The following is a 41,899-nucleotide window of genomic DNA, read 5'->3' as shown; positions in this document are numbered from 1 at the left end:
GGAGTGCTTTGGGGCTGTTTTTGAAAAATCAGCCCCAAAGCACTCCCCTTTAAAATGCCTGATTTTGCGGTCATTTACCAAAAACGGCCGCAAAACGGACTTAGCGCCGGCCTTTGCCGCGAGTACCGGCCGTTCTTTTCGGTTTCTGGTCCGCCGATGGTCTGGGCGAGCTGGCTCTCGTTCTGGTAGATTTCGCGGAGGTTCCGCGGGGCGTTCTATCGGTTTTGTTGGAGGTGTGCTCCGCCTTGGTTTTCATGTTCTTGCCGCCCGAGGCCTTTGGCTTGCGCGTGGGTTTGCCAGACACACTGTTGTCGGCCGAGGCTCTGGCGCTTCTTTCCAAAGTGCCTTTGGGAACCCGGCGCGTCGCCCCGGAATCGGGAGCCGGACGGCGGGCATCTTTGGATTTCGGGTTTTCATAGGCAGAAGCATCGCGCTTCGGCTTGGCCACCCGGTGCACTTTCACGCCAAACTCCTCTATGATATCGTCCTCTTCCTCCGGCAAATCTTCCTCGGCATCGGCTTTCCGGGCGGCGCGGGCCGCTTCTTTGCCCCAGGAAGAGGCGTCTTCGGTTTTAGAGGATTCAGCCACCAGTTGGTTGATGGACTTGACCTCCTCCAGTGTCAGGTAGCGCCAGTGACCAGTCGGCAGATCATCCAGCTTCACGGTCATGATGCGCACGCGCTTCAGCCGCTCCACTTTGTAGCCCAGGGCCTCGCACATGCGTCTTACCTGGCGGTTGAGCCCTTGGGTGAGTACAATCCGGAACACCTTGTGGCCTTGCTGCTGCACAAAGCATTTCTTGGTGATGCCCTCAAACAGACGCACCCCATTGCTCATGCTCTTGATGAAATCCTCGGTGATGGGTTTGTCCACCATCACCACGTACTCCTTCTCGTGGTTGTTGTCGGCGCGCAGGATCTTGTTCACAATGTCGCCGTCGTTCGTCAGGAAGATGAGCCCTTCCGAGGCATTGTCCAGACGCCCGATGGGGAAGATGCGCTTGGGGTAGCCAATGAAATCAATGATGTTCTTCTTGTCCTTAGGATCTGTGGTGGTGGTGATGCCCGTGGGTTTGTTGAAGGCGATGTAAATGGCGCGGTCAGAGGGCTTTTTGGCTTTGATGGTCTCGCCGTCCACGGCTACCTTGTCGCCGGCCTTCACGGTGGCGCCTTTTTTGGCGTCGCGGCCGTTGATGGTCACGCGGCCTTCCTCTATGTATTGATCGGCCTCGCGGCGCGAGCAGAAGCCCGAGTCGCTGATGTATTTGTTAAGCCGAAGTCTGTTATCTGTTGACATGTTGCTGCTGATTCTGAATACTATACGTGTACGGAAAAAATGTACGCCCGCTTATCTGCCCCTGATTTTCTTAAAAACCAGATCAGGCGAAGGTGTGCACATAAAGGTCTTCCACTTTCTTGCGGGCCCAGGGGGTTTTGCGCAGAAACGTGAGGCTGGACTTGATGCTGGGGTTGTGCGTGAAGCTGTTGATTCTGATGCGGTCCCCTAACTCTTCCCACCCGTAGTGGTCCACCAGCAGCACCAGGATCATCTCCAGGGTTTTGCCGTGCAACGGATTGTTTTTCTGTTCTTCCATATTTCCAGCGCAAAGGTAGTCTTTCTGAATGAGTTTTACGCGGATGCTCCTTTGGAGGTGCCGCCATCCACTCTCCGCCACCTACCCGGGGCGGGCCAGACCCGTTTAAGGGCCATTTTTAGGAAAGTAGCCACAAAACAGCCCCCGTGCCTAAAAGCTCAGAGAGACTGTCATCCAATAAAGAAAATTTAGTATCTTAAAGGCTATCTAGCGAACGAGTCATCCCCAAAGCCCGAAACCCGCACTGCCATGGACACCCTCTCTATCCCCCAAGCCGTTTCCTCTTCCCAAGCAAGCACAGAAGAGTTCCTTCAGACGTATGCCAATCATCCGGTGTATTTTCCGCCGCGTGGCCCCAAACTGCACGCCAAGAACTGGCAGGCCGAGGCCGCGCTCCGCATGTTCCTGAACAATCTCAGCTCCGAAGTAGCCGAGGACCCCGAGCGGCTGGTGGTGTACGGCGGCATCGGGCAGGCGGCCCGCACCCCGCAGGATGCCCGCAAAATTGTGGAGTTGCTCCTGACCCTGGAGGAAGACGAGAGTTTGCTGATCCAGTCAGGTAAGCCGGTGGGCAAAATCAGAAGCCACGCAGAAGCGCCGCGCGTGCTCATCGCCAACAGCAACCTGGTTCCCAAATGGGCCACCTGGGAGCATTTCAACCAGCTGCGCGAACGAGGCCTCATGATGTACGGCCAGATGACGGCTGGTTCCTGGATCTACATCGGCACCCAAGGCATACTGCAGGGCACTTATGAAACCTTCGCGGCCTGCGGCCGAAGCCATTTCGGGGGCGATCTGCAGCACAAGCTGGTGGTGAGCGGCGGCCTGGGCGGTATGGGTGGGGCGCAGCCCTTGGCGGCCACCATGGCCGGGGCCACGTTCCTGGGCGTGGACATCGACCCCGAGCGCATCAAAAAACGCCTGGAGACCCGTTACATTGACAAAATGACCTTTGATTACCGCGAGGCCGTTCGTCTGGCCCTGGCCGCCCGCGACAAAGGCGAAGCCGTTTCCATTGGCCTGGTAGGTGACATTGGGGATGTGCTGGAGAAGCTCCTCCAGGACGGCATCACGCCAGACATCCTCACCGATCAGACCTCGGCCCATGATCCGCTCAACGGCTACGTGCCCAACGGCATGTGTCTGCCCGAAGCTCTGGCGCTCCGGAAAGCAGATCCGGATACGTACCGGCAGCGTTCCCTCAAGAGCATGGCCCGGCACGTAGGCTTTATGCTGGAACTGAAAGGCCGCGGCAGCTGCACCTTTGACTATGGCAATAACCTGCGCGAGTTCGCCCAGCAGGGCGGAGAACCCAACGCTTTCCAGATTCCGGGTTTTGTGCCGGAGTTCATCCGGCCGCTCTTCTGCGAAGGCAAAGGTCCGTTCCGCTGGGTAGCGCTGTCCGGCGACCCTGAAGACATCCGGGTGACCGATGAAGCTTTGAAAGAACTGTTCCCGGAGAACACGCACATGATCCAGTGGCTGCAACAGGCTGAGCTGAAAGTGGCGTTCCAGGGGCTGCCGAGCCGCATCTGTTGGCTGGGCATGGGCGAACGCGAAAAAGCGGGGCTCCTGTTCAACCGGCTGGTGCGCGAAGGCAAAGTGAAAGGCCCCATCATCATCGGGCGCGATCACCTGGACTGCGGCTCCGTGGCCTCTCCGTACCGCGAAACCGAGGGCATGAAAGACGGCTCCGATGCCGTGTCTGACTGGCCCCTGCTCAACCTGATGGCCAACGCCAGCGGCGGCGCCACCTGGATTTCCTTCCACCACGGCGGCGGCGTGGGCATGGGCTACTCCCAGCACGCCGGCATGGTGGTCCTCGCTGACGGCACTGATCGGGCTGACCGGTGCCTGCGCCGCGTGCTGTACAATGACCCCGCCCTGGGCATCTTCCGCCACGCCGATGCTGGTTACGAAACCGCCCAGGAGAATGCGGACCATTTTGGGTTGAACGTTTAGGGAGGTCATCCACAAATCAGGAATCATTGATATTGAGGAATGTAGGGGCAATCCCTTGTGGTTGCCCTTTCGGTGATCACAGCAAAGGGCAACCACAAGGGATTGCCCCTACATTCTCCTATGCCAAAAAAACGCTTATTTCTATCAGGCACCGTTTTCGGGTTGTTTTCAGAAAAATGCCTTTAAAACGGCTTGGCAAGGCAACCGTGCTTATCTTGCCGCTGGCACACCTTTCCGCTTAAACCTGATCTCCATGCCAGAAGAACCAGTACACTACACTCTCATAGGACCATTCAGCCAGATGGTGACCATGGCTAGTTTACCAATTGCCGGTCCAATTACTGATGATCAATTAGAGGTGCTGGAACAGGCAGGTGTGCTGCTGGAGGGAGAGAAAATTGTGGAGGTGGGTTCGTATGCGCAGCTGTTGCCGCAAGCCGAGGCGAAGCAGTACCAACTAGACAGAATAGAGCAGCCGCTGGTGCTGTTGCCCGGCTTCATAGATGCCCACACGCACCTGTGCTTCGCCGGGTCCCGGGCTAGAGATTACGCCCAACGCGTGGCCGGTAAAAGTTACCTGGAGATTGCCCGCAATGGCGGCGGCATTCTGGACACCGTTTCTAAAACCAGGGCAGCTACCAAAGAGGAACTGCTGTTCAGCCTGCGCCAACGCGCCGACCGGCATCTGGCGGAGGGAGTAACCACCTGCGAGGTGAAAAGCGGGTACGGCCTCACGGTAGCTGATGAAATCAAGATGCTAGAGGTCATTCAACGGGCAGACCAAACCCATGCGCTGGATTTAGTGCCCACCTGCCTGGCCGCCCATCTGTGCCCACCCGAGTTTGCTGATTCCAAAACCTATTTACAGCACGTTTTACAGGAACTGCTGCCCCAAGTAAAAGAGCGCGGATTAGCGCAACGGGTAGACATCTTCATTGAGGAAACCGCTTTCTCAGAAGCCGAGGCGATGGACTATCTCCTGGTGGCAAAAAATATGGGCTTTGACCTCACCGTTCACGCCGACCAGTTCTCCACGGGAGGCAGCCGGGTGGCGGCCCAGGTAAACGCCCTTTCCGCGGATCACCTGGAAGCCAGTGGCCTCGCGGAGATTGCTTTGCTGAAAGCCGCCCAGGTGGTGGCCACCGTTCTGCCGGGTGCCTCGTTGGGGCTGGGCATGCCGTACGCGCCCGCCCGCACTATGCTGGACGGCGGTTTGTGCGTAGCGATTGCGAGTGACTGGAACCCCGGCTCCGCGCCCCTGGGCGATTTGCTGTTGCAGGCAGCGCTGTTAGGGGCTGCGGAGAAACTCACGCTGGCGGAGACCTTTGCCGGAATCACCTACCGGGCGGCGCAGGCCCTGAATCTAAAGGACCGGGGCCGACTGGAGCCTGGCCTGTTAGGAGACATGATCGCTTTCCCCACCGATCATTTCCAGGAGATTCTGTACCAACAGGGCAAACTGAAACCCCGGCTTGTCTGGAAAAAGGGAAAGTTGATTTAAGAAAATAACAGCATCGGTTTACGGGCCCTTTTCAGAAAACAGGCGATAAACTACCGGGCAGATTGCTCCCGGGCCGCCAGCAGGCGCACAATGCGGGTGTCTTCATCGTCCCAATTGATGTTCTTGATGTTTTCAATTAACTGCACTGATAAGCCGTCATACTGGCCATAAGGGTTGTAGACTTCCATCAGGAATTCGGTTTCCGTGATTTCCTTGATAAAGCCGTACAGGCCCAGGTCCTGGTAAAAATTGAGGTAGATGAGGTTGCCTTCTTTCTGGGCCTGGTGCAAGATCTCTTCCATGCTGCAGTTGCCAATGTGGAAGATGGCCGGAACGGTGGTGTCGGCGTACAGTTTTCTGAGGTTCGTCTCCTTTACCTCCAGCCGGCGCAGGAAAACATCGTCAAAGTCCACGCCAAAGAGGTCAGAGGTTCTGATAATCAAGATTCCGTTGGGCAAACCTTGTTGCGAGATGGACCGCAGGCTCACGGTGTCTTCGTTGTGGTCCAGCAAATAGCCGAAGTGAAGTTTAGTGCCATCGGCGGCATTGACTCTCAGGGTAACGGGTTTTTCTTCTTCTTTCGATTTCTGGAGTAAGGAATAAATTAAGGACATCTAAACGGGTGTAGGTTTATTTTTTATTGGATAGTCTCTATTATTGGTGTAAAATAAGGAATAATTCAGAATCCTCTCTCCAAATTAACGGCGACACCTATGTACAAACCTTCGGATAAAACGACCTGGAACGGCCGGATGGACTTGCAGGATGGCGTGCTGGGGCTGCGCTGGCACCAGATCATCCACTTGCTGGACTTGTCCCGGGACGTGCCCGATGGCGAAGGGAATGTGGTGTTTCTGGGGTTCAGCTGCGATGAAGGTGTCCGGAGAAACCAGGGTCGGGTAGGAGCGGCGGCCGGTCCGGCGGCCATCAGAAAAGCCATGTCAGTGTTTGCCGATCACCTGCCCGAGGACATGCAGCTGTATGGGGGAGGCGACGTGATCTGCGCGAACCAGCGCTTAGAGGAGGCGCAGGTGCAGCTGGGCAAGAAAGTGGAGATGCTGCTCCGGAAAGGCTTCAAGCCCCTGGTGCTGGGCGGCGGCCACGAAACCGCTTACGGGCATTTTTTGGGTATTCAGCCGCACCTCCGGGAAGGCGAGCAACTGGGCATCATCAACTTCGATGCGCATTTTGATCTCCGGAGCTATCACCAGCAACCCAGCTCGGGCAGCCCTTTCCTGCAGATGGCGCATGACCTGGAAGCCACCGGCAAAGAGTTCCATTACCTCTGCCTGGGCATTCAGGAGTACGGCAACACCCGCAAGCTTTTCCAGACCGCCGCTGATCTGGGCGTGGATTTTATCACTGCCCAAACGCTGCAGCTGGAGAAAAAAACCGCCCACCTCAAAAAGATAAAAAGCTTTCTGGAGAAGATAGACCGCGTGTACCTCAGCATTGACCTGGATGTTTTCGCGGCCGCGTTTGCTCCCGGCGTGAGCGCCCCCACTGCCTTGGGCCTGACGCCCCAGGACGTTTTGCCATTGCTGCAGGAAATCATGCGCAGCGGGAAAGTGCTCTCCCTGGACATCGTGGAGCTGAACCCCGCTTTCGATCTGGACCAGCGCACCGCCAAGCTGGCCGCCAGCCTAATTTACCACTTGATAAAGGAGTGGCGGTAAAATGGTAACTTTCTTAGTAGCTATCTAGTGGTGCTGTTTTCAGGTTGTTTTCTGAAAAAGAGGCCGAAAACATCCTTGTCTACCTCCTGCGTATCTGCACCTGTATTTGCTTCAGCACCTCTGTCCCCATCGTCAAATGGGTTGGCATCAATCCCCTTTTTGAATAGCCAAAAGTAAGATTGTTTCACTCGTTGTTCAGCTGCCCAGCCGCCCTTGTTGGTGTTCTCACCAACAAGTCAGACGCCGGTGCGCTTACCTTAGCTGCTAAAAACAGGCAGTAAAGGAAAGTCCCTCTTTTTCTCCTTTCCTGAACGAGTTTTAAGGAAATCGAGCTCGCGTACTCTCATCAAGCTATCTCACTTTCCTCCGCTAGCTGACGCAAGCATCCGCCTAAGTTTATTTACAGTTTTGAAGGTGATTTGGCAATAATAGGCTTAAAACGGCAGCACTGGCGGAAGCTTGTGCCCAACCGTGCCAGACCTGCAGAAGCAGTTGTAGCATCTGAAACAGAAGCTACAACTGCTCAAAGTCAGAAACGAAGTTGACGATCAACCCAATCGCTGTTTTCCGCCCGTTTTCATGAAAACGCCTCTGCCGTTTTAATAACTAGCGAACTTACGCCGAGTTCCGCTCAGCGTTGATGATCCCGAAGGAGCACCGCATCACCAGTTTCTCAAACGTGCTCTTGTCTGGCGTGCTGGCGATCTGCTCTTCCATTTCCCTGATTCTGGTGAGGGCGAATTGCTGGATGGTGAGCAGCGGCAGCTCAATGCGTTGGCGCATCTGGATGGAGTGCAGGTTCACGGGTTTGTCGGCCATGAGGTGCTGGTTGCCGGTGAGCCGCAGCACGTACTGTTTGGTGCGCTCAAACTCCTCGTGGATCATCTTCCAGAGCGGGCCGTAGCTGGGGTGCGAGGCCAGAAACGCGGTGAGCGGGAAGAAACACTTGGTCATGGCCATCTCGCAGTTGCCCAGCAAGGTCCGGAAGAACAGGGAGCGGCGGTACAGTTGCACAATAGCGTCCCACTGCCCCTCGGCCTCCAGTTTCTCCAGCGCGCTGCCCACACCGTAATAGCCCGGCAGGTTTTGCTTCAACTGGCTCCAAGAGCCCACGTACGGCACCGCCCGCAGGTCATTCAGGTTCAGTTTGCCGGGTTTCCGCTTGGACGGCCGGCTCCCGATGTTGGCCTCGGCATAATACCGGAGCGGGCTGGCGTAGTTGAGGTACTCCAGAAAATCGGGGTTGTTTTTGAGGGTGTTATAGGCCTGGTAACTCACCTCGGCGAGGCGCTGCATCACTTCTTCCTCCTCTGGGGAGAGCGTGGTTTCCTGCTCGGTAAACAAAGCGCTCCGGATGCCCGCGTGCATGAGTTGCTCCACGTTGTACTGCGCCGAGTCAATAGTCCCGAAATTGGAGCTGATGGTCTGGCCCTGGATGGTAAGCTGGATTTCCTTGCTCGCGATTCTAGGGCCCATGGAGGCGTAAAACTGGTGCGTTCTGCCACCCCCCCGCGCGGGCGGACCACCCCGGCCGTCAAAGAAGACGACTTGCAGATCGTGTTCCTGCGCCAGGCGGGTGAGGTCTTCCTTGGCTTTGTAGATGCTCCAGTTAGACATAAGGTACCCGCCGTCTTTGGTGCCGTCTGAGAAGCCTAGCATAATGGTCTGGATGTCTCCGCGGCGGCGCAGGTGCTGCCGGTACACGTCTGAAGTGTACAGGGCCTGCATCACGTCATGGGCGTTTTTAAGGTCATCAATGGTTTCAAACAGCGGCACAATGTCCACGGATAACTCCTGGGGTTGCCAGCCGCTGAGCAGAAACAGGCCGTACACTTCCATGATGTCCAGGGCGCTGGTGCTGTGGCTGATGATGTAGCGGTGGCTGCCTTCCTCGCCGTTGATTTCCTGGATGGTTTGGATGGCCTGCATAGATTCCAGCGTATCGCGGTGCAGCTCGTTTTCCAGCGTGGCCGGGTCTACCGTGGCGTTGGCGTTCAGCAGAGCGGCAATCTTCTCTTCGGCCGAGAGTTCAGCGTAGTTGGTGGGCAACGCCTGGCCGCTGGCGGCGATGGTTTCCAGCACCTCGGTGTGCGCCGAGCTGTCCTGCCGCACATCCAGTGACGCGAAGTACAAGCCAAACAACTCCACCTTGCTGATCAGGTTTTCGGCCAGGTTCAGGAAAAGGGCGTTATGTTCCCGGATGAGCGTCTGTTTGATGCGGTGCAGCGGCGCCAGAATGTCTTCTTTGGTGATATCGGCTTTGTAGCCGGGCAGGAAGAGGTTGTTGTACAGTTTCTCTTCCAGGGCCACCAGCTCATTCAGCACGCCTTTGAAGGTAAGCCGCCGCTTGAGTTGGCGCACGTCGCGGTAATACGATTTGATGATGCCGCCGCGCAGCGCCTCGGCCACTTTGAGGGTGATGGCCGCCGTCACGAACGGATTTCCGTCGCGGTCGCCGCCGGGCCAGAAACCTAACCGGATAACCGGGTTCTGCTCTGAAACCGCCTCCGGGAACTGCCCTTTCAGGTGCGACATGATCTGGCCTGCCGCCTGGTAAAAGATATTCTCCAGGTACCAGATCAAGCTCACGGCCTCATCATACGGCGAGGGTTTCTCGTTTTTGAAGAAAGGCGTTTTGCCCAGCTGGCGCAGGTAACTGTTCACCTGCGCGGTGTTGTCGCTCACCAGCGCCTTAGACAAGTCGTTGATGATGCCCAGTACCTCGCTGGGATAGAACTGGGTGGGGTGGGCGGTGAGCACCAGCCGTACCGAGAAATCCTTCAGCTTTTCTTTCAACTGCTCCTGCGTCTGGGATTGCTCCACCTCGGCCTGCAAGTGTTTCAGGGTGCCGGCTCCGGCCATGTCGTGCGTCTCCCGGAAAGAAGCGTCTTCCAGGGCATCAAACAAAACCACCTGCCGCTCGGCGTACTGCACAAACCGGAACAGCAAATCCAGCTGCTCCTGCCGAGTGCGGTACGGTGTGTACTGGCTGAAAAACGTCCCGATGATATCGTTGGGGCTCTGTTCCTTCGCGAAGCCTTCCTCGCAATGCAGCAGAAAAATAGACAACAACACGCCTGTTTTCTCCACCCGGTGGAAGGGAAGCGAGGTGAACAGACTGTTATAGAGCTGAAACTTGAGCCCTACGTGTTTGTCATACGTTTGCAGGGCACTGTTGGTAGAACCATCCATAAGGCAAAGGGTTGGGGTTGATGCGCTTGGCAAGTAAGAAAGCGGATCGCGAGTTTACAAGCAAATTTTCTTTCTTTAAGCAAATAGCGTAGGTTATTAGAAAAAGTTATCGAAAACTCAGCTGCTGTTATGAAAGCAGTAGCGTTTCTGATGATTGATTTGCAAGAATGTTAAAGAGATTGAGGTGCTATTTTAAGGCCGATTTCAAAAAAACAGGTTCTAAACAGTACTTCGTCTATGGCATTTTCAAGTACTTCCATTAGTGCCTCCTGCAGTCATTTCTGCGGAGGACGGTTGAACATTGGGGCTGCCCATCCTGCTTCAAGCGGCGTGAACTTGCGGTATCTGTTTTAGAGGCAGTTTGCTGAAAACCGGCTCAAAACGGCTGGTAAAGCAAGGGCCTTTAAGCTGAAACTTAAAGGCCCTTGTTGTGCAATACAGAACGAAGTTAGGTTAGCTTACAACCGAGACCGTGGCTTACAAGACTACTGGTTTCATCTTAGGCACCAACGACTTCATCACGCTCCAGGCAACCAGATAGGCCAGCGCGCAGAACGCGAACATGATGGTGTAACCGGTTTCTATGTGGCCAAGTTTATCATAATGGTCAAACAGGTAGCCGCCTACCTTGGTTACGACCACGCCGCCGATACCACCCGCCATGCCCCCAATACCCGTCACCGAAGCAACTGATTTCTTCGGGAACATGTCAGAAACGGTGGTGAAGATGTTCGCACTCCAGGCCTGGTGCGCCGAGGCACCCACCCCGATCAAAATCACCGGGAACCAGAAGCTGACATCGCCCAGCGGCTGGGCCGCCAAGACCACCAGCGGGAAAAGCGCGATCACGAGCATCGCCCGCATGCGGCCTTCATACGGGTTATAGCCCTTGTTGATGAAGTACATCGGGAACCAGCCCCCAAAGATACTCCCCACCATGGTCATGCTGTACAGCACGCTCAAGGGCAACATCACCTCGGTGCCGGTGAGGCCGTACTGCGCTTTGAGGTAGGCGGGCAGCCAGAACAGGAAAAACCACCACACGCCATCGGTGATGAATTTCCCGAAGGCAAAGGCCCAGGTCTGTTTGAAGTTGAGCAGCTTGAACCAGGATACTTTCTCGGCCGAGGCTGGGGAGTCTGGCTCCAGCACGGCCTCGCTGTCGCTGCTGATGTACGCGCGCTCCGGGGCCAACATTCTTTTCTGCCGATCTGGGGTGTCATAGAAGATAAACCAGAAGATGAGCCACAGGAAACCTACGGCCCCGATGATGAAGAACGTGTACTCCCAGCCCAGGTGCGAGGCAATCCAGGGAACGGTCAGCGGGGCCAGAATAGCCCCTACGTTAGAACCGGAATTGAAAATGCCCGTGGCCAAAGAGCGCTCTTTCTTCGGGAAGTACTCGGCGGTGGCCTTGATGGCGGCCGGGAAGTTCCCCGATTCCCCGAAGCCCAGAAACGCCCGGGCTACCATGAACCCGAGGACGGAAACCGAGAGGGTGCCAAAGCCCAGGGTGGTGAACACCGGACTCACCGCGCGGCCAATCGGCTCGGCGTAGGCGTGCAGAATGGCCGCCAGCGACCAGATGATCAACGCCCAGGCGTAGCCTTTCTTGGTGCCCAGTTTGTCAATGATCCGCCCCGCGAAGAGCATGGAGATGGCGTAGGTGAACTGGAAGACCGCCGCAATGTTGGCGTAATCCGTATTAGACCACCCGAATTTCTCTGCCAGCAGCGGTTGTAGCAAGCTAAGAACCTGCCGGTCCAGGTAATTGACCGTGGTGGCGAAGAACAGCAGGCCACAGATGGTCCATCTATATCCGCCAATCTTTTCCTGAACAAGGGCCGTTTGTGTGGTAGGTTGCATAAGGAATCTGTTTGTTAGTTTGTGTGAGGGATGGCTAAGACCGGGCAGTCTTCACCAGGTGCAAGGCTTGCTGGGTAAGGTCATGTAGCTGGTCATACTGCTGACCCGCCAGTATGTCTTTGCTGATGAGCTTGCTGCCCATGCCCACCGCGCAAACGCCCGCCTTAAACCAGGTTCTAATGTTTTCCGCCTCCATTTCCACGCCCCCGGTGGGGATGAACAACTGACCCGGGAACAGTTCTTTGATGGAAGACAGGAACGCCGGACCCAGAATATTGGCCGGGAAGAGTTTGATCAACGCCGCCTGGGCCTGCTGGGCCACGTGGATCTCCGTGGGCGAGAAGCACCCGGGAATCCAGAGCAAACCGGCCTCGTGCACCAGGTTGCCTACCTGCGGGTCCACAATGGGCGCCACCACGTAATCTGCACCGGCTTTGAGGAAGTCGTTGGCTTGCTGCACGGTTTTAATGGTGCCAATACCCAGGTGCAGATCCTGGTACGTTTTCAGCTCGTTTTTCAGAAACGTGAAGTTTTCCAGCGCGGAGGCTCCGCGGTTGGTGTACTCCAGCGTTCGCACGCCGGCGTTGTACAGCGTCTTGATGATCTCCAGGCTTACTTCTGGGTTCTCGTAAAAGAACAAAGGCAGCAATCCCTGGTCTACTATCGCCCGGAGGGCAGTTTCTTTAGTGGGCATATTTTTTGATAGTTTCGTGGATCTCCGCTACCGTGGTGGTGGTGGCGTCGCTCTCAATGAATAGTTTTTTGAAGGCCGCCGCCGTGGCGAACTCCAGGGTTGTTTTGGGGCTGTTTTGGTGAAAGAAGCCGTAAATCAGACCGGCCATGAAACAGTCGCCGCTGCCTACTTTATCCAGGATATGGACTACCACGTACTCCTGCGAAACGTGCAGTTCGCCCTGGGTGTACAGGGTGGTGAAGTAGCGGATGCCGTTGGCGCCATGATCAAAACGGAAGGTGTTGGCCACTATTTTACACTTCGGGAATTCTTTCAGGATGGCTTCCGAGGTGAGCGTGGCGTGCTGCAGCAGTTTCTCTTTCTCCACCTCGGCGACCAGCTCATCCTGCAGCGGCATGCCCAGCATTTTGTTGGCGGCCCACACGTTGCCCATGATCAAATCACAGGCTGCTGCCAACGTTGGCATGACCTGCACAGGTTCTTTGCCGTACTGCCAGAGTTTGGCGCGGTAGTTCAGGTCCAGCGAAACGAAGATGTTGCGGGCGGCGGCTTCCTGCAGGGCCTCGGCGCAGACATCGGCTACGTTCTGGTTGAGGGCGGGGCAGATGGCGCTGAAATGAAACCAGCTCACGCCTGCAAAAACCGAATCCCAGTCAATGGTGCCGGGGGTGAGGTCAGCATAGGCCGAGCCAGCCCGGTCATAGATCACGCCGGCGTTTTTGAGGTCTTTTCCCTTGGGCAGGTAGTAAAGGCCAATGCGGTCACCTTGCATGACAATGGGAGTGGTGTCAATCTGGCGGTCCTGTAGGTAGCCCAGCAATTGCTCAGAGATGAAGTTCTCCGGCAAAGCGGTGAGGTACGCCGAGGGCACTCCCCATAAGGCCAGCGCCGTGGCCACGTTCAGCTCCGCGCCACCCACGTAGAAGGGCAAGCGGTTCTCGGCCAGCCATTGGCCTTCGCCATCGGGGCAGATCCTGAGCAGCAGCTCCCCAAACGATAAAACTTTTCCTGTGACCATTCTTTAAAAATTGAAGTAGTTCTTTGCGTTGTGGTAGCAGATGTTCTCCACCATCTGGCCCAGCCATTTCATCTCGGAGGCCGGTAACTCGCCGTTCTCCACGTCATTGCCCAGCATGTTGCACAGAATTCTTCTGAAGTACTCGTGGCGAGGGTAGGAGATGAAGCTGCGCGAATCGGTGAGCATGCCCACGAAACGGCTCAGCAAACCCATGTTGGACAAGGCGTTCATCTGGCGCTCCATGCCGTCTTTCTGGTCCAGAAACCACCAGGCGGAGCCGTACTGGATTTTACCCGGTGTGCTGCCGTCGTTGAAGTTCCCGATCATGGTGGCGTACAGCTCATTCTGGCTCGGATTGAGGTTGTACAGGATGGTCTTGGCCAACTGGTCTGAGTTGTCCAGCCGGTCCAGAAAACGCGACAGCGGACGGGCCACGTCAAAATCCCCGATGGAGTCAAAACCGGTGTCGGCACCCAGTTCGCGCATCATGCGGGTGTTGTTGTTGCGCAGCGCGCCCAGGTGAAACTGCTGCGTCCAGCCTTTGGCGTGGTCCATGAGGGCCAGCTCCACCAGCATCGCGGATTTAAATTGGAGCACCTCGGCTTGGGTCAAGGGCTGTTTCTGGAGCGCTTTGGCAAAAATATGGGTAATCTCCTGATCGGTGTATTCTTGGGTGTAGATGGTTTCCAAACCGTGGTCCGACAGGCGTCCGCCCTGGGCGTGGAAGAAATCATGGCGCTGCTGCAAGGCTTCCAGCAGGTTCTGGTAACTGTTGATGGAAACGCCCGAGGCGGCTTCCAGTTTCTGCAGATACGTCAAATAACCCGCATCTTCAATGGTCATGGCTTTGTCCGGCCGGAACGTAGGCAATACCTTGATCCCGAAATCATCGGCCGCTATTTTCTGGTGGTGCTCCAGGCTGTCAATGGGATCGTCGGTAGTGCAGATGGTGACCACATTCATCTTTTTGAGTATGCCGCGCACGCTGAACTCCGGGGTTTGCAGCAGGGCGGTGGCTTCGTCATAAATGGAACGGGCGCTGTCGGGGTTCAGGATTTTCTCAATCCCGAAGGGCCGCTTCAGCTCCATGTGTGTCCAATGGTACAAGGGGTTCCGCATGGTGTAGGGCACGGTCTGGGCCCACTTCTCAAACTTCTCGTAGTCATCGGCGGAGCCGGTGCAGAATTGTTCCGGAATGCCATTGGTCCGCATGGCGCGCCATTTGTAGTGATCGCCTTCCAGCCAGATTTGGGTGAGGGTATTGAATTGACGGTCGTTGGCGATGTCCTCCGGGTTCAGGTGGCAGTGGTAGTCGATGATGGGCATGTGTTTCGCATGCTCATGGTACAACGTCTGCGCCGTCTTGGTCTGGAGGAGGAAGTTGTCGTCTATAAAGGACATGTACTAGGGGTATTTTGAGGTAAATAAGCCGAAAAGACCAAGAAATCGGGCGGAGCCCTCTTTGCGTTTTCAGTAGATTTTGCTGAAAATAAGGGAAAAACGGGCAGCTTTGGGCATGCGGCTGCCGGTTTTTATCTAAAAGAGCGGGAATTTACCCGTTTTGGACAACTTTTGCCGCCTCTTGTTTTTGGAGCTGGTGCAACTCACTAGTAACGGCGGCCGCCAGACCGGGTACCTGGGTGAGGTTGGTGCCCCAGAACTCCTGGTTGGCCAGCACGGCCTGAACTGTCTCCTCCGGGGAGCTTTTCTGCCACGCCGCGGCGAAGGAATCCAGTACCTCCGGAGTGTCGTTCAAGGGAATTGGCTCACCGTTGTACTCGCCTTTGTAGAACAGGAGCAAGGCTGCCAGCGAATGCAGCAACCGCTGCGGCAACTGGCCGGTGCGCTTCTGGAATTCAAGGACCGAGGGCAGCACCCGCACTTTGTACTTGGACACCGAGTTTAGAGCGATGGACAACAGCTCATGGCGGATGAACGGGTTCTGAAAACGCTCCATCACGTCATTGGCGAACTGGTTCAGCTCCTCGGCGGAAAGGTCCAGCGTGGGGATGATTTCCTCAAAGATGGCTTCCCTGATGAATTGACCGGCTTTTTCGTCTTCCACGGCTTCGCGCACGGTGCGCAAGCCTTGCAGGTAAGCTACGGGCACCAGGGTAGTGTGAGCACCGTTCAAGATCCGCACCTTGCGGGTTCTATACGGCGTCAGGTCCTCCACGAATTTCACCTGCAAACCGGCTTTCTCCGTGGGGAAGGCCTTCGCCACCGAGGCTGGGGCCTCAATCACCCACAGATGGAAAGGCTCCGCTTTCACCACCAGGTTGTCTTCAAAGCCCAGGCTCTGCTGAATTTCCTGGATGGTGTCTTTGGGAAAGCCCGGCACAATGCGGTCTACCAGGGTATTGCAGAAAATGGTGTCGTTCTGAATCCAACCCACGAAATCGGCTGGCAGATGCCAGTGCTCGGCGAACTGGAGCACGGTGTCGCGCAGGTTTTCGCCGTTTTTCTCAATCAGTTCGCAGGGAATGATGGTAAGGGCTTTGTCGCTGGCCCCGGCAAAATGTGTGAACCGGCGGTACAGCAAGGCGGTGAGTTTGCCCGGGAACGAGTTAGGCGTGGTCTCAAAACCGGTATCGGCGGGGTCAAAGGCAATGCCTGCCTCCGTTGTGTTGGAGATCACAAATTCCAGATCGGGGTTCTCGCCCAACTGCAGGTACTGTTCGTAGTCACGGTAGGGGCTCAGCGCATGGTTGACACAGGTGATCAATCGGTTTTCCTGCACGGTCTGGCCTTCCTGAATCCCCTCCAGCACCAGGTGGTACAAGCCGTCCTGCTGGTTGAGTAACTGGTAAATGCCTTTGTCCAGAGGCTGGATAATTTCCACCGCCCCGTTGAAGTCGGTTTTCTCGTTCAGGAGGTCGATGATCCAATCCACGAAGCCCCGCAGGAAATTCCCCTCACCAAACTGAATGACTTTGGTGGGTCTGGTGTGGGTGATCTGGGCGGTGGTTCTGTTCAGTTGCTGCATACGCTTTCTTTTTTAGTGGGGAGTACAAGTTGTTCCCCCGTGGTTACTGCTGGTGGCGGGAAGCAATTGAACTTCCCGGGTATGTTTGGATTAGCACCGATGCCCCTACTGGGTGCGGTACGTTTTAAGGGTGTTTCCTGAAAAACGGGCCTGAAACGCCTTTCACCTGAACTGGCAGTGGCAAGGCGCGGCACCCGTTTCCGTTTAGCTCTTTGGGGCGTCAGCCTTCAGGGAAGATCCCCGGATGATTAGCTCAGGTTTCAGCACGGTTTTCTGCGGTACCAGTTTCTGGTCTGGCCCGGTCTTGAAGTGCTCGAAGAACAGCTCGGCGGTGATGCGGCCCATGGTCAAGCTGAACTGGTCTACCGTGGTGAGAGCCGGGTCTGAGAAGGAGGTAAACGGCTCGTTACCGAAACCCGCCAGCGCGATTTGCTGGGGTACTTTGATGCCTTTTTCCTTCAGTACCTGCAAAGCGCCCATCGCGCCGTAATCTGAGGCGGAGAAAACCGCGTCTGGCTGCACTTCCAGCTGGAGCAGTTCCTCCATGCTGGAGCGGCCGTCTTCCAGTTGCAGGTTGCTCTTGATCACCAACTCCTCGTAGAAAGGCACCTCGTAATCGCGCAGCGCATCCATGTAGCCGCGCAGACGCTCTTTGAAGATGCTTACCTTTTTGGGGCTGGTGAAGTGCGCAATGCGGCGGCAGCCCTGTTGAATGAGGTGCTCCACCACTTTGTAGGCCCCCAGATAGTCGTCAATCATCACCTGGCTTACTTCCAGGGCATCGGTGGTGCGGTCAAACAGCACCAGCGGGATGCCTTTTTCCTGGGTCCGCTTGAAGTGGTCGAAGTTCTCGGTGTTCTTGCCTATGGAGGCGATGATGCCGTCTACCCGGGCACTCAGCAGGGCGTCAATGGTCTGCACCTCTTTCTCGTAATTGTCATACGACTGCGAGATGATGACCTTGTAGTTCAGTTTGTTCGCGATTTCCTCAATCCCGCGCACCACCGAGGCGAAAAAGGCCCGGTCGGCGGTGGGCACGATGATCCCGATGATATAACTCTTGCCGTTCCGCAGGGCGGCCGCAATGTTGTTGGGCTGGTAGTTCAGCTGTTTGGCGGCCTTCAGTACCGCTTTCTTGGTGACCTCACTGATCCGGGGGTTGTCATTCAACGCCCGTGACACGGTAGAAGCCGTGATATTAAGTTTCTCTGCAATGTGGTGAATGGTCACCTTTGGTTTGCTTCCCATTTTATCTCTTCCCATCTGAATAGGTCAAATTCTGCAACACTTTTCCTGCTCTCCCGCCAAGCGCGTTACCGCTCGTTCCCTGGTTTGCCGATGGTAGCCAATATACCACCATCTACATATAAAATCTGCCCGTTCACAAAATCGCTGGCTTTGCTGGCCAGGAAAATGGTGGCACCCGCCAGATCCGCCGGATCGCCCCAACGCCCCGCCGGGGTACGGTGGAGGATGAACTCGTTGAAGGGATGCCCGTCTACCCGGATGGGGGCCGTCTGATCGGTGGCAAAGTAGCCCGGCCCGATCCCGTTCACTTGTACGTTGTAGCGGGCCCATTCAGTGGCCAGGTTCTTGGTGAGCATCTTCAGGCCGCCTTTGGCCGCCGCGTAGGCAGAAACCGTGTCACGGCCCAGCTCGCTCATCATGGAGCAGATGTTGATGATTTTGCCCTGCTGGCGCTCCACCATGTACTTGCCCACTGTCTTGGACATAATAAACGGACCGGTGAGGTCCACGTCCAGCACTTTCCGGAAATCGGCTACCTCCATCTCCAGCGCGGGTACCCGTTGAATCATACCGGCGTTGTTCACCAGAATGGCAATGGGGCCCACTTCCTGCTCTATGCGGGTAATGTTCTCTTGCGCGGCGGCTTCATCTGTGACATCAAAGAGATAGCCTTTTACGTCCAGAACCTCCTGCCGATAGGCTGCCAGGGCGCGTTCCATCTTCTCTGGCGTGTTGCCGTTCACCACCAGCGTGGCGCCGGCCTTGCCCAATGCGGTGGCCATGGCCATCCCCAGTCCGTGGGTGGCTCCCGTCACCAAAGCTACTTTACCGGTTAAATCGAATAAATGGGTCATAAACAGCTTATTTCAGGTCAGGAGTGGCTACTTTGTCCATGTCGTTGTAATCCAGGTTTTCGCCGGCCATGCCCCAGATGAAGGTGTAGTTGGACGTTCCGGCGCCGCTGTGAATAGACCAGGGCGGCGAGATGATGGCCTGCTGGTTCTGCACCCACAAGTGGCGGGTTTCCTGCGGCTCGCCCATGAAGTGGCACACCGACTGGTCCTGCGGTAACTCGAAATAGAAATACGCTTCCATGCGGCGGTCGTGGGTGTGCGCGGGCATGGTGTTCCAGACGCTGCCAGTTTTAAGTTCAGTGATGCCCATCTGCAACTGGCAGGTTTCCACCACTGAGTTGATGAGCACCTTCCGGATGGTGCGGGCGTTGGAGGTTTCCAGAGAGCCGAGTTCCACCGTCTCAGCCTCGCTGAGTTGCACCTTTCTGGTGGGGTAAGTGTGGTGCGCCGGGGCCGAGTTGAAGTAGAAACGGGTGTCTGCCCCGTTAGCTGCTGGGTGGAAGAGCACTTCCCGCACGCCTTTGCCAATGTATAAGGCTTCTTTGTTTTTCAGGGCGATTTCCTCTCCGTCTACGGTGATGGTGCTGTCTGCGGAGATGTTGATGATCCCGATCTCCCGTCGGTCCAGGAAATTTTCTGAGCGCAGGGTAGGGAAGGAGTCTAGCCGCACCGGACCGGTCACCGGCTGAACGCCGCCAATGATCAACCGATCAAATAATGTATAAGTCAGCTGGATGGAGTCTTTCTGAAAAAGGTCTTCGATCAGGAAGTGCTCGCGCAGTTGGGCGGTGTCATATCCCTTGAAGTCCGCCGGGTGAATGGCGTGCCGGGTGCTGTGGTGAAGAGCCATGCTTTTGGGGTAACAGGTGTAATCGTTTGCGCAAATTACAAATTTATCAATCGGTTAAGCTATGATCTGCCGGAAAATTATTGCTGCTGCTGCTTGTTAGGTAAATGAGTGTAATGCCAACTTAATAAAAATATGCTAATGGGGAGATGTTTTAGGGGTGTTATTTAAAAAACTGTCAAAAAACAGGCGGTATTTTTTGGGTTTGATTTTAAATAATGTTAAATATGCAATCGGTTGCGCAGATTAATGCAAGGTAGCCGCTTCGCTTCGTACACCTATCCTTTTTATCAAAAGTTAAAAAACACCTATGCAACAAGCATTACTTAAGAAGAGTCGGTACCTGTGGGTGCTCACCTTTTTCTTTACATCGGTAGTAAGTGCCTTTGCTCAGGCCGTTACTGTCACCGGGAAAGTAACAGATGAGAAGAAAGAGGGGCTGCCCGGAGTGACCGTACTCCTGAAAGGCACTACCACCGCCAACGCCACCGACATGAACGGTAACTACTCCCTCTCGGTGCCAAGTGGAACGGGCACGCTGGTGTTCACCTACATTGGTTTCCAGCCGCAGGAAGTGCCCATCAACGGCAGAACGTCCATTAACGTGACCCTCGCCTCAGATCAAAAGGCGCTAGATGAAGTGGTGGTGATTGGGTACCAGACGGTTAATAGGCGTGATCTGACCGGTTCTGTTTCCTCGGTTGGCTCAAAGCAACTGGCGGATATTCCCATCAACTCGGCCGCCGAGGCCATCACCGGGCGTTTGGCTGGCGTGCAGATTACTACTACTGAAGGCTCGCCCAATGCAGAGGCTACGATTAGAGTGCGGGGAGGAGGGTCTATCACGCAGGACAACTCTCCTTTGTATATAGTTGATGGAATTCAAGTGGAAAACGCACTTTCCGTCCTGTCTCCGCAGGATATTGAATCTGTAGACGTTTTGAAAGATGCTTCTTCTACTGCTATCTACGGATCAAGAGGCGCAAACGGGGTTGTTATTATCACTACCAAAGGAGGCCGTGAAATGAAAACGACGGTCAATTACAGTGGTTTGGTGGGTGTTCGTCAATTGGCCAATAAACTGGATGTGATGAACCCTTATGATTTTGTAAGGTATCAGTATGAGAGAAGCCGGAACGGGCAGGCAGATCGGGATGGTTTTCTGGAAACCTATGGGACCTACGCAGATATTGAGCTGTACAAAGATGTACCGTTCGTTGACTGGCAGGAGGAAGTATTTGGGAGAGATGCCTTGATGCAGACGCACAACTTAAGTGTGACGGGAGGTACTGCCGCTACTAAATTCAACCTCAGCCTTACGTCCAATACCGAGGAGGGAATCATGCTGGGGTCAGACTTTGACCGGAAGCTGGTGAACTTTCGGTTTGACCATAACTTAAGCGAGAAAGTGTCTGTTGGCTTTAACGTGCGATATAATCACACGGAAGTTAACGGAGCCGGTACCGCGGTGGCGGGTTCTTCTTCCTTGAACAGACTGCGCCACAGTGTGAAGTACCGTCCGTTCCTGTCTGGCGGGCAAGGCTTGACGGATTATGATCAGGATTACGCCGAGGAGACGAACGCCAACAGCTTGGCCTTGGTGAATCCTATTCTTTTAACGGATGCGGAGTACAGACATAGTAACGGAGACGTGTTAAACCTTAACGGATACGTCAATCTGAAGCTCAATAAGTTTTTCACGTTCAAAAGCACCTTAGGCGTTGACTTAGGGGACACGAGAGTTGACGTTTTTAATGACTCCATTACCGCCGTGTCACGGTTGAACGGTTCTTCCTTGCCTATCGCCAGTATTCAGCATCGGGTGAGAAACACACTCAACAATTCCAATGTCTTGACTTTCTCCAATGCCAAAGCTGATACAAAGTTCAGCAAAGACCACGCTATTACGGTACTGTTGGGGCAGGAAATCTATGAAGAGACCTTTAAGGAGAATTTCCAGGAAAGCCGCCTTTTCCCATCTGGCATCTCCCCGGAATTGGCATTAGGAAGTATGTCACTGGGGACACCTCAAATCCCGACGTCAAATGAAGAGACGGCAAAATTGCTTTCCTTTTTCTCGCGGGTGCAGTACTCCTTCAAAGACAAGTATTTCTTCAACGCTACCATGCGTGCTGACGGTTCTTCCAAGTTTGCCGAAGGCAATAAGTGGGGATACTTCCCGTCTGCGCAGTTAGCTTGGAGGTTGTCAAACGAAGAGTTTATCCAAAACAGTCTTCCAGAAGCCATCACTGACCTGAAACTGCGCCTGAGCTATGGAGAGGCCGGGAATAACCGGATCATGAACTTCGGGTACCGTCCGCTCTTTGACACGGGGGCTCCTTATGGCTTGTTAGATCAGCAGGTGACGGGGTATTATCCTCGGTCTTTGGCCAACCCAGCACTGAAATGGGAAACAACTATTTCCCGTAACCTGGGCTTTGACGCGGCTTTCCTGAACAACCGGTTGCAGCTTACCATTGATGCGTACAGCAACAAAACACAGGATCTGCTTGTGAACGTGCCAGTGCCGTCTGAGACAGGTTTCCGGACTCAGTTCCAAAATGTTGGCTCCACTAGAAATAGAGGGGTGGAGTTGCAAATCACGGGCACTCCCATAGAGAAAACCAACTTCAACTGGACCAGTAGCTTCAACATCTCTTTCAACAAAAATGAAGTGGTGAAGTATGGGCGTCAAGACTTTGACCTGTTCGCCTCCGGTTGGGCGGGCGGTAATGCGCCGTCAGACTATGCTGTTCAGGTAGGCAGACCAGTGGGTACTATCTGGGGCTTGGTAACAGACGGTTATTACAAAGTGGAAGACTTTGATTACAACGCCACCGCGGGCACTTATACTTTAAAGAAAGAAGTGCCCAGCAACCAGAGTATAATTGCTACCGCCCCACAGCCAGGTGTGCTTAAGTTCAGAGACATCAACAATGATGGAGTGGTGAATGACAATGACAGAACATTCATTGGCGATGCAAACCCAGATTTCTTTGGTGGTTTCAATAACCAGATTGCCTATAAGAATTTTGACTTGAGTGTATTTGTCAATTTCCAGGTGGGAAATGATGTGCTGAACGCCAATAAACTGGAATTCTCCAGTGGCTACTCCATTCATTCTAACTTGTTGACCATCATGAATGACCGCTGGCGGAATGTAAACTCTGAGGGAGTAGTGGTAACGGCTCCAGAAGAACTGGCGGCCCTAAACGCCAATGCAACACTATGGTCACCCTTGACCAGCGCCAGCTCTTTCTATGTGCATTCCTGGGCCGTGGAAGATGCGTCTTTTCTAAGAATCAACAACATTACACTGGGGTACACGCTTCCCGCCAACCTATTGACCCGAGCCAAAATACAGAAGTTGCGCGTGTACGGCACCGTGAACAACCTGGCAGTATTTACCAACTATTCTGGCTATGACCCAGAGGTAAGTACCAGAAGAGGCTCCCCCATTACTTCAGGGGTAGATTATGCGGCCTATCCAAGAAGCCGGGCCTTCATTCTTGGTGTGAATCTTACATTGTAATAAATCAGAAAGTTAGCACTGATATGAAATTTAGAAAATTAACAGTATACGCGCTAAGTACTGCCATGCTGGCGGGGCTTTCCCTCACGTTACCGGCCTGTAAAGATTACTTAGAAGTTGACCCTGTTTCTTCCTTCAGCCCTGAGTACGTGTTCAGCAATGTGCCAAACGTGCAGAAACAAATTCTGGGTATTTATAACGCGCTTACCGGCGATAATGGCTACGGCATCCGTCTCAGCATGTATTATCCGCTGGATAACGATGAAATGATGGGGCAAAGCGGGAACCCTGGCGACAATGAGCGGAGAGATATCGCCCGGTACACTGTCCAGCCAAGTAATACCCAATTGGCGAATCCCTACGCGCAGTTGTATTCAGGAATTGAAAAGGCCAACCAGGCTATCTACTATATTCCTAAGATGCAGTTGTACGCTACTGGCACAGACACAGAGAAGAGAGATTTGCGACGCATGCACGGGGAGGCACTTACGCTACGGGCGCAGTTCTATTTTGAGCTGATCAGAAACTGGGGAGATATTCCGTTTTACACCCAGCCGTCCTATTTAGAGACTGATTTATACAAAAGCAAAACAAACCGGGACGAGATTTATGAAGTTCTTCTCGCCGATCTGGCTGAGGCTTCAAACCTGGTGCCCTGGAGAGGGGAGGTAGGAAGCGATGAGCGCATCACCCAGGGGGCAGTTCGTGCCCTGCGTGCCCGTATTGCTTTATTCAGGGGTGGTTACTCACTGCGGCCCACCGGCCCTAAAACCGGTGAGATGCAGCGGGGAAGCGACTACCGGAAGTACTACCAGATTGCCCGTGATGAGTGCGAGGTGATCATCAAACGGGGAGCCCACAGATTAAACCCTAGTTTCCAATCGGTTTTCAAAGACGCCATAGATGCGCACCGCATTGAGCCCAATGGCGAAGTTATCTGGGAAGTAGCCATGGCCGGCGGAACCAGTGCCACCGGCGACAGTAAACTTGGGTACTACAACGGGCCAAGACTTAACGGAAGCGTGGGGAACGGAGCACTCTCTATTTTGCCTACCTATTTCTATTCCTTTGACCCCAGAGATACCCGCCGTGATGTAACCGCCGCCCCTTACAACGTAAGCTCGGCCGGGATCATCCAGCCCCGTCCGTTGCACCAAATGGTAGATGGGAAGTTCAGACGGGACTGGATCACCAATCCGGCTGTCCTTACCTCCAACGCCCAGTATTTTGGCCTTAACTGGCCCCTGATCCGGTACTCAGATGTGTTGCTCATGTTCGCTGAGGCTGAGAATGAATTGGCGGGCGGACCTACCGCAGAGGGGTACGACGCCATCAATCAGGTGAGACGCAGAGGGTTCGGGAAAACGGTTTCCAGTTCAGATGTTACAGTTGACTTGCCCGCTGGTTTGAGCCAAACCGAGTTTTTCAGCGCCATTGTCAACGAAAGATCCTGGGAACTGGGTGGAGAAGGCATCCGGAAGTATGATTTAATCCGCTGGAATCTCTTAGATCAGAGAATTCGGGAAACTAAAGAGGAGTTGAAAGCTCTGGTAGGTAAACAAGGTAAGTATGCCAACTTGCCGTCTACCGTTTATTTTGCGGCCAACTCAACGACCCCGGTATACGTGACCTCACCTTATGAGGCAGCTCCGGCCACTGCTCCGACCAACACCGTATCCGCGGCTTGGATCAGCAACAACATTACCACCACCATGACCGATCTCTTTGCGGTAGGGTTCACCAAAAACAAAAGCGAACTGCTCCCCTTGCACACCTCGTTGTTGGACGTGAACTCCAATCTAAGCCAGGACTATGGCTATTAATCCCTAATCTAACCTACTGAAGACATGAAATTAATAGCCAGAATACATTCTTTTAAAACACTGTTGCTGCTGGCCTGTCTGGCCGTGAGCAACGTTGCGTGTAAGGAAGATGACGAAGTCATGGACGCAGATCTGAAGCGTGCCTTTACGCCGGTGAATGTGAAAACTACCAACGGAGAAACCCAAGCAGTGCTCCAGTGGAATCCGTCACTGTTTTCCAACGGGGAAGGGGTGACTTATACCGTAGAGGTTGCCAAAAGCCAGGACTTTCAGAACGTGGAGCACTCTGTGGTGGTAGACACGGCGTATGCCGTGCTCACAGATAAACAACTGGACATAAAGCAAGACTACTATGCCCGCATCCGGGCGAATGCCTATGAGAACGCGGCTGCGTCAAACTGGATGGTAAGTCCCTTGTTCCGGATCACAGGAGAACAAATTTTCGCAACAGTGATGCCAACTGAGCTGACCGACAGGTCTGTGATTCTGAGATGGCGGGAAACCCCCGGTTTAACCAGAATTGTTTTAACTTCCGCCGGAGGCACTGCCACCGAGATGGCCCTGACCGCAGAAAACTTAACGGAGAGACAGATAAAGCTGACCGGCTTAACTGCTCAAACGGCCTATACGGCCGAAATCTTTGCCGGTGCCACTAGCAAAGGGGTTAGCTCGTTCACCACCAAGGAGCCTAGTTTGTTTGATGTAATACTGGAACCCAGTGCAGACGTGGTAGCCGCTGTAACCGCCGCTACAAACGGACAGGTGATAGGCTTAGCCCCAGGTACCTATGATGCATCGGCGGCTAATATCCTTATCACCGGTAAGCAGCTCACCATTAGATCTACCACCGGTAACCCCAAAGATGTGAAGGTGCTGTTTAAAGAAATCACGCTCAAAGGAACGGGTGCTGGGGTCCGTATCATGGGGATTGAGTTTGATGGCAGAAACGCAGCCGGAGAAGCAAATGCCGGCTACTTCATCAACATAGATGCGGCAGAGGCAACGTTGACTTCTATCACTATTGAGAGTGTTATTGTCCATGACTTCAAAAGTGCTTTCATGAGGGGGAACCGAGGTGCCGTAGGGGCACAAAAAATTGATTTCATCAAAGTTGACAACAGCATTGTTTCAAAAAACGGAGTGGATAATTACCAGACGTTTATGCTGGACAAACTGGACCTGAATAAGCTGGAAGTGACCAACTCTACCTTCAATGAAGCAGGCCGAGGTTTCATTAGCTACGCTACGGCCTTCATGCCAACTAACCGGCCCACCTTCTTCGTGGATAAAGTGACTTTGAACAATTTTGGATCAGGCGGCAGAGAGAACATCCTGTTTGATGCGAGCAGCATAAACGTGAATTTTACCATGCAAAACAGCATCATCGCGAACTCTCCTAAACCAGGCCAGTTGGTAGCGGGTGGAGCTGCCATTCGGGCCGGTAGTAGCTCAACCATGAATTTCAACTACAATAACTACTTTAAGCTGGAAGGAGGCAGCCCGTTGGCGCCACTTACTTTCCCAGATTATGTGACCAGATCCAACAATAAAACCATTGATTTGGGCTGGACTGCCACCACCACAGATTTCACCTTGCCAGTAGGTTCAGAACTAAGAACCGCCGGGGTAGGGGGAGCTGCCCTGGGTGACCCCAGATGGGCGCAGTAGGCCACCTGAATACGTCTTTGTGATGGTATGAAGAACGAGAGAGGTATGGTTGGAACTAAATCTGATCATACCTCTACTCCTTCCTGCGGGCGAGGGGGTAGACATTGAAAACCGTTTAGTGCCTGTTTTCTAAAAAGGGCTCCTAAACAGAATCAGAACAGTATTTCTGCCCTTGGTAGGATTTACTTAGCACCTACAGAAATCATGACGAGTAGCATAAAAAAATGGACCAATGGAATTTTCGTATTCCTGCTTCTGCAGAATCTGGGTTGTACTACCAGCCAACCTTCGCAGAACGCAGCCTCCGCTGAATTTCCTGAATCGTTCACGGTAGCAGTAGCCAACCCCCTGGCTCGGGAGCGGGAGAGTGTGTTGGTGCTCATCAGGGAAGAGGAGTTACCCAGGAAACAGGCGGCTTTCAACCGGAACGCGTTCATCGTGACCGACGGTACCACGGAAATCCCCAGCCAGTACAACGGCCAAGACCAGGAAAACCGGGGCATCGCGTTGGTGTTGGACCAGATGGCGGCTGGCGAAACTCGTAAACTGACGGTGCAATACCATCCGGCAGGAGCCAATCCGCGCACGTATCCCAAACGTACCCAGGCCGAGCTTTCTAAGAAAGTAGGCGGTGCCTGGGATAAACGGAAATACGTAGGCGGTACTTTCCAGAACATTGATTCCCTACGCGTTCCCAGTGAACTGACTGACCATTCCTACTACCTCCGCTACGAGGGCCCGGGTTGGGAGTCAGACAAAGTGGGCTACCGTTTTTACCTGGACTGGCGCAATGCCGTGGACGTGTTCGGGAAGAAAACACCCGAGATGGTGTTGCAGAAAGTGGGGCTAGATGGCTATGACTCTTACCACAACCCGCAGCCCTGGGGCATGGACGTGCTCAAAGTAGGGAAAGCCCTGGGCGTTGGTACCTTGGCTATGTATGACAACGGCAAAGCCGTGCGGGTGGAGAAAACAGACAGCACCTACAGCAAAATCAACCAGAACGGCCCGGTGTATTCCTCCATCCTCACCCAGTACTACGGGTGGCAGGCGGCGGGCCACAAGTTGAACGTGCACTCCCAACTGAGCATCCACGCCGGTACCCGCATGACCCACCACCAGATCCGGCTGGAGGGCGGGCAGCCCCAGAACCTGGCCACGGGCCTCATCAAAGACAAAGCCGCGAAACTGGTGAGCGACCCCGGCGAGGCCGGTAAACGCTTCGGGTACATGTACACCTATGGCGCCCAGACCCTGAACAAACCGGCCGACAACATCGGGATTGCGGTGCTGTTCCATTCCCAGGATTTTAATTCCTTCTCCGATGATCCGCTGAGCCACGTGGTGCAGCTGAAACCTACCAACGGGCAGGCCAGCTACTATTTTCTGGCCGCCTGGGAGCTGGAACCGAACGGCATCAAAACCGAAGAGCAGTTCCGGCAATACATCACCAGAACCGCTGAGGAACTGGCAAATCCGGTGAAAGTGACGGTGTCCAGGTAAAATCGGCTTTAGGGCTGTTTTTCTGAAAACTGCCTCAAAACGGAAGGCATCGGAAAGAAGCTGAAATGGGAGTGACCATAGACTTGTCTTATTTCAAAGAGGTGCACTCGTTTTTAGCCTGATTTTTGGAAAAGACGCTGGAAACGGTCCTGCCGGGAATAGTTTAGTAAGTAGAACTACATGAAAAACAGAAACAATAGAGTAGCGAGTACCTGCCTGGGGTTGGCGTTCCAGATGGTGATGGTGGCCGGTTGCGCCCAGAAAGTAGGCTCTGCGCCGGTAGGTCAGGCGGGTGAAACACCAGCTAAAACCACGGAAGCGCCCGCTCCGGCTGACTCGGCTGGTGAGCAGACGCAGGTACTGGCATTTCCCGGGGCCGAAGGGTTCGGGAAGTTCACGACCGGCGGGCGCGGAGGCCAAACCCTGATCGTTTCTACCCTCGCTGACTCTGGTCCGGGAAGTCTGCGCGAAGCCATCCGCAAGAAAGGCCCCCGCATGATTGTGTTTGCGGTGGCGGGCACCATTGAACTGCAGTCACCGCTGGACATCAACAACGGTGACCTAACCATTGCCGGCCAATCGGCACCCGGCGAGGGCATCTGTCTGAAGAATTACCAGGTCAGCATCAAAGCCGATAACGTGATTGTGCGTTACCTGCGGTTCCGGTTGGGCGATGAGAAAGCCCAGCAGGCCGATGCGTTCGGGGCCAACCGAGGTAATAGCAACATCATCATCGACCATTGCTCCATGAGCTGGGCCACCGATGAATGCGCCTCCTTCTACTACAACAAGAACTTCACCCTGCAGTGGAGCATCATTGCCGAAGCCCTGAACGCCTCGGTGCACGCCAAAGGAGACCACGGCTACGGCGGCATCTGGGGAGGCGAGGGAGCCTCGTTTCACCACAACCTCATCGCCAGCAACAACAGCCGGAACCCACGGTTCAGCGGGTCCAAATCGGTGCCCAACCCTGCGGGTGAATTGGTGGATTTTACGAACAATGTGATCTACAACTGGGGCCACAACAGCATTTACGGCGGAGAAAAAGGCCGCTACAATCTGGTGAACAACTACTTCAAGCCCGGGCCCGCCACGCTGGAATCTAAGCGCAACCGGATTGTCAACCCATCGGCGCCCTACGGGAAATTCTACGTGGCCGGAAATCAGGTGGAGGGGTTTGCCGACGTCAGCAAAGACAACTGGGCCGGAGGCATTCAGCCAGACAACATGGACTCGGTGCAGTTCGTGAAAGCCAGTCAGCCTTTTGCGACCATCTCCATTCAGGTGCAGGAACCCAAAGCAGCTCTGGAGGCGGTGTTGGCCCATGCGGGCGCGAGTCTGAAAAGAGACGCCGTGGATGCGCGTATTGTGCAGGAAGTGCGAACCGGTACCTCCACCAGCGGCAAAAAGAAAAACGGCATCATTGACTCTCAGCGTGACGTGGGTGGTTTCCCGCAGCTGAAAACCGCTCCCGCCCCTCAGGACCAAGACCAGGACGGCCTGCCCGATGCGTGGGAAACAAAGCAGAAACTGAACCCGGCCAGTGCCGCTGATGCCGCCGCGTTCACCCTGGACAAGCACTACACTAACTTGGAAGTGTACTTAAACAGCCTGGTTAACTAAAGGAAAGATCATGAAAAAGTGGTTCGGTTTCTTTCTGATTGGCGTTTTGGCGGTGCTTTCTGCAAATGGGCAGCAAAAGCGCCTAGTGGTGACCCAGGATGGCAGCGGCGATCATGCCACCATCCAGAGCGCGGTAGATGCCATTCCGGCCTTTCCCAACGAGCGGATTGAAATACTCATCAAAAACGGCATTTACCGCGAGAAGCTCGTGATCTCCTCCTGGAAAACCAACCTCACTTTCCTGGGCGAAGACCGGGACAAAACCATCATCGTCTGGAATGATTACTCGGGCAAAGGCCAGATCAACACCTTCACGTCGTACACCGTTTTGGTGCAGGGAAACGGATTTCGGGCCGAAAACCTCACCTTCCAGAACGATGCCGGTCCTGTGGGGCAGGCTGTGGCCCTGCACGTGGAGGCCGACCGCTGCGTGTTCAGGAACTGCCGCATTCTGGGCGATCAGGATACCGTTTACGCCGGGGTAGACAACAGCCGCCAGTACTACGTGAACTGCTACATAGAAGGCACCACCGACTTTATCTTTGGGCCTGCCACAGCGGTGTTCCAGAACTGCACCATCCATTGCAAAAAGAACTCCTACATCACCGCCGCCTCTACGCCGCAGCACCAGCCGTATGGCTTCGTTTTCCTCAATTGCACCATCACCACGTCAGCGCCGCAGGCTACCAAAGTTTACCTGGGCCGGCCGTGGCGACCTTATGCCCAGACGGTTTTCCTGAATACTGAATTGGGCGCTCACATCCTGCCCGAGGGCTGGCACAACTGGAACAAACCAGACGCTGAGAAAACCGCCCTCTACGCTGAGTATAAATCCACCGGGCCGGGCGCGGCTCCTGAGAAACGGGTCGCCTGGTCCAAGCAACTTTCCTGGAAAGAAGCCCGGAAATACAAGCCGGAACGGATTCTGGCAGGAGACGACCACTGGAACCCCACGCAATGAGTTTTCGACTCGTTTTCTGAAAATCGACCCTAAAACACCGCTTTCAAGAATTTTTTCTAGTACCTATATGAAGCTTGCTCACTACGCCCTACTTGCTTTCTCCGTCCTCACTCTGGGGTGCCGCTCGGGTCAAACCACCACGGCCGGTGCGCCCGCCACTGCCCCCTCCGGTAAGCCGTACTCCGTCTGGATGGCCGATTCTGAGATGAAGCGCAGCCCGCAGGGCTGGATGATTGATTTCCGCAGCGAGCCGAAGTGGGATTACACGCAGGGGCTTTTCGCGAGTGCTTTGGAGCGGGTTTGGAAGCGAACCGGCGACCAGAAGTATTTCACCTACATCAAGGCCTTCGCGGATACCATGATTACCGCCGATGGCAAAATCAAAACCTACAAGAAATCCGATTACAACATTGACCGCGTGAACCCGGGCAAGTTCCTGATCGGGCTGTACAAAGAAACCGGCCAGCAGAAGTATAAGATCGCGGTTGACGAGCTCCGTGACCAGATGCGCACGCACCCCCGAACCTCGGAAGGTGGTTTCTGGCACAAGAAAATCTATCCGCACCAGATGTGGCTGGACGGCTTGTACATGGCCTCGCCGTTTTTGGCGCAGTATGCCACTGAGTTCAATGAACCCGCTTTGTACGATGACGTGGTGAAGCAAATCATCCTCATTGACAAACACACCTGGGACGAGAAGAAAGGCCTGTTCTACCACGCCTGGGACGAGAAGCGCGAGCAGAAATGGGCCGATCCGGAAACTGGTCTGTCGCCCAACGTGTGGGGCCGGGCCATGGGCTGGCTGTCCATGGCGCTGGTAGATGCCCTGGATTACCTGCCGCAGAACCATCCGCAACGCGGCGAGGTGTTGCGCGTGACCAAAAAGATGGCGCAGGCCATTGCCCAGTACCAGGATCCTGAAACCGGTTTGTGGTGGCAGGTGGTGGACCAGGGCGGCCGGGAAGGAAATTACCTGGAGGGCTCGGTTTCCAGCATGTTCACGTACTTTCTGGTGAAGGCCACCAAGAAAGGCTACATCGATCAAAAGTACCTGGAAGACGCCCGCCAAGGCTACAAAGGGTTACTGGAGAACCTGATCAAGAAAAACGAGGACGGTACCATCAGCATCACCAGCGTGTGTGCGGTGGCTGGTCTGGGCGGAACCCCGTACCGCGACGGCAGCTACGAGTACTACATCAACGAACAGAAACGCGACAACGACCCCAAAGCCGTGTCGCCGTTCATCATGGCCTCCCTGGAGTTTGAAGAAATGGGCAAAGCCTCGGCCTCTAACTAAGCATCGCGCATGAACCTCAAAAGCACTTTTATCCTGCTGATTTTTCTGGGCGCTGCTCTGCTCGCGCCGGCCCAGAAGTATGACTTTGTGGTAGCAAAAGACGGCAGCGGAACCTTTAAAACCGTGCAGGAAGCCATCAACGCCGTGCCCGATTTTCGGAAGAATGTCACCACCATTTACATCAAAAACGGCACCTACAAAGAGAAACTGACTTTGCCCGCTTCCAAGACCGCCGTGAAGATGATAGGCGAGGACGTGAAGAAAACCATTCTCACCTTTGACGATTACGCGTCTAAAAAGAACCGGTTTGGCGAGGAAATGGGCACCACCGGCTCCACCAGTTTCTTCGTGTTCGGGGACGATTTCACCGCCGAAAGCCTCACATTTGAGAACGCCGCGGGTCCAGTAGGGCAGGCGGTGGCGGTGCGCATTGACGGCGACAAGGTGATGTTCCAGAACTGCCGCTTCCTGGGTTTTCAGGACACCCTTTACCCGCATGGCGAGAAAAGCCGCCAATACTACAAGAACTGCTACATAGAAGGCACCACTGATTTTATCTTCGGGTGGTCTACGGCGGTGTTTGAGAACTGTGAGATCTTCAGCAAAAAAGGCGGAAACTTTGTCACCGCCGCTTCCACTCTGGAAGGCGCGCCGTACGGGTTCGTGTTTCTGAACTGCCGCCTCACCGGGGATGCGCCCGAGAAGTCCTACTACCTGGGCCGCCCCTGGCGCCCGTTCGCCAAAACGGTGTTTATCAATACTTACCTGGGCAAGCACATCAGGCCGGAGGGCTGGCACAACTGGAACAAACCCGAAGCGGAGAAACAAGTACTGTACGCCGAGTTCAACTCCAGCGGCCCGGGTGCCTCCAGAACCGGGCGCGTGCACTGGGCAAAGCAGCTCACCGAGGAGGAAGCCAAGCAATACTCCCTGAAAAACATCTTCGGGGACTGGGTTCCCGGGCAGGTAGTCACCGCCGGTAAGTAACCGGGTGACCAAGGTCTGCTTTCTTCCGCTGATCGGTTAAAAGAGGGCGTGGGTTTTCAGGGTCGTTTCAGGAAATCGGCTGTAAAACAGATGCAAGGATGATTCTTCCTGTGAAGGAAGGGAGAGGAAACGAATTCGGAAATGAACTACTTACATTGCTCCTGCTGGAGACACCACGTGCGCTGGAACGGGGGCGATCAACGGGGGAGAATGCTGCCCAGCGGCCTGTACTTCATTTTCGTGCAGGTGGGCAATGAAAAAGATACCAAGCGCGTGACCTTTAAATAAGCGATAAAAGTGCCGTCTGGTGCTAAAAAAATAGATTACATGCTTTCTAAAAAACAGCTTGCCCTGAGTTTACTGGTGCTATTTACCGCTTGTACAACAGAGAAAACCCGCACCCAGGTATCCATGTCCAGCACCAGCGCCTCAGCGGGCGCTGTGGCTTTGCCGACGAGCGCCGTTTCAAAGGTGTGGGTGTCTGACCAGGGCGACGGAACGTACCAAAACCCCGTACTCAACTCCGATTATTCTGATCCGGATGTCTGCCGTGTGGGCGATGATTACTACATGACCTCGTCCAGTTTCAGTTCCATTCCGGGCTTACAGATTCTGCATTCCAGGGACCTGGTAAACTGGCAGATCATTGGGTACGCCATTGACCGTTTACCGCCTTTCCAGCATTTTGCCAAGCCGCAGCACGGCAATGGCGTGTGGGCGCCTGCCATCCGGCACCACAAAGGCGAGTTCTACATTTACTGGGGCGATCCGGATTTCGGGATTTACATGGTGAAAACCAGGAACCCCGCGGGCCGCTGGGAAACTCCCGTGTTGGTGATGGAAGGCAAAGGCTTGATTGATTCCTGCCCGTTCTGGGACGAGGACGGCAACGCTTACCTGGTGCACGGCTGGGCCGGGAGCCGGGCGGGCGTGAAAAGCATGCTTACCGTGAACCGCATGAACCCCGAGGGCACCCAAGTGCTGGACGAGGGCGTGATGGTGTTTGACGGCCATGACGCGCACCCCACCGTGGAAGGCCCCAAGTTCTACAAACGGAACGGCTACTACTACATTTTCGCGCCGGCGGGTGGCGTGGCCACGGGCTGGCAGCTGGTGCTTCGGTCTAAAAACATCTACGGACCCTACGAGGAGAAAATTGTGATGGACCAGGGCAAAACACCCATTAACGGTCCGCACCAGGGCGCTTGGGTAGACACCAAAACCGGCGAGGACTGGTTCCTGCATTTTCAGGACAAGGAAGCGTACGGCCGGGTAGTGCACCTGCAGCCCATGAAGTGGGTGAACGATTGGCCCGTGATTGGCGAAGACCCGGACGGCGATGGAAAAGGCCAACCCGTTCTACGCTTCAAAAAACCAAACGTGGGCAAAACCTTCCCCGTGGCAACGCCCGCCGAGTCAGACGAGTTTGACAGCCATCTGCTGGGCTTGCAGTGGCAGTGGCATGCCAACCCCAAAGCCACCTGGGCTTTCGCCTCCAACAAAGGTCACTTGCGCCTTTTTACGGATCAGATGCCCGAGGGCGGTAAAAACCTCTGGGATGTGCCCAACCTGCTGCTCCAGAAATTCCCCGCCGAGAATTTCACCGTGACCACCAAACTCAGGTTCACGCCCAATCCTAAACTGCAGAACGAGCGCACTGGTCTGGTGGTGATGGGCATGGATTACGGCTATATATCGGTGGTGAACAGAAAGGACGGTCTGTACCTGACCTACAACACCGCCCTCAAAGCCGACAAAGGCACACCTGAAAAAGAGCAGGTGTTAGGAAAACTGACCGGAAACGAAGTGCAGTTCCGGGTGCAGGTGAGTAAAGGCGCCCAGTGCCAGTTCAGCTACTCAGAAGACGGCCAGAACTTCAAAAACGCGGGGAGCGTCTTCACCGCCGTGCCCGGCAAATGGATAGGGGCCAAAGTGGGCTTGTTCGCACTGCGCGATGATAAAACCAATGACTCCGGCTACGCCGATTATGACTGGTTCAGAGTGACGAAGTAGAAGGGAGGTCGCGTTTTAGGGCTGTTTTGAGAAAATCGGCTTAGAAACAAAAAGAGAAGAGCATACTGTTATAAACTGCTATTAAAGGCCAAATAGTGAGAGAAAAGCCTTTTGTGTCTTCATGAGAAAAATGGTAGCGAACGACAATAGCGATACATATAGGCAGTTCTGGTTCTCTGTCAACATCCTTCAGGAGGAGTGAAGGAAAGTACCATCGCCCTTGCTGCGTGTTCTCACCAGCAAGCGGGAAGGCGTCTCCAACTAGGTTATTGGCTTCTGAGAAGATCAACCGAGGGCTAATTGGTTGGTTTGTTTAGGGGCTGTTTTCAGTAAAATGGGCCTAAAACAAGGGATCATACTGCATCCCGCTTTCTAGTCATACTGGAGGAAGGATGGTGGCGAACGGCAGTAGTGGTTGAAAAGAGCAGTTCTAGTTTGCTCTCAAGATCCTTTCAGGATGACAGGATCTTGTGGGATTATTCTGGAGGACAACTGGGGATGCAGGAGGATAAAAGCTGAGGGAATTCAGGATGATAAAATTTGGGACCGTCCAGGAAGATAAAAAGTGGTTTTAGGCCGTGCAAATACTTGGAACAGCCCATTTGAAGTGTATAAATAAGAGTTCAAGAGTAAACATATCCTTATGAAGAATGTAGCAAAGAGCAGGTTTTTATTGGTCCTTGGCTTGGCGAGCGCCTTTCAGTTCTCCTGCCAACGGCAATCCTCGGCTCCGGCGGCCAGTACCGCTTCTGGCAGCCCCCAGCTTTCTACTGGTCGTAACTTTTCCAGCGCCAGCGTAGCGGCTTCCATTTACGAGGGCATTGAGTTTGACATGCCCAAGGTGAAGGAAACCAAGTTCCCGGACTACAGCGTATCCATCACGAGATACGGAGCCGTGGGCGATGGCATCACCAAGAACACCAAAGCCTTTGAGCAGGCTATCCAGGACGTGGCAGCCAAGGGCGGAGGGCACGTGGTGATTCCACGCGGGCTGTGGCTCACCGGGCCCATCGTCCTGAAAAGCAACATCGACCTGCATGCCGAGGCCGGGGCCATGGTCATCTTCAGCCGCGATTTTGACGATTATCCCGTGGTGAAAACCAGTTTTGAGGGGCTGAATACGTACCGCTGCCAGTCCCCCATCTCGGGGAACAACCTGGAGAATGTGGCCATCACCGGCGAGGGTACCTTTGACGGCAACGGCGATGCCTGGCGCCCGGTGAAGAAAAGCAAACTGACGGCAGCGCAATGGAAGGAACTCACCAAAACCGGCGTGCTCAACGCCAAAGGCGACATGTGGTATCCCACCCAAAAAGCCTTGAAAGGTGATACCCAGGGCAGCAACTTCAATGTGCCCGATCTGCAAACCAAAGAGCAGTTTGAAGCCGTGAAAGATTACCTTCGCCCCGTGATGCTGAGTCTGGTGAACTGCAAAACCGTGTTGCTGGACGGCCCTACCTTCCAGAACTCGCCTGCCTGGAACCTGCACCCGCTCATGTGCCAGGACATCATCCTGCGCAACCTGAACGTGCGCAACCCCTGGTACTCGCAGAACGGCGATGGGCTGGATCTGGAGTCCTGCAAGAACGCGCTGGTTTACAACAACACCTTTGACGTAGGCGATGACGCCATCTGCTTCAAGTCGGGCAAGGACAAAGACGGTCGTGAGCGCGGCGTACCCACCGAGAACGTGATCGTGAAAAACAACGTGGTGTACCACGGCCACGGCGGCTTTGTGGTGGGCAGTGAGATGAGTGGCGGCGTGAAGAACGTGCACGTGTCTAACTGTACCTTCATGGGTACAGACATCGGGTTGCGTTTCAAGAGCACGCGCGGCCGCGGTGGCGTGGTGGAGAACATCTGGATTTCCAACATCGACATGGTCAACATTCCCACCCAGGCCATTAGCTTCAACCTGTTCTACGGGGGCAACTCGCCGGTGCTAGAGGAAGACCAGAAAGCCTCTGATGAGGCCAGGGTAGAGAAACTGGTGCCGGTCACCGAGGAAACTCCGTCGTTCAAGAACATCTGGATGCGCAACATCACGGTCTCGGGGGCAGATGAGGCGGTGGCGCTGCAAGGCCTGCCTGAGATGAACCTGCAGAACGTGAATATCGCGGATTCTTACCTGAAAGCCCGTAGAGGGATATCGGCGGTGGATGCCTCGGGAATTTCCCTGAAGAACGTGAAAGTGATCACCGAGAAAGGTCCGGCCCTGACCATCTACAACAGCAAAGACATCCAGGTGCAGGGCCTCACCTTCAACCAGAACAAAGAGCCGGTGGTGAAGGTGATGGGGCCGCTCACCAAAAACGTGAAGCTGGAGAGCAAGGATTTCGCCAGTGCCGCCACCCAAATCTCCACAGGGAAAGAGTTAGGCAAAGCGGCCGTTTCGCTGCAATAATCACCAGTAGAAGGGAGGGGGAGCCAAGGCGTTTTCTATCCCTTTTCATAAAACCAGGTCTAAAATGAATCAGAAGTTTTTTGCTGTTTTGCTCTTGTCCGTAGCCCTGGGCGCTATGGCGTTTGCGCCTTTCAAAAAGGGAATAGTGCGCGTATATCTCATCGGAGACTCTACCGTAGCCGATTACTCTGATTATGACGGCGAAGATTACCTGAACAAGCGGTACCCGATCATGGGGTGGGGGCAGGTGTTCCAACCGTTTTTAGTCAAAGACAGTCTGGCTAAGGTGAAGCACCTGATCAACGGAGACAGCGTTCTGCTCCTGGACAAAGCCCGCGGAGGACGCAGTACCCGCACCTTTTTTGAGGAAGGCCGCTGGGCCCAGGTGTACAAAGACCTGCAGAAGAATGATGTGGTGATGATCCAGTTCGGGCACAATGATGCGGCGGTTGACAAACCCGAGCGGTACGTGACCGTGCAGGGCTACAAGGAGTTTCTGCGGCTGTACGTGAACCAGACCCGTGAGAAAGGCGGCATTCCGGTGCTGCTTACGCCGGTCGCCCGCAACTATCCCTGGAAAGACGGCAAGATTGGCAACGTACACGGCGAGTATCCGCAGGCGGTGAAAGACGTGGCCAAGGAACTGAACGTGTTGCTCATTGATCTGCAGCAGCTGTCCATGGAATCTTTTTCGGCCAAAGGCCAGGAATACGTCACCAACACCTACTTCATGAACCTGCCCGCCGGGCAATACAAAAACTACCCCGAGGGGCAGAAAGACAACACCCACTTTCTGCCCGCCGGCGCAAAGGAGGTGGCCCGCCTGGTGTTTGAAGGAATGAAAAGCCTGAAGTAAATGGAATCAGCTGGTCATTGACCTAAAAAGCGTTTCGGGGCTGTTTTACAGAAAACAGCTCCGAAACGCTCCTGAATTTAAAACGGGTGGGCTGACTCCTCATTTTCACTGTTTTGCTTAATGGCAGGCTTATCTTTTGATCTGGTAAATCTTCTTCAGGAAGGCGTTAATGTGGGCGACCATGGGTTCAAACCAGGGATGGAACAGCGGGAACGTGTGGGGCGTATTGGGGAAGGTGTGTACTTCTGAGTAGATGCGGTGCTGGTCCAGCACTTTCCGGAAATCACCGCGGCCGGCGTGCATGCGATCCACGGCGCTGTTGATGAAAAGGAAAGGTGGGGTAGTTTTGCCCACGTGCGTGAGCGGCGATGCTTCTTCCCATAGGGCGAAGTTCTCTTTCTTGGGGTAGCCGAACCAGTACGTGGCCGCCGAAGTGCCTTTGGTGTCATTTCCCTCGCCTGATTCTGGGTGCACAAAGGAAAGGGTGCCGTCTATGTCCACTACCGCCTGCACTTGGCTGGAGACTGCGCTCCGGCAGTTCGCTCCTTCAAATTCAGGTTTTTCGTTGGTAGTGCCCAGGAAAGCAGCCAGTTCTCCGCCCGCCGAAAAGCCCAGCGCGGTTATTTTAGCAGTGTCCAGGTTAAATTGTCTGGCGTTGGTTCTTAGCCAGCGCACGGCAGATTTCAGGTCGAGGATGGCGGCGGGGTAAAGGGCCTCGGTGGAAAGGCGGTACTCCACGGTAAAACAGGCGTAGCCCAGATCGGCGAGCCGCTGCGCCAGCGGGATGTGTTGTTCCCGGTTTCCGCTGCGCCAGCCACCCCCGTGAATCAGGAGAATGGCGGGTGTTTTGGTCTTGGTTTTCTTTTTAGGGTAAAAAGCATCCAGGGCAAGTTTTCGGTCTCCCACCTGGCAGTATACCAGATTGCGCTTTTCCTGCACCGAGGGCAGTTTGAATTCCTCTACCAGTTTAATCTCCGGATTTTTCTTCTTGGCCTGCCGGTACGCGCCCGCGTTGGAGAACGAAGTGTCACGTACTCCGGTCAATCCGGTGGTCATCTGGGCCAGGCAGGAGCCCGCTGACAGGAGCAGGAAAAGTCCGAGCAAAGGTAGTTTCATATGGATTCTATATGTGCGTCTTCAACGACTGGTACCAGCCAGCAAAAGGGGTGTCCCTAAAGGGAATTACTTTATGTAAACGGTTGCACAAAAGATAAGGATCTTCGGCCTTGTTCTCGCTTTACAAGTTTGAAAGAGAAACTAAAGCAGCTTGCCTTACCCAGCACGTTAGAGAACGTCTTTCTTTAAATGTAAGAAATAAATTCATGTTTGAAGCTGAAATAAGAAGAAAGGTTTTCATGCTTTTGGCAAAGTTTGTGCTAAATTTAAGAGACGGTGAGATATGCAATCGTTTGCGCTTTTACCTATCAGGTAAAGGAAACGCAGTTGCCTGGAGGAAGAGGCGATTCTGGATGATGACCGTTTGCTGAACCGCAGTTTACCGCCGTATTCGGTACCTAAAACAGGAAGTACGCCATACGTCTTAAACCCGAACTATGAAATTAGAACACTTTGCGCTTAACGTAGAAGACCCTTTGGCCATGACTGACTGGTATGTCCAGCATTTGGGCATGCGAGTGGTTCGGCAACAGAAAGAAGCCCCTTACACCACGTTCTTCGCCGATGACAGCGGCCGGATCATGGTGGAAATCTACCTGAACCCCGTCCATGAAGTACCGGCGTACCGCACCATGAATCCTTTGCTGGTGCACCTGGCCTTCGTCTCCGAGAACCCCACTCAAGACAAAGATCGGCTGTGCGCGGCGGGGGCTAGCCTGGTATCTGACCAGAAGTTAGAAGACGGCTCGCACCTGATCATGCTCCGCGACCCCTGGGGACTGGCGCTGCAACTCTGTAAACGAGGGACGCCCATGCTGGCCCGGGTAGAGTGGTAACGGCAATCGGTGTTTTTAAGGCGATTTTCCAAAATCGTTCTTAAATCTGGAGTGCCGGGAGGAAGTTTCCTGTAGGTCTGGCGTGTTGGCAGGGAAGAGATCCGCCTGAGTAATGATCATGTATAACTGTGCTATCGGATGAAGTTTAAAGCCATTTTCCTTTTCCTGGCCCTTGGTTGCCTAGGGCTCACGTCTTTTCTGAACCAGGCTAAGCCGCCCATTACCGTGTACCTGATTGGCGACTCCACCATGTCCGTCAAAGAAACCAAGGCGTTTCCCGAGACGGGGTGGGGCATGCCTTTTGTCTACTTCTTCGATAATACAGTGAAAATAGAAAACCACGCCAAAAACGGCCGAAGCACGCGTACCTTTCTGGAGGAGAACCTCTGGCAGCCCGTGGCCACCCACATGAAAGCCGGCGATTACCTGTTCATTCAGTTCGGGCACAATGACGAGGTGCCCACGAAGAAAAGCTACACCTCTGAGGCTGCTTACCAAGCCAATCTGGAGCGGTTTATCTCTGAGGCAAGAAAGAAGAACGTGACGCCCGTGCTCATTACCCCCGCCGCCCGCCGGAAATTTGACGCCGCCGGAAAGCTGGAGGAAACCCACGCCGTCTACTCGGGCTTGGTGCGTTCTGTGGCCCAAAAACAGAAAGTTGCCCTCATTGACCTGGACCGGAAAAGCCAGGAACTGCTGCAGAAACTCGGCCCCGAGAGCTCCAAGCTGCTGTTTGTGTACCTCCAGCCCGGCCAGCACCCCAACTATCCGCAGGGCAAGGAAGACGACACGCACTTCAATGAGCTGGGTGCCCGCGAGATGGCCCAGATTGTCTTTGCTGAACTCAAAGCCCAGAAATTGGAACTCGCCGACAGAATGGTGAAGCCGCAGGTGAAGTAGTCACAATACAGCTTCGCCGGAATCAGGATAAGACGATGCTTTGCCGTCCTGCTACCGTCCGATGTGAAAGGAAAAGTTCAAGATTCACTTCCACTGCTTTAAAGCCGTTTCCCGGAAAACTGCCCTAAAACGCTGGTGCTGATTTATTGCCCATGAAAAATGCCTCTTCCGTTCTTCTCGCGCTGCTGGTATCCGGGGTGATTTCTTCCTGCGCCGTGCAGAAGCCGGTGCACTGGACGCTGGATTCGCTCACCGGCATTGGCGGACACGCCACTGCTGTGCTGGGAAACCCTACACTCAAGCCGGGCCTAGGCGACATGCAGGTACTGCGCTTTGACGGACAAGACGACGGTCTGCTGGTAAACCACAACCCCATTGCCGGAGCCGAGGAATTCACCATTGAGGTGGTCTTCAAGCCCCATTTCGCCGGGCCCGCCAACAGAGAGCAACGTTTCCTGCACCTGGAAGACATGGCCACCGGGCAACGGCGTATCCTGCTGGAACTTCGGCTCAACAACCAAAACCAGTGGTACGCTGATTTCTTCATGCGCACCGAGAAAGCCGCACTCACGCTCATTGACTCTACCAAAACCCACCCGGTGGGAGAGTGGGCCACCATGACGCTCACCTACCGAGACAGGCAACTGAAAGGTTACGTGAACGGGCAACTGGAGCTTTCCGGGGAGATTGAATATTTGCCGCTCCCGCTATCGGCGAAGGTTTCCATCGGCACCCGCATGGACAAACGCTCCTGGTTCAACGGCGAGATTCAACGCGTGCGGTTCTGGCGGAAAGCCCTGGTACCAAAGAAATATTCCAATTCTCTGTAAGCGGGAAAGCTTCTGAACACCAGCCGTTTTAAAGCCGATTTCCGGAAAAGACCCGGGAAACGAACTGGCCCATTTACCCTTATGCTGAACGGCACGCCGCCGCTTGCGCAC

31 protein-coding genes are annotated in these 41,899 nt (G+C 54.5%); 18 read left to right on the top strand and 13 right to left on the bottom strand.

Going from position 1 to position 41,899, the window contains the following annotated elements; translation table 11 throughout:
* Window positions 1-100: 100 nt before the first annotated feature.
* Together rluF and H7U12_RS15960 are read right to left on the bottom strand one after the other, a co-directional pair.
* Complete coding sequence (gene rluF, locus H7U12_RS15965) at window positions 101-1,297, bottom strand: 23S rRNA pseudouridine(2604) synthase RluF (protein WP_186639812.1); 1,197 nt, start codon at window positions 1,295-1,297, stop codon at window positions 101-103.
* A gap of 82 nt (window positions 1,298-1,379) precedes the next feature.
* Entirely contained in the window at window positions 1,380-1,595 is a 216-nt protein-coding gene (locus H7U12_RS15960) for a VF530 family protein (RefSeq protein ID WP_186639810.1), read from the bottom strand.
* A 249-nt stretch (window positions 1,596-1,844) separates the two neighbouring features.
* Between H7U12_RS15960 and hutU the strand changes: the two genes are divergently transcribed.
* Entirely contained in the window at window positions 1,845-3,557 is a 1,713-nt protein-coding gene (gene hutU, locus H7U12_RS15955) for a urocanate hydratase (protein ID WP_186639808.1), read from the top strand.
* A gap of 253 nt (window positions 3,558-3,810) precedes the next feature.
* Entirely contained in the window at window positions 3,811-5,058 is a 1,248-nt protein-coding gene (hutI, locus tag H7U12_RS15950) for an imidazolonepropionase (protein WP_186639807.1), read from the top strand.
* A gap of 50 nt (window positions 5,059-5,108) precedes the next feature.
* Here hutI and H7U12_RS15945 read toward each other — a convergent pair whose 3' ends face one another.
* The gene (locus H7U12_RS15945) at window positions 5,109-5,672 is read right to left on the bottom strand and encodes a hypothetical protein (RefSeq protein WP_186639805.1); all 564 of its coding nucleotides are present in this window, start codon (window positions 5,670-5,672) and stop codon (window positions 5,109-5,111) included.
* Window positions 5,673-5,771: 99 nt separating this feature from the next.
* Here H7U12_RS15945 and hutG point away from each other — a divergent pair, with 99 nt between their 5' ends.
* Window positions 5,772-6,734 carry a formimidoylglutamase gene (hutG, locus tag H7U12_RS15940; RefSeq protein ID WP_186639803.1) on the top strand — a complete coding sequence of 321 codons (963 nt, stop codon included), beginning with the start codon at window positions 5,772-5,774 and terminating at the stop codon, window positions 6,732-6,734.
* Window positions 6,735-7,349: 615 nt separating this feature from the next.
* Here the strand turns inward: hutG and H7U12_RS15935 are convergent.
* From H7U12_RS15935 to kduI, 9 genes are all read right to left on the bottom strand, one after another.
* Window positions 7,350-9,926 carry a phosphoenolpyruvate carboxylase gene (locus H7U12_RS15935; RefSeq protein ID WP_186639801.1) on the bottom strand — a complete coding sequence of 859 codons (2,577 nt, stop codon included), beginning with the start codon at window positions 9,924-9,926 and terminating at the stop codon, window positions 7,350-7,352.
* 477 nt (window positions 9,927-10,403) lie between these two features.
* The gene (locus H7U12_RS15930; RefSeq protein ID WP_186639799.1) at window positions 10,404-11,792 is read right to left on the bottom strand and encodes an MFS transporter; all 1,389 of its coding nucleotides are present in this window, start codon (window positions 11,790-11,792) and stop codon (window positions 10,404-10,406) included.
* 34 nt (window positions 11,793-11,826) lie between these two features.
* Window positions 11,827-12,486 carry a bifunctional 4-hydroxy-2-oxoglutarate aldolase/2-dehydro-3-deoxy-phosphogluconate aldolase gene (locus H7U12_RS15925; protein WP_186639797.1) on the bottom strand — a complete coding sequence of 220 codons (660 nt, stop codon included), beginning with the start codon at window positions 12,484-12,486 and terminating at the stop codon, window positions 11,827-11,829.
* Entirely contained in the window at window positions 12,476-13,504 is a 1,029-nt protein-coding gene (locus H7U12_RS15920) for a sugar kinase (RefSeq protein WP_186639795.1), read from the bottom strand. The genes H7U12_RS15925 and H7U12_RS15920 overlap by 11 nt, the downstream gene beginning before the upstream one ends.
* A 3-nt stretch (window positions 13,505-13,507) precedes the next feature.
* Complete coding sequence (gene uxaC / locus H7U12_RS15915; RefSeq protein WP_186639793.1) at window positions 13,508-14,905, bottom strand: glucuronate isomerase; 1,398 nt, start codon at window positions 14,903-14,905, stop codon at window positions 13,508-13,510.
* A gap of 151 nt (window positions 14,906-15,056) precedes the next feature.
* Window positions 15,057-16,490: a tagaturonate reductase gene (locus H7U12_RS15910; protein ID WP_186639791.1), complete on the bottom strand. Its 1,434-nt coding sequence runs from the start codon at window positions 16,488-16,490 to the stop codon at window positions 15,057-15,059.
* A 204-nt stretch (window positions 16,491-16,694) separates the two neighbouring features.
* Complete coding sequence (locus H7U12_RS15905; RefSeq protein ID WP_186639831.1) at window positions 16,695-17,738, bottom strand: LacI family DNA-binding transcriptional regulator; 1,044 nt, start codon at window positions 17,736-17,738, stop codon at window positions 16,695-16,697.
* Window positions 17,739-17,803: 65 nt separating this feature from the next.
* Entirely contained in the window at window positions 17,804-18,592 is a 789-nt protein-coding gene (locus tag H7U12_RS15900; RefSeq protein ID WP_186639789.1) for a gluconate 5-dehydrogenase, read from the bottom strand.
* Between the two features lie 7 nt (window positions 18,593-18,599).
* On the bottom strand, window positions 18,600-19,442 hold the full coding sequence (gene kduI / locus H7U12_RS15895) for a 5-dehydro-4-deoxy-D-glucuronate isomerase (protein ID WP_186639787.1): 843 nt from the start codon (window positions 19,440-19,442) through the stop codon (window positions 18,600-18,602).
* Between the two features lie 307 nt (window positions 19,443-19,749).
* On the opposite strand from kduI, the gene H7U12_RS15890 reads away from it, so the two are divergent.
* From H7U12_RS15890 to H7U12_RS15835, 12 genes are all read left to right on the top strand, one after another.
* A complete protein-coding gene (locus H7U12_RS15890) occupies window positions 19,750-22,971 on the top strand; it encodes a SusC/RagA family TonB-linked outer membrane protein (protein WP_186639785.1) in 3,222 nt (1,073 codons plus the stop codon).
* A gap of 23 nt (window positions 22,972-22,994) precedes the next feature.
* Complete coding sequence (locus tag H7U12_RS15885; RefSeq protein ID WP_186639783.1) at window positions 22,995-24,794, top strand: RagB/SusD family nutrient uptake outer membrane protein; 1,800 nt, start codon at window positions 22,995-22,997, stop codon at window positions 24,792-24,794.
* A 24-nt stretch (window positions 24,795-24,818) separates the two neighbouring features.
* Window positions 24,819-26,462 carry a DUF4957 domain-containing protein gene (locus H7U12_RS15880; RefSeq protein WP_186639781.1) on the top strand — a complete coding sequence of 548 codons (1,644 nt, stop codon included), beginning with the start codon at window positions 24,819-24,821 and terminating at the stop codon, window positions 26,460-26,462.
* A 204-nt stretch (window positions 26,463-26,666) separates the two neighbouring features.
* Entirely contained in the window at window positions 26,667-27,965 is a 1,299-nt protein-coding gene (locus H7U12_RS15875) for a DUF4861 domain-containing protein (protein ID WP_186639779.1), read from the top strand.
* Window positions 27,966-28,145: 180 nt separating this feature from the next.
* Window positions 28,146-29,588 (top strand): pectate lyase family protein, encoded by a 1,443-nt coding sequence (locus tag H7U12_RS15870; protein WP_241749469.1) that lies wholly within the window; start codon window positions 28,146-28,148, stop codon window positions 29,586-29,588.
* 10 nt (window positions 29,589-29,598) lie between these two features.
* On the top strand, window positions 29,599-30,549 hold the full coding sequence (locus H7U12_RS15865) for a pectinesterase family protein (protein ID WP_186639777.1): 951 nt from the start codon (window positions 29,599-29,601) through the stop codon (window positions 30,547-30,549).
* A 67-nt stretch (window positions 30,550-30,616) separates the two neighbouring features.
* Window positions 30,617-31,846, top strand: coding sequence for a glycoside hydrolase family 88/105 protein (locus tag H7U12_RS15860; RefSeq protein ID WP_186639775.1), 1,230 nt, complete (start codon window positions 30,617-30,619; stop codon window positions 31,844-31,846).
* Between the two features lie 9 nt (window positions 31,847-31,855).
* Window positions 31,856-32,833: a pectinesterase family protein gene (locus tag H7U12_RS15855; RefSeq protein WP_186639773.1), complete on the top strand. Its 978-nt coding sequence runs from the start codon at window positions 31,856-31,858 to the stop codon at window positions 32,831-32,833.
* Between the two features lie 141 nt (window positions 32,834-32,974).
* Window positions 32,975-33,121, top strand: a complete 147-nt coding sequence (locus H7U12_RS15850; RefSeq protein WP_186639771.1) for a hypothetical protein — start codon at window positions 32,975-32,977, stop codon at window positions 33,119-33,121.
* 123 nt (window positions 33,122-33,244) lie between these two features.
* The gene (locus tag H7U12_RS15845) at window positions 33,245-34,846 is read left to right on the top strand and encodes a glycoside hydrolase family 43 protein (protein WP_186639826.1); all 1,602 of its coding nucleotides are present in this window, start codon (window positions 33,245-33,247) and stop codon (window positions 34,844-34,846) included.
* Window positions 34,847-35,489: 643 nt separating this feature from the next.
* Window positions 35,490-37,250, top strand: a complete 1,761-nt coding sequence (locus H7U12_RS15840; RefSeq protein WP_186639769.1) for a glycoside hydrolase family 28 protein — start codon at window positions 35,490-35,492, stop codon at window positions 37,248-37,250.
* 64 nt (window positions 37,251-37,314) lie between these two features.
* Window positions 37,315-38,106 (top strand): rhamnogalacturonan acetylesterase, encoded by a 792-nt coding sequence (locus tag H7U12_RS15835; RefSeq protein ID WP_186639767.1) that lies wholly within the window; start codon window positions 37,315-37,317, stop codon window positions 38,104-38,106.
* Between the two features lie 129 nt (window positions 38,107-38,235).
* Here H7U12_RS15835 and H7U12_RS15830 read toward each other — a convergent pair whose 3' ends face one another.
* Complete coding sequence (locus H7U12_RS15830; protein WP_186639765.1) at window positions 38,236-39,222, bottom strand: alpha/beta hydrolase; 987 nt, start codon at window positions 39,220-39,222, stop codon at window positions 38,236-38,238.
* 437 nt (window positions 39,223-39,659) lie between these two features.
* Here H7U12_RS15830 and H7U12_RS15825 point away from each other — a divergent pair, with 437 nt between their 5' ends.
* The 3 genes from H7U12_RS15825 to H7U12_RS15815 all read left to right on the top strand — a co-directional run bounded on the left by H7U12_RS15825 (window position 39,660) and on the right by H7U12_RS15815 (window position 41,788).
* Window positions 39,660-40,058 carry a VOC family protein gene (locus H7U12_RS15825; protein WP_186639763.1) on the top strand — a complete coding sequence of 133 codons (399 nt, stop codon included), beginning with the start codon at window positions 39,660-39,662 and terminating at the stop codon, window positions 40,056-40,058.
* A 138-nt stretch (window positions 40,059-40,196) separates the two neighbouring features.
* Window positions 40,197-40,958, top strand: coding sequence for a rhamnogalacturonan acetylesterase (locus H7U12_RS15820; protein WP_186639761.1), 762 nt, complete (start codon window positions 40,197-40,199; stop codon window positions 40,956-40,958).
* 152 nt (window positions 40,959-41,110) lie between these two features.
* Window positions 41,111-41,788, top strand: a complete 678-nt coding sequence (locus H7U12_RS15815; RefSeq protein WP_186639759.1) for a LamG domain-containing protein — start codon at window positions 41,111-41,113, stop codon at window positions 41,786-41,788.
* Window positions 41,789-41,899 lie beyond the last annotated feature (111 nt).

It is taken from the genome of Rufibacter sediminis (genome assembly GCF_014269285.1).
Classification (GTDB): domain Bacteria; phylum Bacteroidota; class Bacteroidia; order Cytophagales; family Hymenobacteraceae; genus Nibribacter; species Nibribacter sediminis.
This window is presented reverse-complemented; position numbering and strand designations above follow the sequence as displayed.

What these genes read in the sequence shown, in the direction of transcription:
- H7U12_RS15885 (WP_186639783.1), top strand. Translation starts at nt 22,995, where the DNA reads ATGAAATTTAGAAAATTAACAGTATACGCGCTAAGTACTGCCATGCTG.
- H7U12_RS15865 (WP_186639777.1), top strand. Translation starts at nt 29,599, where the DNA reads ATGAAAAAGTGGTTCGGTTTCTTTCTGATTGGCGTTTTGGCGGTGCTT.
- rluF (WP_186639812.1), bottom strand. Translation starts at nt 1,297, where the DNA reads ATGTCAACAGATAACAGACTTCGGCTTAACAAATACATCAGCGACTCG.
- H7U12_RS15925 (WP_186639797.1), bottom strand. Translation starts at nt 12,486, where the DNA reads ATGCCCACTAAAGAAACTGCCCTCCGGGCGATAGTAGACCAGGGATTG.
- H7U12_RS15855 (WP_186639773.1), top strand. Translation starts at nt 31,856, where the DNA reads ATGAACCTCAAAAGCACTTTTATCCTGCTGATTTTTCTGGGCGCTGCT.
- H7U12_RS15900 (WP_186639789.1), bottom strand. Translation starts at nt 18,592, where the DNA reads ATGACCCATTTATTCGATTTAACCGGTAAAGTAGCTTTGGTGACGGGA.
- kduI (WP_186639787.1), bottom strand. Translation starts at nt 19,442, where the DNA reads ATGGCTCTTCACCACAGCACCCGGCACGCCATTCACCCGGCGGACTTC.
- H7U12_RS15875 (WP_186639779.1), top strand. Translation starts at nt 26,667, where the DNA reads ATGACGAGTAGCATAAAAAAATGGACCAATGGAATTTTCGTATTCCTG.
- H7U12_RS15840 (WP_186639769.1), top strand. Translation starts at nt 35,490, where the DNA reads ATGAAGAATGTAGCAAAGAGCAGGTTTTTATTGGTCCTTGGCTTGGCG.
- H7U12_RS15815 (WP_186639759.1), top strand. Translation starts at nt 41,111, where the DNA reads ATGAAAAATGCCTCTTCCGTTCTTCTCGCGCTGCTGGTATCCGGGGTG.
- H7U12_RS15945 (WP_186639805.1), bottom strand. Translation starts at nt 5,672, where the DNA reads ATGTCCTTAATTTATTCCTTACTCCAGAAATCGAAAGAAGAAGAAAAA.
- H7U12_RS15835 (WP_186639767.1), top strand. Translation starts at nt 37,315, where the DNA reads ATGAATCAGAAGTTTTTTGCTGTTTTGCTCTTGTCCGTAGCCCTGGGC.
- H7U12_RS15890 (WP_186639785.1), top strand. Translation starts at nt 19,750, where the DNA reads ATGCAACAAGCATTACTTAAGAAGAGTCGGTACCTGTGGGTGCTCACC.
- hutI (WP_186639807.1), top strand. Translation starts at nt 3,811, where the DNA reads ATGCCAGAAGAACCAGTACACTACACTCTCATAGGACCATTCAGCCAG.
- H7U12_RS15880 (WP_186639781.1), top strand. Translation starts at nt 24,819, where the DNA reads ATGAAATTAATAGCCAGAATACATTCTTTTAAAACACTGTTGCTGCTG.
- H7U12_RS15820 (WP_186639761.1), top strand. Translation starts at nt 40,197, where the DNA reads ATGAAGTTTAAAGCCATTTTCCTTTTCCTGGCCCTTGGTTGCCTAGGG.
- H7U12_RS15825 (WP_186639763.1), top strand. Translation starts at nt 39,660, where the DNA reads ATGAAATTAGAACACTTTGCGCTTAACGTAGAAGACCCTTTGGCCATG.
- H7U12_RS15960 (WP_186639810.1), bottom strand. Translation starts at nt 1,595, where the DNA reads ATGGAAGAACAGAAAAACAATCCGTTGCACGGCAAAACCCTGGAGATG.
- uxaC (WP_186639793.1), bottom strand. Translation starts at nt 14,905, where the DNA reads ATGTCCTTTATAGACGACAACTTCCTCCTCCAGACCAAGACGGCGCAG.
- H7U12_RS15870 (WP_241749469.1), top strand. Translation starts at nt 28,146, where the DNA reads ATGAAAAACAGAAACAATAGAGTAGCGAGTACCTGCCTGGGGTTGGCG.
- H7U12_RS15910 (WP_186639791.1), bottom strand. Translation starts at nt 16,490, where the DNA reads ATGCAGCAACTGAACAGAACCACCGCCCAGATCACCCACACCAGACCC.
- H7U12_RS15935 (WP_186639801.1), bottom strand. Translation starts at nt 9,926, where the DNA reads ATGGATGGTTCTACCAACAGTGCCCTGCAAACGTATGACAAACACGTA.
- hutU (WP_186639808.1), top strand. Translation starts at nt 1,845, where the DNA reads ATGGACACCCTCTCTATCCCCCAAGCCGTTTCCTCTTCCCAAGCAAGC.
- H7U12_RS15930 (WP_186639799.1), bottom strand. Translation starts at nt 11,792, where the DNA reads ATGCAACCTACCACACAAACGGCCCTTGTTCAGGAAAAGATTGGCGGA.
- H7U12_RS15860 (WP_186639775.1), top strand. Translation starts at nt 30,617, where the DNA reads ATGAAGCTTGCTCACTACGCCCTACTTGCTTTCTCCGTCCTCACTCTG.
- hutG (WP_186639803.1), top strand. Translation starts at nt 5,772, where the DNA reads ATGTACAAACCTTCGGATAAAACGACCTGGAACGGCCGGATGGACTTG.
- H7U12_RS15905 (WP_186639831.1), bottom strand. Translation starts at nt 17,738, where the DNA reads ATGGGAAGCAAACCAAAGGTGACCATTCACCACATTGCAGAGAAACTT.
- H7U12_RS15850 (WP_186639771.1), top strand. Translation starts at nt 32,975, where the DNA reads ATGAACTACTTACATTGCTCCTGCTGGAGACACCACGTGCGCTGGAAC.
- H7U12_RS15830 (WP_186639765.1), bottom strand. Translation starts at nt 39,222, where the DNA reads ATGAAACTACCTTTGCTCGGACTTTTCCTGCTCCTGTCAGCGGGCTCC.
- H7U12_RS15920 (WP_186639795.1), bottom strand. Translation starts at nt 13,504, where the DNA reads ATGGTCACAGGAAAAGTTTTATCGTTTGGGGAGCTGCTGCTCAGGATC.
- H7U12_RS15845 (WP_186639826.1), top strand. Translation starts at nt 33,245, where the DNA reads ATGTCCAGCACCAGCGCCTCAGCGGGCGCTGTGGCTTTGCCGACGAGC.